The following is a 42,975-nucleotide window of genomic DNA, read 5'->3' as shown; positions in this document are numbered from 1 at the left end:
TTGGGGAGCTCTCGTTTTTTCTTGCTTTTTTTTCCCCTCCCCCCCCCCCTTCCCCCCCCCCCCCCCCCCACTACCGGGAACCGGTCACTGGCATGACCGAAAAAAAAACGCCGGGCAATGCCCGGCGTTCTTCAATGCGTATCGACCAACGGTCGATACCTGCCCTTGCAGGAAATCAACCCAGCAGGTGGGCGACGCCGCTGCGCTCTTCTTCCAGCTCGGCCAGGGTCTTGTCGATGTACTTCTGGCTGAAGTCGTCGACCGGCAGGTCCTTGACCAGGGTGTACTCACCGTTCTCGGTGGTCACCGCGAAGCCGAAGATCACGCCTTCCGGGATGCCGTAGGAGCCGTCGGACGGCACGCCCATCGTCACCCACTTGCCGTTGCTGCCCAGCACCCAGTCGCGCACGTGGTCGATGGCGGCATTGGCGGCCGACGCAGCCGAGGACGAACCACGGGCTTCGATGATCGCCGCGCCGCGCTTGCCCACGGTCGGGATGAAGGTGCCGGCATTCCATTCCTGGTCGTTGATCGCATCGGCGACGGAGGCGCCGTCGGCGGTGGCGAAACGGTAGTCCGGGTACATGGTCGGGCTGTGGTTGCCCCACACGACCAGCTTTTCAATGCCACCGACCGACTTGCCCAGCTTGGACGACAGCTGGCTCAGGGCGCGGTTGTGGTCCAGGCGCAGCATGGCGGTGAAGTTGCGCGGGTTCAGGTCCGGCGCCGACTTCATGGCGATGTAGGCATTGGTGTTGGCCGGGTTGCCGACCACCAGCACCTTCACGTTGCGGCTGGCCACCTTGTTCAGCGCCGCGCCCTGCGCGGTGAAGATCTTGGCGTTTTCCAGCAGCAGGTCCTTGCGCTCCATGCCCGGGCCGCGCGGACGCGCGCCGACCAGCAGGGCGATGTCGGCATCCTTGAAGGCGACTTCGGCGTCATCGGTACCGACCATGCCGGCCAGCAGCGGGAACGCGCAGTCTTCCAGTTCCATCATCACGCCGCGCAGGGCGGCCTGGGCCTTGTCGACCGGCAGCTCGAGCAGCTGCAGGATGACCGGCTGGTCCTTGCCCAGCATTTCGCCGGAGGCGATGCGGAACAGCAGGGCGTAGCCGATCTGGCCGGCGGCGCCGGTCACGGCAACACGAACAGGTGCTTTCATGGGGATTTCCTCTGCTAAGAAGCTGTGTGGGAGTGGCCACCGGGCGGGGAAAGACCTGGCGGGGCGGCCGGAAATGCGAAACGGCCTCCCGTTACAGGAGGCCGCTGGAGGGGATCAGGCGGAGAGGATCTTGTTCCACTCGGCCACCTGGTCGGCCTGGGCGGCCAGCACGGCGTCGGTGTCGCCTTCCAGGGTGATCGAATGGATCACGTCGCCCTGCTTGACCGAATCGACGATCGCCTGGCCTTCCAGGACCTGGCCGAACACGGTGTGCTTGCCGTCCAGCCAGTCGGTCTTGATGTGGGTGATGAAGAACTGGCTGCCGTTGGTGTTCGGGCCGGCATTGGCCATCGACAGCGAGCCGATCTGGTGCTTCACGCCGTTCTTCTCGTCCTCGAACTTGTAGCCCGGGCCGCCGGTGCCACGACCCTGCGGGCAGCCGCCCTGGATCATGAAGTCCGGGATCACACGGTGGAAGATCAGGCCGTCATAGAAGCCCTTCTTGACCAGGTTCACGAAGTTGGCGACGGTCTTGGGTGCCTTGTCGGCGAACAGCTCGACCTTGATCGGGCCCTGGGTGGTGTCGAAAGTGGCGATGAGGGACATGCAAATCCTTGGGGTACGGGGGTTTGTCGTTAGCTCCATAGGATACACCGCGCCCCTTGAACGACGCGCGCCAGTTTCACGAACCCGCCGCCACGCGCCCGGTCCCCAACCGGCACGGGACGCGCCGTTCCTGAACGCCCCGGAGCCACCGAGGGTGGGGGTCAACCTGAATAGGCTGAAGGTTGTTTTCGCGATTGGTCATCTTGGCCGTATAATGTTGGACTTCTTTTTCCAAATCCGGCGCCGACTGGCCCCCTTTCGCATGTCTATCGAAAATCTTCGCAACATCGCCATCGTCGCCCACGTCGACCACGGTAAGACCACTCTCGTCGACCAGCTGCTCAAGCAGTCCGGCACCCTCTCCGAGCGCACCGTGCTCGCCGAGCGCGTGATGGACAGCAATGACCAGGAAAAGGAACGCGGCATCACCATCCTGGCCAAGAACACGGCCATCACCTGGGAAGACAAGAAGACCGGCATCAAGAACCGGATCAACATCGTCGACACCCCGGGACACGCCGACTTCGGCGGCGAAGTGGAGCGCGTGCTGTCGATGGTCGACACCGTGCTGATCCTGGTCGACGCGATGGACGGCCCGATGCCGCAGACCCGCTTCGTCACCCAGAAGGCCTTCGCGATGGGCTTCAAGCCGATCGTCGTGGTCAACAAGGTCGACCGTCCGGGCTCGCGTCCGGATTGGGTGATCGACCAGGTGTTCGACCTGTTCGACAAGCTCGGCGCCACCAATGAGCAGCTCGACTTCCCGATCGTCTACGCCTCGGCCTTGAACGGCTATGCCGGCCTGGAAGACAGCGTGCGCGATGGCGACATGACCCCGCTGTACGAAGCGATCATGCAGCACGCGCCGAAGCCGGAAGTGGACCCGGAAGGTCCGTTCCAGATGCGCATCAGCCAGCTGGACTACAACAACTTCGTGGGCGTGATCGGCATCGGCCGCGTCCAGCGCGGCACCCTGAAGAAGAACATGCAGGTCGCGGTGATCGACCGTGAAGGCAAGAAGCGCAACGGCAAGGTCGCGCAGGTGCTGGGCTTCCTGGGCCTGGAGCGCATCGAGCAGGACACCGCCGAGGCCGGCGACATCGTCGCCATCTCCGGCATCGCCGAGCTGACCATCTCCGACACCCTGTGCCACCCGGACACCCCGGAAGCACTGCCGGCGCTGACCGTCGATGAACCGACGATCTCGATGACCTTCCAGGTCAACAACTCGCCGTTCGCCGGCAACAAGGACCTGTCCGGTGGCAAGTTCCTGACCAGCCGCCAGATCAAGGACCGCCTGGACCGCGAGCAGGTCCACAACGTGGCGCTGAAGGTCGAACAGCTGGAAGACGCCGACAAGTTCCTGGTCTCCGGCCGTGGCGAACTGCACCTGTCGGTGCTGATCGAAAACATGCGTCGTGAAGGCTACGAGCTGGCCGTGTCGCGCCCGGAAGTGATCATCAAGCAGATCGACGGCCAGGCGATGGAGCCGATCGAACAGCTGGTGGTGGACATTGAAGAGCAGCACCAGGGCGGCGTGATGGAAAAGCTGGGCACCCGCAAGGGCCAGCTGAAGAACATGGAGCCGGACGGCAAGGGCCGTGTGCGCCTGGAATACCAGATCCCGGCCCGTGGCCTGATCGGCTTCCAGAACGAGTTCAAGACCCTGACCCAGGGTTCGGGCCTGCTGTTCCACGTGTTCGACCATTACGGCCCGAAGGAACAGGGCGCGATCGCCAAGCGCCAGAACGGCGTGATGATCGCCAATGCCCCGGGCGCAACCCCGGCGTACTCCCTGGGGCCGCTGCAGGAACGCGGCAAGCTGTTCGCTGCTGAAGGCGACAACGTGTATGAAGGCCAGCTGGTCGGCATCCACTCCAAGGACAACGATCTGACCGTCAACGCGATCAAGACCAAGCCGCTGACCAACATGCGCGCGTCGGGCAAGGACGATGCGATCCAGCTGACCCCGGCGATCAAGTACTCGCTGGAACAGGCGCTGGACTTCATCGAAGACGACGAGCTGGTCGAGATCACCCCGAAGGAAATCCGTCTTCGCAAGAAGGGCCTGACCGAAAGCGACCGCAAGAAGGCATCGCGCGGCGGCTGATCGGACCTCTGTCGTGACCGACACGCCCTACAACCCGGATCCGCACAGGCATCCGGGTCTCCATGTGATCGCCTTGCTGGAAGCCAGCAAGGCGGCACTGGCGCTGTTGGCGGCCACCGGACTGGAAATCCTCGGTCCGCAGCCGCTTCGCGATGCGGTCAATGCCCTGATCCGGCGTTTCAGTCTGGACCCGGATCACGGCACCCTGCCCTCGCTGCTCAACATGATCAGCCCCGATGCCGTCCACCTCGCCGCTGCGGCGATGGTCGCCTACGGTGTGCTGCACCTCTTCGAGGCCTGGGGCCTCTGGCGCGCCAAGGCCTGGGCATCCTGGCTCGGCTGCGTCACCGCCGGCATCTACCTGCCGTTCGATATCTACGCCATCATCCGCCACCCTGGCTGGGCCTCGTGGTCGGTGCTGGTGATCAATCTGATCGTGGTCGGCGTGCTCGCCCGCGATATCCGCAAACGGCATGGCGGCCCCCCGGCGCAGGCCTGAGTTGCCAAGCGGTGCGGCGGCTGGTTAGCCTGTCGGCCGGTTTCCGGGACGCACCGATGCGCCTGTCGCTGACACCCCTGCTGATTGCCTGCACCCTGGTGGGTTGCACGCCCGCGCCCCTGCCGGCGCATGCACGCGATGCCGCCACGACCACCGCCCCGGCGGTCCCCTTCCCGTACGCCGAAACCGGCATCGCCGACCTGCAGTCGCGCATGGCCGCCGGCGAGCTGGACAGCGTCACCCTGACCCGCGCCTATCTGGAGCGTATCGCCCGCCTGGATCGGGCCGGCCCGCGCCTGCGCTCGGTGATCGAACTCAACCCCGATGCCCTGAAGGACGCCGCCGAGCTCGATGCCGAACGGCGTGCCGGCCACCTGCGCGGGCCGCTGCACGGCATTCCGATCCTGCTCAAGGACAACATCGGCGCCGCCCCGATGAGCACCACCGCCGGCTCGCTCGCGCTGGAGGGGTTCCGCCCCGGCGATGCGTTCCTGGTGGGGCGCCTGCGCGGTGCCGGCGCCCTGATCCTGGGCAAGACCAACCTCAGCGAGTGGGCCAATTTCCGCTCCACCCGCTCCATCTCCGGCTGGAGCGCGCGCGGCGGCCAGACCCGCAACCCCTACCGCCTCAGCCACAATCCCTGCGGCTCCAGCAGCGGCAGCGCGGTGGCCGTGGCCGCCAACCTCGCCTCGGCGTCGGTCGGCACCGAAACCGACGGCAGCATCGTCTGTCCCGCCGCCATCAACGGCGTCGTCGGGCTGAAGCCCACCGTGGGCCTGGTGAGCCGCGAAGGCATCATCCCGATTTCCTTCAGCCAGGACACCGCCGGCCCGATGACCCGCAGCGTGGCGGATGCAGCCGCACTGCTCACCGCGATGGCCGGGCGCGACGACGCCGACCCGGCGACGGCGACCATGCCCGGCCGCGCGGTCTACGACTACACCTCGCGACTGAACCTGGACGGCCTGCGCGGCGCCCGTATCGGCGTGCTGTACACCGGGCTGGAAAAGCGCCCCGGCATCGGGCCGGCGCTGGAGCACGCCATTGCGATCCTGCGTGAGGCCGGCGCGGTCGTGGTGCCGGCCAGCCTGCCAACCCAGGGCCAGTGGCAGGACGCCGAGCGGACCGTGCTGCTGCATGAGTTCAAGGCCGGCCTGCAGCGCTACTTCACCACCTACCAGGCACCGGTGCGCAGCCTCGACGAGGTCATCGCCTGGAACCGCGAGCACGCCGGCAGGGAAATGAGCCTGTTCGGCCAGGAGATCATGGAACTGGCCAACACCACCGGTGGTCTGGGCACGCCCGAGTACATCCGCGCGCGCAGTGACGCGCGCCGCCTGGCCGGTCCGGAAGGCATCGATGCCGCCTTGCGTGCGCAGCGGCTTGACGCGTTGATCGCCCCCACCACCGGCGTGGCCTGGCCGATCCGCGACGGCCAGGGCGACGACTTCCCGGGCGAGAGCTACAGCGCCGCCGCAGTGGCCGGCTACCCGAGCCTGACCGTGCCGATGGCCCATGTCGACGGCCTGCCGCTGGGCCTGCTGTTCATGGGCACCGCTTGGAGCGAGCCGCGCCTGATCGAGCTGGGCTACGCCTATGAACAGCGCACGCGGGCGCGCCGTCCGCCGCGCTTCAAGACCGACACCCTGCTGCCGCACACCAGCCCACCCTGAGCTGCTGAGCGCGCCGCCTGGCGCCGCACAGGCGGGCTGGCTGCCCCTGCACGCCTGAGCAGCCCGGACAGTGTGTCTCCGTGCGGCTGCCGGCCAGCGGCCGGCACTACGGGCCGTCTTCGGCGCCGGGCGACCGCACCCCGTCCACCGGCTGCACGCGCCCCCGCTGCTGCGGGTCGGGCTGCTGCAACAGTTCGGCGCGGGTGCGCGGCAGCGCCTGCGGATGCTCGCGGGCGATGAAGTCCAGCATCCGCTCACGCACCAGGCAGCGCAGGTCGAACGCATCACCCGAATTGCGCGCGCTGACCAGCAGGCGCACCTGGACGGTGTGCTCGGACGTCTCGGTGACCTGGGTCACGCACACCCGCCCATCCCAGAGCGGCTCGGCATGGCAGATGCGGTCGAGCTCGGCGCGGATGGCGTTGATCGGCGCCCGATAGTCCAGCCACAGGAAGGCCGTCCCCAGCAGGTCCGCGCTGCGCCGGGTCCAGTTCTGGAACGGGTGCTCGATGAACCAGGTCAGCGGCACCACCATGCGCCGCTCATCCCAGATCCGTACCACCACATAGCTGCTGCCGATCTCCTCGACCCGGCCCCATTCGCCCTCCACGATCACCACATCATCCAGCCGGATCGGCTGGGTCAAGGCGATCTGCAGCCCGGCGATGAGGTTGCCGAAGACCGGCTTGGCAGCGATACCGGCGACCAGCCCGATGATGCCCGCCGAGGCCAGCAGCGCCGTGCCGATCTGGCGCACCATCGGGAAGGTCAACAGGATCAGCGATACCCCGACCAGGATGATCGCGCCCATCAGAACGCGGCTGAGCACGCGCGTCTGGGTCTGGATGCGGCGGGCCTCCAGGTTGTCCGCCACTTCCATCGGATGGTCGCGCAGGATCGCCTGCTCGCCGGCCGCCACCGCCCGCACCAGGCACCAGATCACGCAGGCGGTCAGCCCGATGTGCAGCAGCCGCAGTGCCTGGTCGAGCCAGCGCCCCTGCAGGGGCGTGGCTTCCAGCGCAGGAATCAGCAGCAGCAGGGGCAAGGCGAAGGCCAGCGGGCGACTGAACACCCGCGCGATCCGCGCGCGCCGTCGCTCGCTGCCCTTCAGACGCCGCGTCAGCGCCATCAGCAGCCACCACCCCACGATACCGACCGCCAGCGCGATCGCCACCGGCCATAGATACGCCGCTGCCACCTGCCAATCCACTGTCACCGCACGCTCCCGTGATCCCGTCTGGAAGACCACAGGATGCCGGGGCACCGATGACCGCGATGTCGCCCGGATGTAAGCCGGGCGTGGACGCCGCCGATCAGGCGGCGTGGTGCTCCTGCTTGCGCACGATCGCCATCGCGATTTCCAGCGACTGCTCGTAGTTCAGTCGCGGATCCACCGAGGAGCGGTACGCACGCTCCAGATCACGCTCGGTCAGCTCGCGCGCGCCGCCGGTGCATTCGGTCACGTCCTCACCGGTCAGCTCCAGGTGCACGCCGCCCAGGCGCGTGCCGGCCGCGGCGTGCAGGTCGAACGACATCTCCACCTCGCTGCGCACGTTGTCGAAGCGACGCGTCTTGAAGCCATTGCTGGTGCTTTCGGTATTGCCATGCATCGCATCGCAGACCCACAGCACACGCCGCCCGTCGCGCTTGACCGCCTGCAGCAGCGGCGGCAGCTTCTCGGCGATCTGCGCCGCCCCCATCCGGTGGATGAAGCTCAGGCGCCCCGGCTCGTCGTGCGGGTTGAGCACGTCGATCAGGCGCAGCAGCTGGTCCGGCTGCACCGACGGCCCCACCTTGATCGCGATCGGATTGCGCACGCCACGCAGGTACTCCACGTGCGCGCCATCCAGCGCGGCCGTGCGCATGCCGATCCACGGATAGTGCGTGCTCAGGTTCAACCAGCCCTGCTGGCGCGGCACCTGGCGGGTCAGCGCCTGCTCGTAGGGCAGCAGCAACGCCTCGTGCGAGGTGTAGAAATCGATCCGGTTGAGGTTGTGCACCTGCGAACCGGCCAACGTCTCCATGAAGCGCACCGCATCGCCGATCGACGCCACCATCTTCTGGTAGTCACCGGCCAGCGGCGAATGCCGCACCCACTCCAGGTTCCAGTACTCGGGGTGATGCAGGTCGGCGAAGCCACCGTCGATCAGCGCCCGCACGAAGTTCATCGTCATCGCCGAATGCGCGTGCGCCTGCAGCATCCGCCGCGGGTCCGGCAGCCGTGCGGCCTCGGTGAACTCCGGCGCATTGATCACGTCGCCGCGGTAGCTGGGCAAGGTCACCCCATCGCGCGTTTCAGTGTCGGCCGATCGCGGCTTGGCGTACTGACCGGCAAAGCGCCCCACCCGCGTGACCGGCTTGCGCAGCCCGTGCACCAGCACCAGGCTCATCTGCAGCAGCACCTTGAGCCGGTTGGAAATGGTGGTCGACTCGCAGTCGCTGAAGTTCTCCGCGCAGTCACCGCCCTGCAGCAGGAAGCGCTTGCCTTCCTGGGCCTCGGCGAGCTGCTGCTTCAACGCCAGGATTTCCCACGACGTGACCAGCGGCGGCAGGCGCTTGAGCTCATGGAGCGCCGCATCCAGCGCCACCGGATCGGGATAGGTCGGCATCTGCAGCGCCGGCTTGCCGCGCCAGCTCTCCGGCGACCAGTCGGTCGGCAGCATGGCGGGGGCAGTGGCGGGATCGGCAGCGTTCATCGGTATATCCAGTGGGGGATGGAGCAATCAGGGAAATCAGCTACGTCGCGCAGGGCGACGGAACGAGGCGAACAGCGCCCAGGCAGCCAGCAGCACGAACCACACCAGGCTCCACATCGGCATGGTCAGGCCCAGGAACTGCCAATCGATGTTGCCGCAGTCACCGGTACCGGTCAGCACGGTGCGGAACACTTCCAGCGGGCCCATCGTCTCGCTGAGAAACGCCAGCGGCGGGCCGCAGCTCGAGCCCATGTCCTTGGGCAGCAGCTGCACATAGACATGGCGCCCGGCAATGCCGATTCCCACCGCCGCAGCGATGAAGGCCAGTACCCCGTACGTCGCCCGCCCGGCGCGCTCACGCGGACCATGCAAGGCACCGATCAGGAACAGCAGACCAAGCGCGGCAAACGCCAGCCGCTGGAAGATGCACAGCGGGCACGGCTCAAGACCGATCTTGAGCTGCAGGAAAATCGCATAGGCCAGCAGGCCAACGCAGACCAGGAAGCCCAGCAGGAACTGGGCGCGGTAACTCCAACGCAGTGGATTCATTGCCAACACTCGTGAACGTCCAGACGCCAAGATTAACAGGCCCTCACGGCCCTCAGCCGCCGACCATCGGCCCAGCCGACCAGACAGCCTGTTCCGAATTGCAGCGGGACGCCAACACCCGTCGTCGCTGGGCCGCCAGGTAACCATCCAGGCGCCGGCAGGCGTGGGGGCGCGGGACCGTAGAAAACAGGGATGTTTTCTACGAGCCCCCAGGGATGGGTTCACGGCGTGTCCCGCGCCCCCACGCCTGCCGGCGCCCACCGGGAGAACCGAACGTCCAAGCTCTGGCTCCGCTGTCGACCTCGCGGCACCCCATAAACGGAAAAACCCGGCACAAGGCCGGGTTCTTCACCGAATAACGGGTGTTGCGCGTCGATTACTCTTCGACGGCTTCAGCCACGGCCGGACGGTCCACCAGTTCCACGTAGGCCATCGGCGCGTTGTCACCAGCGCGGAAGCCGCACTTCAGCAGACGCAGGTAGCCACCCGGACGGGTCGCGTAGCGCGGGCCCAGGATGGTGAACAGGTTGCCCACGGCTTCGTTGTCGCGCAGACGGGCGAAGGCCAGACGGCGGTTGGCAACGGAGTCGACCTTGGCCAGGGTGATCAGCGGCTCGGCGACGCGGCGCAGTTCCTTGGCCTTCGGCAGGGTGGTCTTGATCAGCTCGTGCTTGAACAGCGACGCGGCCATGTTCTTGAACATTGCTTCGCGGTGGGCGCTGGTACGGTTGAACTTACGACCGGATTTCATATGACGCATGACGGTGATTCCTGAAGTGAATGTTGGATCGGTTGGGTATCGCTGTCGCCTTCCCGGCGTTGCTGCTTGGACTGCGGATGGTCCGGTGCCGGCCCTCCTGGCCGACCGTCACCGCAGGCTATGGGCCTGTCGATGCGAGGTGTTGCGGGTGAAGCCCCCGCACCCGAAGGTGCGGGGTCAAGCATCTTGCGTAGCGCTGGATCAGCCGAGCATGCCGTGCTGGGCGACACCGGCCGGCGGCCAGTTCTCCAGCTTCATGCCGAGCGAAAGACCGCGCTGTGCGAGGACTTCCTTGATCTCGGTCAGCGACTTCTTGCCGAGGTTCGGGGTCTTGAGCAGTTCCACTTCGGTCTTCTGGATCAGATCGCCGATGTAGTAAATGCTCTCTGCCTTCAGGCAGTTGGCCGAACGCACAGTCAGTTCCAGGTCGTCGATCGGGCGCAGCAGCACCGGATCCACGCCGTTGTTGGCCGGCTTGGCCGCACCGCGGTCGCGGTGGGTGAAGTCACCGAACACCGACAGCTGATCGCTGAGGATGTCGGCGGCGGTGCGCACGGCTTCCTCGGCATCGATCGTGCCGTTGGTTTCGATGTCCAGCACCAGCTTGTCCAGGTCGGTACGCTGTTCAACGCGGGCCGCTTCCACCGAATAGGCGACGCGACGGACCGGCGAGAACGAGGCGTCCAGAACCAGACGACCGATGGCACGGGTTTCTTCGTCCGGACGACGACGCGCGGCCGCCGGCTGGTAGCCGAAACCACGCTCGATCTTCAGACGCATATTGACTGCCGTGTCCTTGGTCAGGTGGCAGATGATATGGTCGTTGTTGAGGATCTCGACGTTGTGGTCGACCTTGATATCGGCAGCGGTCACAACACCCGGACCCTGCTTGGACAGCGACAGCGTGGCGCTGTCACCGGTATGCATACGGATGGCCACGTCCTTCAGGTTGAGCAGGACTTCCAGCACGTCCTCCTGCAAGCCTTCGAGCGTGGTGTACTCGTGCAGCACGCCGTCGATCTCGACTTCCGTGATGGCGAAGCCCGGGATGGACGACAGCAGCACGCGACGCAGGGCATTGCCCAGCGTATGCCCGTAACCACGCTCCAAGGGCTCGATAACGACCTTGGCGCGGGTGTCGGTAAGGCGTTCGATCTGCGGACCGCGAGGACGCAGAACCTGGTTGGCGGTAACCGTCATGTTGCGGGTTCTCCTAGTGAATCCCCGGCCGTCGCCGGGGATTCTCCAATGTGAATTACTTCGAATACAACTCGACGATCAGCGCTTCGTTGATATCCGCAGGCAGGTCCGCACGATCCGGCACAGCCTTGAAGATGCCGGCGAACTTGCCGGAATCCACTTCAACCCACGACGGGCGCAGGTCGTGCTGGGCAGCAACGGTCAGGGCTTCCTGAACGCGCAGCTGCTTGGCAGCCTTCTCGGACAGAGCGACGGCGTCGCCAGCCTTGACCTGGTACGAAGCCAGGTTGACCGACTTGCCGTTCACGGTGACGCCGCGGTGCGAAACCAGCTGACGAGCAGCCGGACGGGTCACAGCGAAGCCCATGCGATAGACGACGTTGTCCAGACGGGTTTCCAACAGCTGCAGCAGGTTCTCGCCGGTGTTGCCCTTCTTGGTCGAGGCCTTCTTGTAGTAGTTGCGGAACTGACGCTCCAGCAGGCCGTAGATACGCTTGACCTTCTGCTTTTCACGCAGCTGGGTGGCGTAGTCGGACAGCTTGCCCTTACGGGCGGTCGCGCCGTGCTGGCCGGGCTTCTGCTCCAGCTTGCACTTGGAGTCCAGCGCACGCGCCGGGCTCTTGAGGGAAAGGTCGGCGCCTTCGCGGCGGGCGAGCTTACAGGTAGGACCGATATAACGAGCCATTTCTTATCGCTCCTTTAGACGCGACGCTTCTTCGGCGGACGGCACCCGTTGTGCGGGATAGGCGTCACGTCGATGATGTTGGTGATCTTGTAGCCCACGTTGTTCAGCGAGCGCACGGCCGACTCACGACCCGGACCCGGGCCCTTGATGCGGACTTCCAGGGACTTGACGCCGTAGTCGAGCGCGGCACGGCCGGCCTTCTCGGCAGCCACCTGGGCAGCGAACGGGGTGGACTTGCGCGAACCGCGGAAGCCAGCGCCACCGGAGGTCGCCCACGACAGAGCGTTGCCCTGACGGTCGGTGATGGTCACGATGGTGTTGTTGAAAGAAGCGTGGACGTGGGCGACGCCGTCAGTGACGACGCGCTTGATCTTCTTCTTGGTCTTAGCGACGGGCTTAGCCATTTCTTAGGTCCCTTACTTCCTGATCGCCTTGCGCGGGCCCTTGCGGGTGCGGGCGTTGGTACGGGTGCGCTGGCCACGCAGCGGCAGGCCGCGACGGTGACGCAGACCGCGGTAGCAGCCCAGATCCATCAGGCGCTTGATCGCGATACCGATTTCACGGCGCAGATCGCCTTCCACGATGTACTTGGCCACTTCCGAGCGCAGACGCTCGATTTCCGGCTCCGACAGATCGCGGATCTTGGTGGTCGAGGTAACGCCTGCGGCGTCGCAGACCTTCTTCGAACGGGTACGGCCGATGCCGTAAATGCTTTGCAACCCGACCCAGACGTGCTTCTGGGCTGGCAGGTTGACGCCTGCAATACGCGCCATGACGCGGTTCTCCAGCTGAGTGATGGCCGACAGCGCACCACGGGCGCGCCAATCCGGCAGGATGGATCAAAAAAGTGAACTAGCGATTCTATCAAGGTCTCGGTTTACTTGGAAGTCCGTGAAACCAAACGGTTTCATGAACCCGGCATGGGGAGTGTGCCCATGCTCCGGCGCCGGATGTCGTTGACTGCAGAGGTTGCCCTCGCCGCCGCCCGCGCTACTCCCGCGCGGGACCACCACATCTCACCCCCACCCGAGACCGCTGCGGGGGCCGCCCTTCGATTTGGAAGGCCAGGTCCGGGAACCGGAGGGCCTTCGCAACAAGAAGACTAGTGTAACAGGTGAATCAGCCGCGGGCAAAACCGCCGCGGTTGCCGCCCTTCAGATTCGCCTTCTTCAACAGGCTCTCATACTGGTGCGACATCAGGTGCGCCTGGATCTGGGCAATGAAGTCCATCACCACCACCACCACGATCAGCAGCGAGGTGCCACCGAAGTAGAACGACGCGCCAAGCTGGGTACGCATGATTTCCGGCAGCAGGCAGACGATCACCAGGTACAGCGAACCTGCGGCGGTCAGACGGGTCAGCACGCCATCGATGTAGTCGGCGGTGGCCTTGCCCGGACGGATGCCCGGAATCAGCGCGCCCGACTTCTTCAGGTTGTCGGCGGTTTCCTGCGAGTTGAACACCAGCGCGGTATAGAAGAACGCGAAACCGGTGATCAGCGCGGCGAACACGATCATGTGCAGCGGTTCGCCCGGGCCGAGGGCACTGGCAACCTTCTGCAGCCACGTCGCCGAGCTGGCCTGGCCGGACCACATGGCCAGGGTCGTCGGGAACGCCAGGATGCTGGAGGCGAAGATGGCCGGGATCACGCCCGCCATGTTCAGCTTCAGCGGCAGGAACGAGGTCTGGTTCATGTACGCGTTGCGGCCGCCCTGGCGACGTGCGTAGTTCACCGTGATGCGGCGCTGGCCGCGTTCGACGAACACCACGAAGTAGGTGAAGGCCAGCACCACCAGCACGATCAGCAGCAGGGCGATGAAGCTCATGTTGCCGTCGCGGTAGGCTTCCACGGTGTGGATGACCGCGCCCGGCAGGCCGGCGACGATGCCGGCGAAGATGATCAGCGACACACCGTTGCCGATGCCGCGCTCGGTGACCTGCTCACCGACCCACATCAGGAAGATGGTGCCGGCGGTCAGCGCGACCACGGCGGTGAGCACGAAGCCCATGCCCGGCGCGTAGACCACGGGCGCACCGCCCGGGGACAGCTGGTTCTGCAGCGCCAGCGCGATGCTGCCGCCCTGCACCACCGCCAGGAACACGGCGCCGATGCGGGAATATTGGGTGATCTTGCGACGGCCCGACTCGCCTTCCTTCTGCATTGCCTTCAATGCCGGGAAGATGTGGACCGCCAGCTGCATCACGATCGATGCCGAGATGTACGGCATCACGTTCAGCGCGAAAATGCTGAAACGGTGCAGGGCGCCGCCCGAGAACATGTTGAACATGTCCACGATGCCGCCGCCCTGCGCCTGCATGAGCGCAAGCATGGCATCGGGATTGACGCCCGGCACCGGCACATAACAGCCGATGCGATAGACGATCAAAGCCCCGAGGACGAACAGCAGTCGCTGGCGAAGTTCCGTGAACTTGCCGAGCCCGCCGCCGAGGTTACCAATGCCAGCTTGCGCCATGTCTTACTCCTGTACGCTGCCGCCGGCAGCTTCGATCGCGGCCTTGGCACCGGCCGTTGCAGCGATGCCCTTCAGGGTGAAGGCCTTGGTCAGGCCGCCCTTCATGACGATCTTGGCCTTCTTGGCCGTGCTCGGGACCAGCTTCGCAGCGCGCAGCGCGGCGAAATCGACCTCACCGGCCTCCAGCTTGTCCAAGTGGTACGACAGGACTTCAGCAGTGTCCTTGGCGATCTTGGAACGGAAACCGACCTTCGGCAGACGACGCTGCATGGGGGTCTGGCCGCCTTCGAAGCCTGCCTTGATCTTGCCGCCACCCTTACGGGCGAACGAACCCTTGTGGCCGCGGCCGCAGGTCTTGCCCAGGCCCGAGCCGATACCACGGCCCACGCGGGTGCGCTCTTTGCGCGCGCCCGGTGCCGGGCTCAGTTCATTGAGATGCATGGTCATTGGATTATTCCTCAACCTGGACGAGGTACTGAACCTTGTTGATCAGACCGCGAACCTGCGGGCTGTCCTTCAGTTCACGCACGTCATTGAGCTTGTTCAGGCCCAGCGCACGCACCGACAGGCGGTGACGCGACTGGGTGCCACGCAGGCCACGCACCAGGCGGACCTTGACGGTCTTGGCGGTTTCATTAGCCATGGTTGAGATCCTCCACCTTCTTGCCGCGCTTGGCCGCAATGCGGACCGGCGACTGCATGTCGGTCAGGCCCTTCAGCGTGGCGCGAACCAGGTTGATCGGGTTACGCGAACCGACGGCCTTGGCCAGCACGTTCTTGACGCCAACGGCTTCCAGCACAGCGCGCATGGCGCCGCCGGCGATGACGCCCGTACCTTCCGATGCCGGCATCATGAACACACGGGCTGCGCCGTGGCCGGCCTTGACCGGGTGCCACAGGGTGCCGTTGTTCAGATCGACGGTGGCCAGGTTCTTGCGCGCCTGCTCCATCGACTTCTGGATGGCGACCGGCACTTCGCGTGCCTTGCCGTAACCGAAACCGACCTTGCCTTCGCCATCACCGACCACGGTCAGTGCGGTGAAGGTGAACTGGCGACCGCCCTTGACGGTCTTGCTGACGCGGTTGACCGCGACCAGCTTTTCGATCATGCCGTCGTCGACTTTCTCTTCGCGGTTGCGATCGCGATCGCGACCCCGCGGCTGACGTTCTTCTGCCATGTTGATTCCTTGATTGATTGAGTATGTACGGCTCAGGGCCGCTTATAGCTGTGAGATGGAGCGGTGGATCGAGCGCCCCTGCATAAGAAGGACGTCGCCCGGCGCAACCCGCGCCGGCAGGCAGGCGGAAGCGGGGCAATGCCCCGCTTCCTTATCCCTTAGAACTGCAGGCCGCCTTCGCGGGCTGCATCGGCCAGTGCCTTGATGCGGCCGTGGTAGCGGTAGCCCGAGCGGTCGAAAGCGACCTTCTCGATGCCCGCAGCCTTGGCGCGCTCGGCAACCAGCTTGCCAACCTTGACGGCGGCGTCGCTGTTCTTGCCGTTCTTCAGGCCGTCCTTGACGTCGGCCTGGGTGGTGTTGGCCGCAGCCAGCACCTTGGAGCCGTCGGCGGTGAAGACCTGGGCGTACAGGTGCTGACCGGTGCGCAGCACCGACAGACGCGGCACGCCGAGTTCGCGGATGTGTGCACGGGTCGACTTGGCACGACGCAGGCGAGCGATGTTCTTGTTCATTATCTTTTTCCTTGGAAAGCTGAGGACCTGAATTAGGCCTTCTTGGCTTCCTTACGAATGATGACTTCGCCGGCGTACTTCACACCCTTGCCCTTGTAGGGCTCCGGCGGACGGTAACCACGGATCTTGGCGGCAACTTCACCGACCTGCTGCTTGTCCGTACCCTGGACCACGATTTCGGTCTGGGTCGGGGTCGACAGGGTGATGCCTTCCGGCGCCACGAACACGACCGGGTGCGAGAAACCGAGCGACAGGTTCAGGTCCTTGCCCTGCATGGCGGCACGGTAACCGACGCCGACCAGCTCGAGCTTGCGCTCGAAACCTTCGGTCACGCCGTGGACCATGTTGGCCAGGATCGCGCGCACGGTGCCGGTGAGGGCAGTCAGCGCCGGATCGTTGGCGGCCAGGGTGGCAACGCCGTTTTCAACGGTGATTTCGACGCCAGCGACCTTCGACAGCGACAGGGTGCCCTTCGGGCCCTTCACGCTGACGGAATCGGACTGGATGTTCAGTTCAACGCCCTTGGGCAGGTTGACCGGCTTCTTGGCTACGCGGGACATAGTAGTTTCCTTCTCGCCTTAGGCCACGAAGCACAGGACTTCGCCGCCGACGCCCAGCTGGCGCGCCTGCGCATCAGTCATGATGCCCTTGGAGGTGGAGATGATGGAGATGCCCAGGCCGTTCAGGACCTTCGGCAGCTCAGACTTGCCACGGTACTGGCGCAGACCCGAACGCGAGAAGCGCTTCAGGGTCTCGATGACCGGCTTGCCTTCGAAATACTTCAGGACGATTTCAAGTTCGGCCTTGTTGTTTTCGATCTTGGTCACGCGCAGGTCGGTGATGTAGCCTTCGGCCTTCAACACTTCTGCGATTGCAACCTTGATCTTGGAGGACGGCGCTTTCACCGTCTGCTTGCCAACCGCGGCCGCATTCTTGATGCGTACCAGCAGGTCGGCGATGGGATCAGTCATGCTCATAGTCGATACCTTTGAGTGCACCGATATCCGCTTTCGCGAAAATCTTGCTGTTTGGAATGGGCCTTGCGGCCCGTCGTTCTAGTTCAGCGGAGCCGGTCAACCGACCAACGGTCGGCGCTACCGGTCGCCATTACAGCGCCCCGCCCCACCCATGCTGCCAGTGAGACGCGGGAGTATACGACAAAAAGAGCCCGACCAGGGCCGGACTCTTTAAGTTGGGGTGAGCCTGAACAGGCCCACCCCTTACCACAGGGACGAATCCCTTACCAGCTGGCCTTGCGCAGGCCCGGCACGTCGCCACGCATGGTGGCTTCGCGCAGCTTGTTGCGGCCGAGGCCGAACTTGCTGTAGACGCCACGCGGGCGGCCGGACAGTTCGCAACGGTTGCGGTGGCGGCTCGGCGACGAATCGCGCGGCAGCTTCTGCAACTTGATCACGGCGTCAGCCTTTTCGTCGTACGAAGCGGTCGGGCTGGAGATGATCTTCTTCAGCTCTTCACGCTTACCGGCGTACTTGGCGGCCAGCTTGGCACGCTTCAGATCGCGGTTGACCATGGAGGTCTTTGCCATTTCGGATTCCTCGACGTATCAGTTACGGAACGGGAACTTGAACGCTGCGAGCAGCGCCTTCGCTTCCGCGTCGGTCTTGGCGGTGGTGGTGATGGCGATATCCATGCCGCGGATCGCGTCGACAGCGTCGAAGTCGATTTCCGGGAAGATGATCTGTTCCTTCACACCCATGTTGAAGTTGCCACGACCGTCGAAGGAGCGACCCGAGACACCACGGAAGTCGCGCACGCGCGGCAGCGAGATGTTGATCAGGCGATCCAGGAACTCATACATCTTTTCACGACGCAGCGTGGTCTTGCAGCCGATCGGCCAACCATCGCGGATCTTGAACGAAGCCACCGAGACGCGGGACTTGGTCACGATCGGCTTCTGGCCGGAGACCTTGGCCATGTCGGCGACGGCATTTTCCAGGATCTTCTTGTTCGTGGCTGCTTCGCCGACACCCATGTTCAGGGTGACCTTGACCAGCTTCGGAACCTGCATCGGATTGGTGTAGCCGAACTGCTTCATCAGCGCCGGCACCACTTCTTCCTTGTAGAACTTTTCGAGACGGGTATTCATCAGCGCATCCTCAGGCGTCGAGCGCCTCACCGCTGGAGCGGAACACACGCAGTTTGCGTCCATCCTCCAGCACCTTGAAACCAACGCGTTCGCCCTTGCCCGAAGCCGGGTTGAGCACGTTCACGTTGGAGATATGGATCGACGCTTCACGCTCGACCACGCCGCCGGCAACACCTGCCTGCGGGTTCGGCTTGGTGTGGCGCTTGACGATGTTCACGTTGGCGACGATCACACGATCGCCGTCGACGCGGACGACTTCGCCCTGCTTGCCCTTGTCCTTGCCGGTGTTGACGACGACCTGGTCGCCCTTCTTGATACGGTTAGCCATGATTATCTCCTGTCGCTCACAGCACTTCGGGAGCGAGCGAGACGATCTTCATGAACTTCTCGGTACGAAGTTCACGCGTCACCGGTCCGAAGATGCGGGTGCCGATCGGCTCTTGCTTGTTGTTGAGCAGGACCGCAGCGTTGGCGTCAAAACGGATCAGCGAACCGTCGGCGCGACGCACACCCTTGCGGGTACGCACCACGACGGCGTCGAACACTTCACCCTTCTTGACCTTGCCGCGCGGGATCGCATCCTTCACGGTGACCTTGATGATGTCACCGATGTGGGCGTAGCGACGCTTGGAGCCGCCCAGCACCTTGATGCACATCACTTCCTTGGCACCGGAATTGTCCGCGACCTCGAGGTAGCTCTGCATCTGGATCATGATTCAGATCTCCTTATTCAGCCGCACGCGTGATGACTTCCACCACGCGCCAGTTCTTGGTCTTGGACATCGGAGCAATCTCGGTCACGCGGACGACATCGCCTTCGTTGCAGGCGTTGTCGGCGTCGTGGGCGTGCAGCTTGGTCGAACGCTTGATGTACTTGCCGTACAGGGCGTGCTTGACCAGGCGTTCCACCAACACGGTGACCGTCTTGTCCATCTTGTTGCTGACGACACGGCCTTCGACCGTGCGCAGCGTCTTGTTTTCAGTATTGTCGCTCATCGCGGCCATCCTTACTTGGTGCTGCCGAGCAGGGTCTTGACGCGAGCAATCTCGCGGCGGACCCGGCGGGTTTCGTGAGTCTTCGGCAGCTGGCCGGTAACCTGCTGCATACGGAGCGAGAACTGCTCCTTACGCAGGTCGGTCAGGTGGGCCTTCAGATCGTCAGCCGACTTTTCGCGAAGTTGTTTGATATCCATTACATCACCGTCCGGGTCACGAAGGTGGTGGTCACGGAGAGCTTGGCAGCTGCCAGGCGGAACGCCTCGCGAGCCACGCTTTCATCCACACCTTCAATTTCATAGATCATGCGGCCGGGCTGGATCTGGGCGACCCAGTACTCCACGTTGCCCTTACCAGAACCCATTCGGACTTCGATGGGCTTCTTGGTGATCGGCTTGTCGGGGAACACTCGGATCCACATCTTGCCGCCGCGCTTGACGTAGCGGCTGATCGAGCGGCGAGCCGCTTCGATCTGACGCGCGGTCAGCTGACCATGAGCGGTTGCCTTCAGGCCGTACTCGCCGAAGCTGACAGCGTTGGCGCTCCAGCTCAGGCCATCGTTACGGCCCTTGTGTACCTTGCGGTACTTGGTTCGCTTGGGTTGCAACATTGTCGTTACCTCGCTTCACGGGCCGGGCGCTGACGGTCACCGCGGTCGCCGCGATCGTTACGATCGTTGCGCGGGGAATCGTCCTGCTTTTCCTGGCCAACCTGGGAGAAATCGAAAACCTCGCCCTTGTAGATCCAGACCTTGATGCCGATGATGCCGTAGGTCGTCTTGGCTTCAGCGAAGCCATAGTCGATGTCGGCACGCAGCGTGTGCAGCGGCACGCGGCCTTCGCGGTACCACTCCGAACGGGCGATTTCAGCACCGTTGAGGCGGCCACCGACGTTGACCTTGATGCCCAGGGCACCCAGACGCATCGCGTTGCCGACCGAGCGCTTCATGGCGCGGCGGAACATGATGCGACGCTCCAGCTGCTGCGCGATCGACTCGGCAACCAGCTGTGCGTCCAGCTCGGGCTTGCGCACTTCGGTGACGTTGATGTGCGCCGGGACGCCCATCATTTCGCTCACTTCCTTGCGCAGCTTCTCGATGTCCTCACCGCGCTTGCCGATCACCACGCCCGGACGGGCGGTGTGGATCGTCACGCGAGCGGTCTTGGCCGGACGCTCGATCAGGATCTTGCTGATGCCGGCCTGCGCGAGCTTCTTGCGCAGCATGTCCCGCACCTTCAGGTCGGCCGCCAGGTAACCAGCGAACTCGGCCTTGTTGGCGTACCACTTGGAGTTCCAGTCCTTGGAAATGCCGAGGCGGATACCAATCGGATGAACTTTATGACCCATGGTGTTTTCCTTTCCGCTTACTTGCCGGCGCCCACAACCACAGTGATGTGGCTGGTGCGCTTGAGGATGCGGGTGCCGCGGCCTTTCGCCCGCGCCATGAAACGCTTCAGGGTCGGACCTTCATCTACCATGATGGTCTGAACCTTCAGCTCGTCGACGTCGGCGCCCTGGTTGTTCTCGGCATTGGCAATAGCCGACTCCACCACCTTCTTGATCAGGTGGGCAGCCTTCTTGTCCGAGAACTTCAGCAGGTTGACCGCACGCTCGGCCGGCAGGCCGCGCACCTGGTCAGCGACCAGACGGGCTTTCTGCGCAGAGATGCGCGCGGAGCGCAGGATTGCTTTCGCTTCCATTGTCATCTCTCCTTACTTGCCCGACTTCTTGTCACCACCGTGACCCTTGAAGGTCCGGGTGATGGCAAATTCGCCGAGCTTGTGGCCGACCATGTTCTCGTTGACGAGCACCGGAACGTGGTTCTTACCGTTATGAACGGCGATGGTGATGCCTACCATTTCCGGCAGGATCATCGAACGGCGCGACCAGGTCTTGATCGGCTTCTTGCTACCCGCAGCGGCCTCCACCTTCTTGACGAGGTGGTGATCGACGAACGGGCCCTTCTTGAGTGAACGTGCCATGGTCGATTAGCCCCTACGATCGCGGACGATGAATTGCTGGGTGCGCTTGTTATGGCGCGTCTTGTAGCCCTTGGTCGGGACACCCCACGGGGTGACCGGATGCGGGTTACCCTGGCCGGCCTTCGCCTCACCACCACCGTGCGGGTGGTCAACCGGGTTCATGGCAGCACCACGAACGGTCGGGCGGACACCGCGCCAGCGCTTGGCGCCAGCCTTGCCCAGCTTTTCCAGGTTGTGCTCGTCGTTACCGACTTCACCGATGGTGGCGCGGCACTCGACCGGCACCTTACGCATTTCACCCGAGCGCAGGCGCAGGGTGGCGTAGATACCTTCACGAGCGACGAGCTGCACGGCGGCGCCGGCGGCACGCGCGATCTGAGCACCCTTGCCCGGCTTCAGTTCGATGCCGTGGACAGTGGTACCGACCGGGATGTTGCGCAGCGGCAGGGTGTTGCCGGTCTTGATCGGCGCATCCGAGCCCGCGATCACCTGGTCACCGGCCTTCAGGCCCTTCGGTGCGATGATGTAGCGACGCTCGCCGTCGACGTAGCACAGCAGGGCGATATGGGCGGTGCGGTTCGGATCGTATTCGATGCGTTCCACGCGCGCCGGAATGCCTTCCTTGTTGCGCTTGAAGTCGATGACGCGGTAGTGCTGCTTGTGGCCACCACCAACGTGACGGGTGGTGATACGGCCGTGGTGGTTACGACCACCCGACTTGCTCTGCGGCTCCAGCAACGCTGCGTGCGGTGCGCCCTTGTGCAGATCGGGCGTAACCACGCGCACGGCCGAACGACGGCCGGGGGAAGTGGGCTTGAATTTCATCAATGGCATGGGATGTACCTCAGGCCTTGGCCGTTACATCGATGGACTGGCCATCGGCGAGACGCACGTATGCCTTGCGCCAATCGCCGCGGCGGCCGTTGCGGTTACGGAAGGACTTGTTCTTGCCCTTCACGTTCAGCACGTTGACCGACTCGACCTTGACATCGAACAGCTGCTCAACCGCGGCCTTTACATCGGCCTTGGTCGCTTCGTTCGACACTTCAAAGACATACTGGTTGGAATGTTCCTGCAGGCGCGCGGTCTTTTCGGAGACTCGCGGAGCGCGAAGAACGCTGAAGATTTTCTCGTTGGCGTTCATGCCAGCCACTCCTCGACCTTCTTGACCGCGTCAGCGGTGATGACGACCGTGTCGGCACCCACCAGCGACACCGGGTCCAGACCCTGGACGTCACGAACTTCCACGTAGGGAATGTTGCGTGCCGACAGGTACAGGTGCTCGGAAGCCTCTTCGGTGACGATCAGCGGACGCTTGCCCACTTCCAGGCCGGCCAGCTTGGCGATCAACGACTTGGTGTTGGTCGCTTCGACATCGAAGGACTCCACGATCGTCAGACGGCCCTGGCGGTTCAGCTCGGACAGGATCGCGCACATGGCTGCACGGTACTGCTTACGGTTGACCTTCTGCTCGAAGCTGCGCGGCTTGGCCGCGAAGGTGACACCACCGCCGACGAAGATCGGAGCCGTCAGTGCGCCATGACGCGCGCCGCCGCCCTTCTGCTTCTTCGACTTCTTGGTGGTACCAGCCACTTCAGAGCGAGTCTTCTGTGCCTTGGTGCCGGCGCGACCGGCGTTGCGGTAAGCAACGACGACCTGGTGAACCAGATCTTCGCTGAAATCGCGACCGAACACGGCATCGGAGACCGAGACCTTGTTGTTGCTACCCGTGATAACGAGTTCCATCGTCATCTCTCCTTATGCCTTGCTAGCCGGACGAACGATCACGTCACCACCCGCTGCGCCCGGAACGGCACCACGGATCGCGATCAGACCACGTTCGACATCGACCTTCACCACTTCCAGGTTCTGGGTGCTCTGCTGCACCGAACCCATGTGGCCGGACATCTTCTTACCCGGGAAAACGCGACCCGGGGTCTGGCGCTGGCCCAAGGAACCCGGCGCGCGATGCGACAGCGAGTTACCGTGGGTTGCATCGCCCATACGGAAGTTGTAGCGCTTGATGGTGCCCTGGAAGCCCTTACCCTTGGTGACACCCTGGACGTCGACCTTCTGGCCAACTTCAAAGATGTCCGCCTTGACTTCGCCACCAACGGCGAATTCGCCGAGCTGGGCGTCTTCAACGCGGAATTCCCACAGGCCACGACCGGCTTCGACCTTCGCCTTGGCGAAGTGACCGGCTTCCGGCTTGTTGACCAGGGCAGCGCGACGCGCGCCGACGGTCACCTGCACGGCGCTGTAGCCGTCGGCTTCGACGGTCTTGATCTGCGCGATGCGGTTCGGGGTAGCTTCAATCAGGGTCACCGGGATGGCCTGGCCATCTTCGGTGAACACGCGGCTCATGCCAGCCTTGCGGCCCACGAAGCCCAACGAATATTTCTTCGTCATGGTCGTAGTCCTCAGGTCAGCTTGATCTGAACGTCGACGCCGGCAGCCAGTTCGAGCTTCATGAGCGCGTCCACGGTCTTGTCGTTGGGGTCGACGATGTCGAGCACGCGCTTGTGCGTGCGGGTCTCGTACTGGTCACGCGCGTCCTTGTCGACGTGCGGGGAAACGAGAATGGTGTAACGCTCGATCTTGGTCGGCAGCGGGATCGGGCCACGCACTTGCGCGCCGGTCCGCTTTGCCGTTTCTACGATCTCGCTGGCCGAACGGTCGATCAGACGATGATCGAACGCCTTCAGCCGAATTCGGATCTTTTGGTCCGCCATGACGGTGGGTTCCTTCGTTAAAAGAGCGACGGACAAGGCCTCTGGGTTGCCTTGTCCCATGAATATCCTGAATGCAGACGCCGCACAGTCCTGCGCGGCGACAAGATCTTTCCATAGACCTCAAAAATCGAGGCAGACCGGTCTCCCGATCTGCCCAGACAAAAAGTATAGCGCGCATACAAAGCGCCCGTCAACAGGAGACCTATTGACAAAGCCTGAATGGCGCGACCCTTCCTGGTCTGGGGAACACGAGGAGCGTCCTGCGCCTCTTTTCCCGTTGTTGAACGCCCCGATGCCCTACCCAGGCAACATCGGGGCGCCGATTCTAGCAGATTACGCGATGATCTTGGAGACCACGCCGGCGCCGACGGTACGGCCGCCTTCGCGAATTGCGAAGCGCAGACCTTCGTCCATTGCCACCGGGTTGATCAGGGTGACAACCATCTTCACGTTGTCGCCCGGCATGACCATTTCCACGCCTTCCGGCAGCTCGACCGCACCGGTGATGTCGGTGGTACGGAAGTAGAACTGCGGACGGTAGCCCTTGAAGAACGGGGTGTGGCGGCCGCCTTCGTCCTTGGACAGGACGTAGACTTCGGCGTCGAACTGGGTGTGCGGCTTGATCGAACCCGGCTTGGCCAGGACCTGGCCACGCTCGACGTCGTCACGCTTGGTGCCGCGCAGCAGCAGACCGGCGTTGTCGCCTGCCTGACCCTGGTCGAGCAGCTTGCGGAACATTTCCACGCCGGTGACGGTGGTCTTCTGGACCGGACGGATACCGACGATTTCGATTTCTTCGCCGACCTTGATCACGCCGCGCTCGATACGACCGGTCACCACGGTGCCGCGGCCCGAGATCGAGAACACGTCTTCCACCGGCATCAGGAACGGCTTGTCGATGTCGCGTTCCGGGGTCGGGATCCAGCTGTCGAGAGCTTCGACCAGCTTGATCACGGCCGGCACGCCGATGTCGCTCTGGTCGCCTTCCAGCGCCAGACGGGCCGAACCCGCGATGATCGGGGTGTCGTCGCCCGGGAAGTCGTACTTGCTCAGCAGCTCGCGGACTTCCATTTCGACCAGTTCCAGCAGCTCGGCGTCGTCCACCATGTCGGCCTTGTTCAGGAACACGACGATGTACGGCACGCCGACCTGACGCGACAGCAGGATGTGCTCGCGGGTCTGCGGCATCGGGCCGTCAGCGGCCGAGCACACCAGGATCGCGCCGTCCATCTGGGCAGCACCGGTGATCATGTTCTTGACGTAGTCAGCATGGCCCGGGCAATCCACGTGGGCGTAATGACGCTCGGTGGATTCGTATTCGACGTGTGCGGTCGAGATCGTGATGCCACGTGCCTTTTCTTCCGGCGCGGCGTCGATCGCGGAGTAATCCTTGAACTCGCCACCGAAGCGCTCGGCACCGATCTTGGTCAGTGCGGCGGTCAGCGTGGTCTTGCCGTGATCGACGTGACCGATGGTGCCGACGTTGACGTGCGGCTTGGTGCGCTCGAACTTACCCTTTGCCATTGTTGTATACCTTGGATATCAGAAAAGAGGGAGGTAAAGACCTGAGCTTACGCTCAGGCCTTCTTGACCACGGCTTCGGCGATGTTGTTCGGCGCCGGCTCGTAGTGGTCGAATTCCATCGTGAACGTCGCACGACCCTGGGTCTGCGAACGCAGCGAGGTGGCATAACCGAACATTTCACCCAGCGGGATCATCGCGTTGATGATGCTGGCCGAACCGTCACCGGTGGTGCTGGAACCCTGCAGAACGCCACGACGACGGCTGACGTCGCCCATCACGTCACCCTGGTAATCCTCCGGGGTCACGATCTCGACCTTCATGATCGGCTCCAGCAGAACCGGCTTGGCCTTCGCGAAGCCCTGCTTGAAGGCCATCGAGGACGCCAGCTTGAACGCCATTTCCGAGGAGTCGACGTCGTGGTACGAGCCGAACACCAGCTTGACCTTGACGTCAACGACCGGGAAGCCAGCCAGCGGACCGCTGGTGATGGTTTCGCGCAGGCCCTTTTCGATCGACGGAATGAATTCCTTCGGAATCACGCCACCGGTGATGTCGTTGATGAACAGGAAGTCGTCCTTGATCATCGGCGCGATCTTCGGATCGGCACGGTCTTCAGCGGTGATCGGCGACAGCTCGATCACGACGTGACCGTACTGACCCTTACCACCGGACTGCTTGGCGTGCTTGTAGTCCGACTTGACGTCGGCCATCTGGATCGTTTCGCGGTAGGCCACCTGCGGCTTGCCGACGTTGGCTTCAACGTTGAACTCGCGCTTCATGCGGTCAACGATGATGTCCAGGTGCAGCTCACCCATGCCCGAGATGATGGTCTGGCCGGATTCTTCGTCGGTCTTGACGCGGAACGACGGATCTTCCTGAGCCAGACGGCCCAGCGCCAGACCCATCTTTTCCTGGTCGGACTTGGTCTTCGGTTCGACGGCCATCGAGATGACCGGCTCCGGGAACACCATGCGCTCCAGGATGATCGGGTGGTCCAGCGAGCACAGGGTATCGCCGGTGGTGGTGTCCTTCAGACCCACGGCCGCAGCGATGTCACCGGCCAGCACTTCCTTGATCTCTTCGCGATCGTTGGAGTGCATCTGCAGGATGCGACCGATGCGCTCCTTCTTGCCCTTGACCGAGTTCATCACCTGGTCGCCAGCGTTCAGCGTGCCCGAGTAGACACGGAAGAAGGTCAGCGCGCCCACGAACGGGTCGGTGATGATCTTGAAGGCCAGCGACGAGAACGGAGCCTTGTCGTCGGACTTGCGGCTCATCTCGATGGTTTCGTCGTCGACGTCGGTACCGGTCACGTCCGGCACGTCGATCGGCGACGGCAGCAGCTGCACCACGCCGTCCAGCATGGCCTGCACGCCCTTGTTCTTGAACGCCGAGCCGCAGTACATCGGCACGATGTCGGTCGCCAGGGTGCGCGCGCGCAGAGCGGAGATGATTTCAGCCTCGGTCAGCTCTTCGCCGCCCAGGTACTTTTCCATCAGCTCTTCGTTGGCTTCGGCAGCCGCTTCGATCATGTAGGTGCGGGCTTCTTCAGCCTCGTCCTTCATGTCAGCCGGGATGTCGTGGTATTCGAACTTCATGCCCTGCGAGGCTTCATCCCAATGGATGGCCTTCATCTTGAGCAGGTCGACCACGCCCTTGAAGCCTTCTTCAGCGCCGATCGGCAGCTGCATCGGCACGGCGACGGCACCCAGCTTGGCCTTCAGCTGGCCAACGACCTTGGTGAAGTTGGCACCGGTGCGGTCCATCTTGTTGACGAACGCGATGCGCGGCACCTTGTAACGGTTGGCCTGGCGCCACACGGTTTCCGACTGCGGCTGCACGCCACCGACGGCACACAGCACGAACACCGCACCGTCGAGCACGCGCAGCGAGCGCTCCACTTCGATGGTGAAGTCGACGTGCCCGGGGGTATCGATGATGTTGAAGCGGTGCTCCGGCAGGGACTTGTCCATGCCCTTCCAGAACGCGGTGGTGGCAGCGGACTGGATCGTGATGCCACGCTCCTGCTCCTGCTCCATCCAGTCCATGGTGGCAGCGCCGTCGTGCACTTCACCGATCTTGTGGCTCTTGCCGGTGTAGAACAGGATGCGCTCGGACGTGGTGGTCTTGCCGGCATCGATGTGGGCCATGATGCCGAAGTTACGGTAACGCTCGATGGGAGTGGTGCGGGCCACGGGAGCCTCTCAATTTCTTGGAATTCGGATGGCCGAACGCCGCCTTTCGGCGGCCTTCGGATTGGCGCAGCCCTTCTGGGGCCGCGAGGCAGCACCTCAATGGTGCTGCCGTGCCTGTTTTACAAGGCCGTCAAACTCACCAGCGGTAGTGGGCGAATGCCTTGTTGGCTTCGGCCATGCGGTGGGTTTCTTCGCGCTTCTTGATGGCGCCACCACGATTTTCCGAGGCGTCCAGCAGTTCGGCAGCCAGCTTCTTCGGCATGGTGTTTTCACCACGCTTACGAGCGGAGTCGATCAGCCAACGCATGGCCAGAGCCATCTTGCGCGACGAACGCACTTCGACCGGCACCTGGTAGGTCGCACCGCCGACGCGGCGGGACTTGACTTCGACCGACGGAGCCACGTTGTCCAGAGCCTTCTGCACCAGCTCGACGGAGTTCGGGTTCTTCTCACCGATCACGTCCATGGCGCCATAGACGATCTTTTCAGCGACCGACTTCTTGCCGCTCAGCATCACCATGTTGATGAAGCGCGCGATGGTTTCACTTCCGTGCTTGGGATCCGGCAGGACGGAGCGCTGCGGCGTATTACCTTTACGAGACATGTGTACTTTCCCTTAGCTCTTCGGACGCTTGGCGCCGTACTTGGAACGGCCCTGACGACGCTTGGCAACGCCGGAGGCGTCCAGCGAGCCACGCACGGTGTGGTAACGCACACCCGGCAGATCCTTGACGCGACCGCCGCGGATGAGGACCACGGAGTGCTCCTGCAGGTTGTGGCCTTCGCCACCGATGTAGCTGATGACCTCTTCCTGGTTGGTCAGGCGGACCTTGGCAACCTTGCGGAGCGCCGAGTTCGGCTTCTTCGGGGTAGTGGTGTACACGCGCGTGCAAACGCCACGGCGCTGGGGGCACTTATCAAGTGCCGGCGAGGCACTCTTGTAAGTGGTGGCCTGCCGCGGCTTGCGGACAAGCTGATTGATCGTCGCCATCAGTATGTTCTTCTGAGAGAGGCCAAGGAAAAAACTGGCCATGAATGCGGAAATGTGCGAGCAGGCCGGAAAATCTGGCCTGCTGAGACAGACGATTGTAGCAACCTGGCGAAAACGCAGTCAACCGCGCGCACGCCAAGCCAGCCCTGATCCTGGGCCGTTACAGGGGAGCCTTCTCCTTGCCCCCCGTTCAGGTTGTCAACCGACCCATGCGTGGGCCGGCCGGCATCCTACCCTATCGGTGGCGCGGACGCCACCGGCAGGAAGGTCAGGGAACCACCGGGGTGGTGCCCTGCCCCTTCGAATGTCGTCGGACCAGCGGTCCGCCGCTACGCGAAGGGCTTCGAATGTCGTCGGACCAGCGGTCCGCCGCTACGCGAAGGTGGTCCGGCCTTGCGGCCGGACCGGGTTTTTCATTCTTCGCCCACAGCCGGGTCGGTGTCGGTCGACTCGACCACGGCCACGGCCACCGGAGCGGCCTCGGCCACGACCGGGGTGCCGGCCAGGGTCTGCAGCTCCGAGTCGGTCAGGCCAGAGGCACCGCGACGACGCTGGGAGTGGTACGCCAGGCCGGTACCCGCCGGAATCAGGCGGCCGACGATGACGTTTTCCTTCAGGCCGCGCAGGTTGTCCGAGGTGCCGCGGACGGCAGCTTCGGTCAGCACGCGGGTGGTTTCCTGGAACGACGCGGCCGAGATGAACGACTCGGTGGCCAGCGACGCCTTGGTGATGCCCAGCAGGACCGGGTCGAAACGCGCGATCAGCTCGTTGCGGACGGTCAGGCGTGCATTTTCCTCGATGACGCGCTGGCGCTCGGCCTGCTCACCGTTGAGGAACTTGCTGCTGCCCTGGTCGGTGATTTCGACCTTGCGCAGCATCTGGCGGGTGATCACTTCAATGTGCTTGTCGTTGATCTTCACGCCCTGCAGGCGGTACACGTCCTGGATTTCCTTGACCAGGTAGGCGGCCAGCGGCTCGACGCCCAGCAGACGCAGGATGTCCTGCGGGCTCGGTTCGCCGTCCACGATGGTTTCGCCCTTGGTCACGTGCTCGCCTTCGAACACGATGACCTGACGGTACTTCGGAATCAGCTCTTCGTGTTCCGAACCATCGGTGTCCTTGATGATCAGGCGCTGCTTGCCCTTGGTGTCCTTGCCGAAGCTGATGATGCCCGAACGCTCGGCGAGGATCGCGGGATCCTTCGGCTTGCGTGCTTCGAACAGATCGGCCACGCGCGGCAGACCACCGGTGATGTCGCGGGTCTTGGACGCTTCCTGCGGGATCTTGGCGACCACGTCGCCCACGCCGACGGCGGCGCCGTCCTGCAGGTTGACGATGGAACGCGGCGGCAGCAGGTACTGGGCCGGCAGATCGGTGTTCGGGATGGTCAGGTCATTGCCCTTGCCGTCCACGATACGCACGATCGGACGCAGATCCTTGGCCTGCGAACCACGACGCTTCGGGTCGGTGATTTCGCGCGACGCCAGGCCGGTCAGTTCGTCGGTCTTCTCGATGACGGTGACGCCGTCGATGAAGTCGATGAAGCGGATGAAACCCGCCACTTCGGACACGATCGGGTGGTTATGCGGATCCCAGTTGGCCACGGTCTGGCCAGCCTTCACTGCATCGCCGTCCTTGGACGCGATCATCGAGCCGTACGGGAGCTTGTAACGCTCACGCTCACGGCCGTGCGCATCCAGCACCGAGATTTCGCCCGAGCGCGACACCGCCACCAGCGAACCATTGGCGTGCTCGACGGACTTCAGGTTGTTGAACTTCACCGAACCGGTGGTCTTCACCGTGATGTTGTCCACCGCAGCCGCACGCGATGCCGCACCACCGATGTGGAACGTACGCATGGTCAGCTGGGTACCCGGCTCACCGATCGACTGTGCGGCGATGACGCCCACCGCTTCACCGATGTTGACGATGTGGCCACGGGCCAGATCGCGGCCGTAGCAGCGACCGCAGACGCCGAACGCCGAGGCGCAGGAGATGGTCGAGCGCACCTTGATGCTCTGCACGCCGGCATCTTCCAGCTTGGCCACCCACTGTTCGTCCAGCAGGGTGTTGCGGGTCACGATCGGATCTTCATCGTTGCCCGGCAGGAACACGTCCTCGGCCACGACGCGACCCAGCACGCGCTCCTTCAACGGCTCCACAACGTCGCCGCCTTCCACGATCGGGGTCATGGTCAGGCCTTCGGTGGTACCGCAATCCACCTCGGTGATGACCACGTCCTGCGCCACGTCGACCAGACGACGGGTCAGGTAACCCGAGTTCGCCGTCTTCAGCGCGGTATCGGCCAGACCCTTACGGGCACCGTGGGTGGAGTTGAAGTACTCCTGCACGTTCAGGCCTTCACGGAAGTTCGCCTTGATGGGCGTTTCGATGATCGAGCCATCCGGACGGGCCATCAGGCCGCGCATACCGGCCAGCTGACGGATCTGCGCCTGCGAACCACGGGCACCGGAGTCCGCCATGATGTACAGCGAGTTCATCGACTTCTGGTCGATGGTCTCGCCCTTGGCGTTGACCACCTTCTCGGTACCGATGGTGTCCATCATCGCCTTGGCGATGCGTTCGTTGGTGCGCGACCAGATGTCGACCACCTTGTTGTAGCGCTCGCCGGCGGTGACCAGGCCCGACTGGTACTGCTCCTGGATTTCCAGCACTTCGGCTTCGGCCTCGGTGAGGATGCCGCGCTTCTCGTCCGGGATCAGCATGTCGTCGATACCGATCGACACGCCGGCGCGGGTTGCGTAGGCGAAGCCGGTGTACATCAGCTTGTCGGCGAACACGACCGTGTCCTTCAAGCCCAGCTGACGGTAGCTGGAGTTGATCAGGCGGCTGATGTTCTTCTTGGTCAACTCGACGTTGGCCAGGGCGAACGGCAGGCCTTCCGGCAGGATTTCAGCCAGCAGGGCGCGACCGATCGTGGTGTCCACGATCGAGGTCTTGTTCTGCTTGTCGCCGTTCTCGTCGGTCACCACCTCGGTGATGCGGACCTTGACCTTGGCGTGCAGTTCCACCACGCGGTTGTCATAGGCGCGCTTGACTTCGGCGATGTTGGCGAAGGCCATGCCCTCGCCCTTCTTGTTTTCCAGGGCGCGGGTCATGTAGTACAGACCCAGCACCACGTCCTGCGACGGCACGATGATCGGCTCGCCGTTGGCCGGCGACAGGATGTTGTTGGTCGACATCATCAGCGCACGCGCTTCCAGCTGGGCTTCCAGCGAGAGCGGCACGTGGACGGCCATCTGGTCACCGTCGAAGTCGGCGTTGAACGCGGTGCAGACCAGCGGGTGCAGCTGGATGGCCTTGCCTTCGATCAGCACCGGCTCGAACGCCTGGATGCCCAGACGGTGCAGGGTCGGCGCACGGTTCAGCATCACCGGGTGTTCGCGGATGACCTCTTCCAGGATGTCCCAGACTTCGGCTTCTTCGCGCTCAACCAGCTTCTTGGCGGCCTTGATGGTGGTGGCCAGGCCACGACGCTGCAGCTTGGCGAACACGAACGGCTTGAACAGTTCCAGCGCCATCTTCTTCGGCAGGCCGCACTGGTGCAGGCGCAGGTACGGACCGACCACGATGACCGAACGGCCCGAGTAGTCCACGCGCTTGCCCAGCAGGTTCTGACGGAAGCGACCCTGCTTGCCCTTGATCATGTCGGCCAGCGACTTCAGCGGGCGCTTGTTGGTGCCGGTGATGGCACGGCCGCGACGACCGTTGTCCAGCAGCGCATCGACCGATTCCTGCAGCATGCGCTTTTCATTGCGCACGATGATGTCCGGCGCGTTCAGCTCGAGCAGGCGGCGCAGGCGGTTGTTGCGGTTGATGACGCGGCGGTACAGGTCGTTCAGGTCGGAGGTCGCGAAGCGGCCACCGTCCAGCGGCACCAGCGGACGCAGGTCCGGCGGCAGCACCGGCAGCACGGTCATGACCATCCACTCCGGACGGTTGCCCGACTCGAGGAAGGCCTCGACCAGCTTGATGCGCTTGGTCAGTCGCTTCAGCTTGGTTTCCGAACCGGTGCTGGCGATTTCTTCGCGCAGGCGGGTCATTTCCGACTGCAGGTCGATGGTGCGCAGCAGCTCGTACACGGCCTCGGCGCCCATAGCGGCGTCGAAGTCGTCGCCGTGCTCCTGGCGCGCCTGCAGGTACTGTTCTTCGGTCAGCAGCTGGCGGCGCTCCAGGGCGGTCAGGCCCGGCTCGGTCACCACGTACGCTTCGAAGTACAGCACGCGCTCGATGTCACGCAGGGTCATGTCCAGCATCAGGCCGATGCGCGACGGCAGCGACTTGAGGAACCAGATGTGCGCGACCGGCGATGCCAGGTCGATGTGGCCCATGCGCTCGCGGCGCACCTTGGCCAGGGTGACTTCGGTGCCGCACTTTTCGCAGACGACGCCGCGGTGCTTCATGCGCTTGTACTTGCCGCACAGGCACTCGTAGTCCTTGACCGGCCCGAAGATGGCGGCGCAGAACAGGCCGTCACGCTCCGGCTTGAAGGTACGGTAGTTGATGGTTTCCGGCTTCTTCACTTCGCCGAAGGACCACGAACGGATCAGGTCCGGCGAGGCCAGCGCGATCTTGATCGCGTCGAAGTCCAGCGTCTGGCGCTGCTGGTTGAAGAGGTTCAGCAAGTCTTTCATGGTGTTTCTCCGAAAGGAGGAAATCTCGTGTCGATGGGGCTGTCAGGTCACATCCGGCGGCGCGGCTGCCGGGGCAGCCGCGCCTGCACGATCAGTTGCCGTCCAGTTCCATGTTGATGGCCAGCGAGCGGATTTCCTTCACGAGCACGTTGAAGGATTCCGGCATGCCCGCGACCATCTCGTGCTCACCGTCGACGATGTTCTTGTACATCTGGTTACGACCCTGCACGTCATCGGACTTCACCGTCAGCATTTCCTGCAGGGTGTAGGCCGCGCCGTAGGCTTCCAGCGCCCAGACTTCCATTTCACCGAAGCGCTGGCCGCCGAACTGCGCCTTGCCGCCCAGCGGCTGCTGGGTAACGAGCGAGTACGGACCGGTCGAACGGGCGTGCATCTTGTCGTCGACCAGGTGGTTCAGCTTCAGGTAGTGCATGTAGCCGACGGTGGTGTGGCGATCGAACGCCTCACCGGTGCGGCCGTCATACAGCTGGGTCTGGCCGCTCAGCGGCAGGTCGGCGAGTTCGAGCATGCGCTTGATCTCGGCCTCGGTCGCACCGTCGAACACCGGGGTGGCCATCGGCACGCCGTCGGTCAGGTTGTTGGCCAGACGCAGCAGTTCTTCATCGCTGAACTGCGACAGATCCACGTGGTTGGCGTGCTGGGTCTTGTCGTGGTTGTAGATGTCGTCCAGGAAGCTGCGCAGCTGGGTGATCGCGGCCTGCGCCTCGAGCATGCCCTGGATCTTGCGGCCCAGGCCCTTGGCGGCCCAACCCAGATGCACTTCCAGGATCTGCCCGATGTTCATACGCGAGGGCACGCCCAGCGGGTTCAGCACGATGTCCACGGTTTCGCCCGAGGCCATGTACGGCATGTCCTCGACCGGCACCACGTTGGAGACCACACCCTTGTTGCCGTGGCGGCCTGCCATCTTGTCGCCCGGCTGGATGCGGCGCTTCACGGCCAGGAACACCTTGACCATCTTCAGCACGCCCGGGGCAAGGTCGTCGCCCGCGGTGATCTTGCCGCGCTTGTCGGCGAAGCGACGCTCGAATTCCTTCTCGTGCGCCTGGATCTGCTTCTGTGCGCGTTCGATGGCTTCCGATGCGTCCTCGTCCTTCATGCGCAGCGCGAACCAGTCAGCCTTCTTCAGGCCGTCCAGGTAGGCGTCGGTGACGCTGTCGCCCTTCTTCAGGCCGGCGCCGCCGTTGACCACCTTGCCCACGATCTGCGAACGCAGACGGGCGTAGATGGCGCCTTCCAGGATGCGGAACTGGTCGTCGAAGTCCTTCTTGACGCGCTTGATCTCGCTTTCCTCGATCTGGCGCGCACGCTTGTCCTTCTCGATCCCGTCGCGGGTGAAGACCTGCACGTCGATGACGGTGCCGTCCATGCCCGGCGGCACGCGCAGCGAGCTGTCCTTAACGTCGGACGCCTTCTCGCCGAAGATCGCACGCAGCAGCTTCTCTTCCGGGGTCAGCTGGCTTTCGCCCTTCGGCGTGACCTTGCCGACCATGATGTCGCCGGCGCGCACTTCGGCACCGATGTACACCACGCCGGATTCGTCCAGGCGGTTCAGCGCCTGCTCGGACACGTTCGGGATGTCGGCGGAGATTTCCTCCGGCCCCAGCTTGGTGTCACGCGCAACGCAGGTCAGCTCTTCGATGTGGATCGTGGTGTAACGATCTTCTTCCACCACGCGCTCGGAGAGCAGGATGGAGTCTTCGAAGTTGTAGCCGTTCCACGGCATGAACGCGATCAGCATGTTCTGGCCCAGGGCCAGTTCGCCGATGTCGGTGGACGGACCGTCAGCCAGCACGTCGCCACGCGCCACCACGTTGCCCACTTCGACCAGCGGACGCTGGTTGATGCAGGTGTTCTGGTTGGAGCGGGTGTACTTGATCAGGTTGTAGATGTCCACGCCGGCGTCGGTCGCGTCGGTGATCTCCGACTCGTTGACCTTGACCACGATGCGGCCGGCGTCGATCTGCACGATCTCGCCGCCACGACGGGCGTTCACGGTCACACCCGAGTCGCGGGCCACGGCGCGTTCGATACCGGTACCCACCAGCGGCTTCTGCGCACGCAGGGTCGGCACGGCCTGGCGCTGCATGTTGGCGCCCATCAGTGCACGGTTGGCGTCATCGTGTTCCAGGAACGGAACCAGCGCGGCTGCGATCGACACGGTCTGCATCGGCGAGACGTCCATGAAGTGGACTTCCGCCGGCGGCTTCAGCAGCGACTCACCCTGGTAACGGCACGGCACGAACTGCTCGGTGAGCATGCTCTTGGCGTCGGTCAGGGCGTTGGCCTGTGCGATGACGTACTCGTTCTCTTCGATCGCCGACAGGAACTCGATCTCGTCGGAGACCTTGCCGTCGGACACCTTGCGGTACGGGGTTTCAAGGAAGCCGTACTGGTTGGTGCGGGCGTACACGGCCAGCGAGTTGATCAGGCCGATGTTCGGGCCTTCCGGCGTTTCGATGGTGCAGACGCGGCCGTAGTGGGTCGGGTGAACGTCGCGCACTTCGAAGCCGGCGCGTTCGCGGGTCAGACCGCCCGGGCCCAGTGCGGAGACGCGACGCTTGTGCGTCACTTCCGACAGCGGGTTGTTCTGATCCATGAACTGCGACAGCTGCGAGGAGCCGAAGAACTCCTTGATGGCAGCGGCGACCGGCTTGGCGTTGATCAGCTCCTGCGGGGTCAGGCCTTCGGACTCGGCCATCGACAGGCGCTCCTTGACCGCGCGCTCGACGCGGACCAGGCCCACGCGGAACACGTTCTCGGCCATTTCGCCGACCGAACGCACGCGACGGTTGCCCAGGTGATCGATGTCATCGACCACGCCGCGACCGTTGCGGATCTCGGTCAGAACCTTGATCACGTCCAGGATGTCGGAGCTGTCGCCGTGCTCGGCGACCAGGCGCTTGGACTCTTCGTCGTTGCGCTCGCCGAAGTACTTGCGGTCGTACAGCACGGCTTCGCCGGTGACTTCCTTGCGGCCGACACGGCGGTTGAACTTCATGCGGCCGACCGTGGACAGGTCGTAGCGCTCGAAGGTGAAGAACAGGTTGTGGAACAGGTTCTGCGCGGCATCCTTGGTCGGCGGCTCGCCCGGACGCATCATGCGGTAGATTTCGACCAGCGCTTCCAGCTGCGTCTTGGTCGGATCGATGCGCAGGGTGTTGGACAGGTACGGACCACGATCGAGATCGTTCACCCACAGGGTGCCCACGGCATCCACGCCAGCCTTGCGGAAGGCCTGCAGCTGCTCGTCGGTGATTTCGTCGTTGGCCTGGGCCAGCAGCTCACCGGTGTTGGCGTCGACGACGTCGTGCGACAGGATGCGGCCGACGATGTAGTCGTCCGGCACGGCCAGGGCGGCAATGCCCGAGGCTTCCAGCTGCTTGACGTGGCGCGCGGTGATGCGCTTGCCGGCTTCGACGATGACCTTGTCGCCGTCGGCCAGGTCGAAGTTCAGGGTTTCGCCGCGCAGACGCTCGGCGACCAGTTCGAGCTGCACGCCTTCATCGGGATTGATGTGGAACGTGTTGATCTCGAAGAACTCGGCCAGCATTTCTTCGTTGCTGTAGCCCAGCGCACGCAGCAGGATCGACACCGGCAGCTTGCGGCGACGGTCGATACGGGTGAACAGCGCGTCCTTCGGGTCGAACTCGAAGTCCAGCCAGGAGCCGCGGTAGGGGATGATGCGGGCGCTGTACAGCAGCTTGCCCGAGCTGTGGGTCTTGCCACGGTCGTGGTCGAAGAACACGCCCGGCGAACGGTGCAGCTGCGACACGATGACGCGCTCGGTACCGTTGACGATGAAGGTGCCGTTCTCGGTCATCAGCGGAATCTCGCCGAGATAGACCTCCTGCTCCTTCACGTACTTGATGGCCTTGGTGGACGACTCACGGTCGTAGATCACCAGGCGCACGGTCACGCGCAGCGGCGCGCCGTAGCTCATGCCACGCTGGCGGCACTCGCGCTCGTCGAACACGGGATCGCCGAGCTTGTAGCCGACGTACTCCAGGGCAGCGTTGCCGCTGTAGCTGGAAATCGGGAACACCGACTTCAGGGCCGCGTGCAGGCCGTGGTCCGTGCGCTTGGCCGGATCGACGTTTTCCTGCAGGAATTCACGGTAGGAATCCACCTGGATGGCGAGCAGGAACGGCACTTCGAGGATCGAGCGCTGCTTGCCGAAATCCTTGCGGATACGCTTCTTTTCGGTGAACGAATAAGACGTCATGAGGTATCACCTTGGCTGTGCGGATCGTGCGTCCACGACCCGAAGGGAAACTGAAATTGTCAGTTGGAAGTCGCTGGTATTGCCGGCACCAGCACGCCTTCTCCCGCTACTTCCAACTGCCAACTCGTCTGCATCCACTACCCTGCCCGCGCGCCTGGGCGCTGCTGTGGCGGGGCATGACCGCAGCCCGTGTTGGGCTAGTTACATCCGGTATTGCGTGAAACGACCAAAGGCCGGGGGCTTACGCCCCCAGCCTTGGCTGCATCGCCGTGATTCGATGGCGAGGCAAGGAACTGCTTACTTGACTTCGACAGTCGCGCCAGCAGCTTCCAGGTCCTTCTTGAACTTGGCAGCGTCGTCCTTCGAAGCGGCTTCCTTGATCATGCCGCCGGCTTCAGCCAGGTCCTTCGCTTCCTTCAGGCCCAGGCCGGTGATGGCGCGGACAGCCTTAATGACTTCGACCTTCTTGTCGCCGGCCGACTTCAGGATGACGTCGAACTCGGTCTGCTCTTCGACGGCAGCAGCCGGGCCAGCGGCAGCAGCCACGGCGACCGGAGCAGCGGCGGAGACGCCGAACTTCTCTTCGATGGCCTTGACCAGCTCCATCACTTCCATCAGGGACTTCTCGGCGATGGCGTCGACGATCTGTTCGTTGGTAAGGGACATTTTGATTACCTTTGGATAATTTTCTGGGTTGAGGTTCCGTTCGGAACCACGGAAACGTCGACTCAGGCGGTCTCGGCGACCGGTTCAGCAGCGTCAGCGGTTTCACCGCCATTCTGCTTGTCACCGATGGCCTTGATGGCGCGGGCGAACATCGTGACCGGCTCGGTCAGGACGCGGGCCAGCATGGCCAGGGCCTGATCGCGGGTCGGCAGCGATGCCAGCACGTCAACGTGGCTAGCCGGGAACACTTCACCACCAATCGAAACGACCTTAGCCTTGAGCTTGTCGTTGGTCTTGGCGGCTTCCTTGATCAGGCGACCGGCAGCGCCGGGCTCCTCGAGCGAGAACGCATACAGCAGCGGACCAACCAGCTTGTCCTGTGCCACTGCGAACTCGGTGCCTTCAACGGCACGCGAAGCCAGGGTGTTCTTGACAACTTTCAAGAAAACGCCGGTTTCGCGAGCCTGCTTGCGCATCGCGGTCATCTGAGCGACCGTGGTGCCAGCGTATTCGGCTGCGATCAAGGAGTGGGCCTTGGCGGCGACGTCTGCCAGCTCGGCGACTACTTCTTGCTTCTGGGACAGATTGAGAGCCATTGCACTCCTCCAATTGAACTCCGCTTACGGCTCCTGCCGTGTGCGGTCCTGGGCGGCATCCCTCCTGGACGCCGGGAACATCGGGACGATGTTCCAAGGGTGGGCCGTTCTAGACCTGGATGGCCAACCTGGGAGAACCCAGACGTGCGTAAACCAGAAAAACTCCAGAAGGGCACCATCTACGCAGGGTGATTCCCGGGGGAATCGATTAAGCGATCGGTACTGCGCCGGCGGCGACTCCCTGCCAATGCGAGCATCCCTGCCCGTCGCCGGTGTGCAACGACCGCGCCTGCGGTCTTTGACGGCTATCGTCGCGGGCGTGCCCGCTCGGATTGCCTTCAAATGTCACGGGTACGCGACCGGAGCCGCGTACCCGCTTGAAACGATTACTTCAGGGTCAGCGACGACTGGTCGACGGTGACGCCCGGGCCCATCGTCGAGCTGACCGAAACCTTCTGCAGGTAGGTGCCCTTCGAGGTAGCCGGCTTGGCCTTGATCAGGTCCATCAGCAGCGCCTGCAGGTTCGACTTCAGCGCGTCTTCGGCGAAGTCGGCCTTGCCGATGGTGCAGTGGATGATGCCGGCCTTGTCGGTGCGGTAACGCACCTGACCCGACTTGGCATTCTTGACGGCTTCGCCCGGGTTGGCCGACACGGTGCCGACCTTCGGGTTCGGCATCAGGCCGCGCGGGCCGAGCACGGTGCCCAGCTTACCCACGACGCGCATGGCGTCCGGGGTCGCGATCACGACGTCGTAGTTCAGATCGCCGGCCTGCATCTTCTCGGCCAGGTCGTCCATACCGACGGCTTCGGCGCCAGCGGCCAGGGCTTCGTCAGCCTTGGCACCGGCCGGGGCGAAGACGGCAACGCGCACGCTCTTGCCGGTACCGGCCGGCAGCACGGTGGAACCGCGCACCTGCTGGTCGGACTTCTTGGCGTCCACGCCCAGGCGCACAGCAACGTCGAAGGACTCGACGAACTTGGCCTTGGTAGCGGTCTTCAGGATCTTGATCGCGTCCTCGAAGGCATATGCCTTACCCGGGACGACGGCGGCCTTGATGGCCTTCTCACGCTTGGTCTGTGCCATCTTCTTAACCCTCCACCACGAGGCCCATGGAACGGGCAGAACCGGCAATCGTGCGCACCGCGGCGTCCAGGTCGGCGGCCGTCAGGTCGGCTTCCTTGGTCTTGGCGATTTCTTCCAGCTGCTTACGGGTCACCTTGCCCACCTTGTCGGTGTTCGGGCGCTTGGAGCCCGAGGAGATGCCAGCAGCCTTCTTGAGCAGCACGGCAGCCGGGGTGCTCTTGGTGATGAAGGTGAAGGTACGGTCCGAATAGGCCGTGATGATCACCGGGACCGGCAGACCCGGCTCCAGCTTCTGCGTGGCGGCATTGAAGGCCTTGCAGAATTCCATGATGTTCAGGCCGCGCTGACCCAGCGCAGGACCGACCGGCGGCGAGGGGTTGGCCTGACCGGCCTTCACCTGCAGCTTGATATAACCGACAACTTTCTTTGCCATGTGAGTACTCTCCGGGTGCTAGCGCCTTGCGACAACAGGCTCCCCATCGGACCGGGAATCACGCGTCCCGGCATCGCGTTTTGAATTCACGCAGAAGGCCACCTTGCGGCGGCCCTTGCTTTTGCCAGCTTCCTGGCAGGAAGCCGCGCACTATATCAGGTTTTCGAACGGGTGTCTGAATGCGGCCGGGCAAAGGCCGGCCCTGCGTGGCAGTGCAGCCGGGCAGCGCCCGGCTCTACGGCTGCGGGATCCGGGGACCCCGCCATTCAGTCCGGGGGTCAGACGGCCTTTTCGACCTGGCCGAACTCGAGCTCGACCGGCGTGGCGCGACCGAAGATCAGCACCGAGACGCGCAGACGGCTCTTCTCGTAGTTGACCTCTTCGACAACGCCATTGAAGTCGTTGAACGGACCCTCGGTGACGCGGACCATCTGGCCCGGCTCGAACAGCACCTTCGGACGGGGCTTTTCCACACCTTCCTGAACGCGGTCCAGGATGGCGGCAGCCTCTTCATCACGGATCGGCAGCGGACGATCGGCGGTGCCGCCGATGAAGCCCATCACCTTGGAGGTGTCCTTCACCAGATGCCAACTTTCGTTGTCGATGCGCGGGATACCGTTTTCTTCGTGGGTCTCGATCTGGACCAGCACGTAACCCGGGAAGAACTTGCGCTCGGAACGGCGCTTCTGGCCGGAGCGCATTTCGACCACTTCCTCGGTCGGGACCAGGACGTCACCGAAGCGCTCCTGCATCTCGTCACGCACGATGCGATCGCGCAGAGCCTGCGCCACCGACTTTTCGAAGCCCGAATAGGCGTGAACGACGTACCAACGCTTCACTGGTTTCTCCTTATCGACCCAGGAACCACTGGGTCGCTTTCTGAATCAGGAAATCAAATCCGCCCAGCAGCAGGCTGAGGATGATCACGACAACGACCACCACCCAGGTCATGCGAATGGCTTCCTGGCGCGTCGGCCAGACCACCTTGCGCAGTTCGAAACGCGATTCGGAAAGGAATTCACGCGTGTCGCGACCCTTGCCGGTCAGCAGGAACACGCCAAGGCCGGCCACCAGGCCAACCACAACGGCCAGACCGCGAAGCGGACCGGCCCATGCACTCTGGGAAGCATGCTCGGGAGCACCGAACCAGAACCAAGCAAAAAGACCCGCGACAACCAGGATGGCTGCAACGGCGTACTTGACGATATCACCCCCGGTGGAGGCGGTGTCTTTGGAATGCTCGATCTTGCTGTTCATCCGGCTCTGGCTACAGTGGCGGCATGGCCGCTGGAAGGGAGAAGTGGCACGCCAGGAGGGACTCGAACCCCCAACCTGCGGTTTTGGAGACCGCTGCTCTGCCAATTGAGCTACTGGCGTACTGAAAAACTGCCTTCCCTTAGACGGCGAAGGCGGACCGAGGTTCCCGGCCCGCCATTCGCGAGACCGGCGGAGCTATGCAACCGCCGGTATTACGAAATTACGCGATGATCTTGGAGACCACGCCGGCGCCGACGGTACGGCCGCCTTCGCGAATTGCGAAGCGCAGACCTTCGTCCATTGCCACCGGGTTGATCAGGGTGACAACCATCTTCACGTTGTCGCCCGGCATGACCATTTCCACGCCTTCCGGCAGCTCGACCGCACCGGTGATGTCGGTGGTACGGAAGTAGAACTGCGGACGGTAGCCCTTGAAGAACGGGGTGTGGCGGCCGCCTTCGTCCTTGGACAGGACGTAGACTTCGGCGTCGAACTGGGTGTGCGGCTTGATCGAACCCGGCTTGGCCAGGACCTGGCCACGCTCGACGTCGTCACGCTTGGTGCCGCGCAGCAGCAGACCGGCGTTGTCGCCTGCCTGACCCTGGTCGAGCAGCTTGCGGAACATTTCCACGCCGGTGACGGTGGTCTTCTGGACCGGACGGATACCGACGATTTCGATTTCTTCGCCGACCTTGATCACGCCGCGCTCGATACGACCGGTCACCACGGTGCCGCGGCCCGAGATCGAGAACACGTCTTCCACCGGCATCAGGAACGGCTTGTCGATGTCGCGTTCCGGGGTCGGGATCCAGCTGTCGAGAGCTTCGACCAGCTTGATCACGGCCGGCACGCCGATGTCGCTCTGGTCGCCTTCCAGCGCCAGACGGGCCGAACCCGCGATGATCGGGGTGTCGTCGCCCGGGAAGTCGTACTTGCTCAGCAGCTCGCGGACTTCCATTTCGACCAGTTCCAGCAGCTCGGCGTCGTCCACCATGTCGGCCTTGTTCAGGAACACGACGATGTACGGCACGCCGACCTGACGCGACAGCAGGATGTGCTCGCGGGTCTGCGGCATCGGGCCGTCAGCGGCCGAGCACACCAGGATCGCGCCGTCCATCTGGGCAGCACCGGTGATCATGTTCTTGACGTAGTCAGCATGGCCCGGGCAATCCACGTGGGCGTAATGACGCTCGGTGGATTCGTATTCGACGTGTGCGGTCGAGATCGTGATGCCACGTGCCTTTTCTTCCGGCGCGGCGTCGATCGCGGAGTAATCCTTGAACTCGCCACCGAAGCGCTCGGCACCGATCTTGGTCAGTGCGGCGGTCAGCGTGGTCTTGCCGTGATCGACGTGACCGATGGTGCCGACGTTGACGTGCGGCTTGGTGCGCTCGAACTTACCCTT

At 63.7% G+C, this 42,975-nt stretch carries 48 protein-coding genes and 1 tRNA gene; 3 read left to right on the top strand and 46 right to left on the bottom strand.

Features of this window, described 5'->3' with window-relative positions; genetic code table 11:
- Positions 1-175: 175 nt before the first annotated feature.
- Both ACO6VK_RS18370 and ACO6VK_RS18365 read right to left on the bottom strand, forming a co-directional pair.
- Positions 176-1,162, bottom strand: coding sequence for a malate dehydrogenase (locus ACO6VK_RS18370; RefSeq protein ID WP_038690241.1), 987 nt, complete (start codon positions 1,160-1,162; stop codon positions 176-178).
- A 114-nt stretch (positions 1,163-1,276) separates the two neighbouring features.
- The gene (locus ACO6VK_RS18365; RefSeq protein WP_017355437.1) at positions 1,277-1,768 is read right to left on the bottom strand and encodes a peptidylprolyl isomerase; all 492 of its coding nucleotides are present in this window, start codon (positions 1,766-1,768) and stop codon (positions 1,277-1,279) included.
- A gap of 262 nt (positions 1,769-2,030) precedes the next feature.
- Between ACO6VK_RS18365 and typA the strand changes: the two genes are divergently transcribed.
- From typA to ACO6VK_RS18350, 3 genes are read left to right on the top strand one after another with little or no spacing between them, the layout of a single operon-like run.
- Complete coding sequence (typA, locus tag ACO6VK_RS18360; RefSeq protein ID WP_422509634.1) at positions 2,031-3,878, top strand: translational GTPase TypA; 1,848 nt, start codon at positions 2,031-2,033, stop codon at positions 3,876-3,878.
- Positions 3,879-3,891: 13 nt separating this feature from the next.
- The gene (locus ACO6VK_RS18355; protein WP_422509632.1) at positions 3,892-4,377 is read left to right on the top strand and encodes a DUF2127 domain-containing protein; all 486 of its coding nucleotides are present in this window, start codon (positions 3,892-3,894) and stop codon (positions 4,375-4,377) included.
- Between the two features lie 56 nt (positions 4,378-4,433).
- The gene (locus tag ACO6VK_RS18350) at positions 4,434-6,050 is read left to right on the top strand and encodes an amidase (RefSeq protein WP_422509630.1); all 1,617 of its coding nucleotides are present in this window, start codon (positions 4,434-4,436) and stop codon (positions 6,048-6,050) included.
- A gap of 106 nt (positions 6,051-6,156) precedes the next feature.
- Here the strand turns inward: ACO6VK_RS18350 and ACO6VK_RS18345 are convergent, their stop codons facing one another.
- The 44 genes from ACO6VK_RS18345 to tuf (ACO6VK_RS18130) form a co-directional block, all read right to left on the bottom strand.
- Positions 6,157-7,260, bottom strand: coding sequence for a mechanosensitive ion channel family protein (locus tag ACO6VK_RS18345; RefSeq protein ID WP_422509636.1), 1,104 nt, complete (start codon positions 7,258-7,260; stop codon positions 6,157-6,159).
- A gap of 103 nt (positions 7,261-7,363) precedes the next feature.
- Positions 7,364-8,746 (bottom strand): class II 3-deoxy-7-phosphoheptulonate synthase, encoded by a 1,383-nt coding sequence (locus tag ACO6VK_RS18340; protein ID WP_422509628.1) that lies wholly within the window; start codon positions 8,744-8,746, stop codon positions 7,364-7,366.
- Positions 8,747-8,782: 36 nt separating this feature from the next.
- Positions 8,783-9,295 (bottom strand): disulfide bond formation protein B, encoded by a 513-nt coding sequence (locus tag ACO6VK_RS18335; protein ID WP_017355431.1) that lies wholly within the window; start codon positions 9,293-9,295, stop codon positions 8,783-8,785.
- A gap of 376 nt (positions 9,296-9,671) precedes the next feature.
- Entirely contained in the window at positions 9,672-10,055 is a 384-nt protein-coding gene (gene rplQ / locus ACO6VK_RS18330; protein ID WP_313161055.1) for a 50S ribosomal protein L17, read from the bottom strand.
- 201 nt (positions 10,056-10,256) lie between these two features.
- Positions 10,257-11,255: a DNA-directed RNA polymerase subunit alpha gene (locus tag ACO6VK_RS18325; RefSeq protein WP_411850019.1), complete on the bottom strand. Its 999-nt coding sequence runs from the start codon at positions 11,253-11,255 to the stop codon at positions 10,257-10,259.
- A gap of 55 nt (positions 11,256-11,310) precedes the next feature.
- Positions 11,311-11,940: a 30S ribosomal protein S4 gene (rpsD, locus tag ACO6VK_RS18320; RefSeq protein ID WP_017355428.1), complete on the bottom strand. Its 630-nt coding sequence runs from the start codon at positions 11,938-11,940 to the stop codon at positions 11,311-11,313.
- A gap of 14 nt (positions 11,941-11,954) precedes the next feature.
- Positions 11,955-12,344: a 30S ribosomal protein S11 gene (rpsK, locus tag ACO6VK_RS18315; protein ID WP_017355427.1), complete on the bottom strand. Its 390-nt coding sequence runs from the start codon at positions 12,342-12,344 to the stop codon at positions 11,955-11,957.
- Between the two features lie 12 nt (positions 12,345-12,356).
- Complete coding sequence (gene rpsM / locus ACO6VK_RS18310; protein ID WP_017355426.1) at positions 12,357-12,713, bottom strand: 30S ribosomal protein S13; 357 nt, start codon at positions 12,711-12,713, stop codon at positions 12,357-12,359.
- A 346-nt stretch (positions 12,714-13,059) separates the two neighbouring features.
- Positions 13,060-14,415 carry a preprotein translocase subunit SecY gene (gene secY, locus ACO6VK_RS18305; RefSeq protein ID WP_422509624.1) on the bottom strand — a complete coding sequence of 452 codons (1,356 nt, stop codon included), beginning with the start codon at positions 14,413-14,415 and terminating at the stop codon, positions 13,060-13,062.
- 3 nt (positions 14,416-14,418) lie between these two features.
- Positions 14,419-14,862, bottom strand: a complete 444-nt coding sequence (gene rplO, locus ACO6VK_RS18300; RefSeq protein ID WP_017355424.1) for a 50S ribosomal protein L15 — start codon at positions 14,860-14,862, stop codon at positions 14,419-14,421.
- A 4-nt stretch (positions 14,863-14,866) separates the two neighbouring features.
- Positions 14,867-15,058: a 50S ribosomal protein L30 gene (rpmD, locus tag ACO6VK_RS18295; RefSeq protein WP_017355423.1), complete on the bottom strand. Its 192-nt coding sequence runs from the start codon at positions 15,056-15,058 to the stop codon at positions 14,867-14,869.
- Positions 15,051-15,593, bottom strand: coding sequence for a 30S ribosomal protein S5 (gene rpsE / locus ACO6VK_RS18290; RefSeq protein ID WP_017355422.1), 543 nt, complete (start codon positions 15,591-15,593; stop codon positions 15,051-15,053). Before rpsE ends, rpmD begins: the two co-directional genes overlap by 8 nt.
- A 158-nt stretch (positions 15,594-15,751) precedes the next feature.
- Positions 15,752-16,105 carry a 50S ribosomal protein L18 gene (rplR, locus tag ACO6VK_RS18285; protein ID WP_422509621.1) on the bottom strand — a complete coding sequence of 118 codons (354 nt, stop codon included), beginning with the start codon at positions 16,103-16,105 and terminating at the stop codon, positions 15,752-15,754.
- 32 nt (positions 16,106-16,137) lie between these two features.
- Entirely contained in the window at positions 16,138-16,665 is a 528-nt protein-coding gene (rplF, locus tag ACO6VK_RS18280; RefSeq protein WP_422509619.1) for a 50S ribosomal protein L6, read from the bottom strand.
- Between the two features lie 18 nt (positions 16,666-16,683).
- Positions 16,684-17,082 carry a 30S ribosomal protein S8 gene (gene rpsH, locus ACO6VK_RS18275; RefSeq protein WP_019186156.1) on the bottom strand — a complete coding sequence of 133 codons (399 nt, stop codon included), beginning with the start codon at positions 17,080-17,082 and terminating at the stop codon, positions 16,684-16,686.
- A gap of 263 nt (positions 17,083-17,345) precedes the next feature.
- Positions 17,346-17,651: a 30S ribosomal protein S14 gene (gene rpsN / locus ACO6VK_RS18270; RefSeq protein ID WP_411850015.1), complete on the bottom strand. Its 306-nt coding sequence runs from the start codon at positions 17,649-17,651 to the stop codon at positions 17,346-17,348.
- A gap of 18 nt (positions 17,652-17,669) precedes the next feature.
- The gene (gene rplE / locus ACO6VK_RS18265; RefSeq protein ID WP_038690283.1) at positions 17,670-18,212 is read right to left on the bottom strand and encodes a 50S ribosomal protein L5; all 543 of its coding nucleotides are present in this window, start codon (positions 18,210-18,212) and stop codon (positions 17,670-17,672) included.
- Between the two features lie 10 nt (positions 18,213-18,222).
- Positions 18,223-18,540 carry a 50S ribosomal protein L24 gene (gene rplX / locus ACO6VK_RS18260; protein ID WP_017355416.1) on the bottom strand — a complete coding sequence of 106 codons (318 nt, stop codon included), beginning with the start codon at positions 18,538-18,540 and terminating at the stop codon, positions 18,223-18,225.
- Positions 18,541-18,556: 16 nt separating this feature from the next.
- Positions 18,557-18,925 carry a 50S ribosomal protein L14 gene (rplN, locus tag ACO6VK_RS18255; protein ID WP_038690286.1) on the bottom strand — a complete coding sequence of 123 codons (369 nt, stop codon included), beginning with the start codon at positions 18,923-18,925 and terminating at the stop codon, positions 18,557-18,559.
- A gap of 13 nt (positions 18,926-18,938) precedes the next feature.
- Complete coding sequence (gene rpsQ / locus ACO6VK_RS18250) at positions 18,939-19,208, bottom strand: 30S ribosomal protein S17 (RefSeq protein ID WP_017355414.1); 270 nt, start codon at positions 19,206-19,208, stop codon at positions 18,939-18,941.
- Positions 19,209-19,219: 11 nt separating this feature from the next.
- Positions 19,220-19,405 carry a 50S ribosomal protein L29 gene (gene rpmC / locus ACO6VK_RS18245; protein WP_017355413.1) on the bottom strand — a complete coding sequence of 62 codons (186 nt, stop codon included), beginning with the start codon at positions 19,403-19,405 and terminating at the stop codon, positions 19,220-19,222.
- A complete protein-coding gene (gene rplP / locus ACO6VK_RS18240; RefSeq protein ID WP_017355412.1) occupies positions 19,405-19,818 on the bottom strand; it encodes a 50S ribosomal protein L16 in 414 nt (137 codons plus the stop codon). The genes rpmC and rplP overlap by 1 nt, the downstream gene beginning before the upstream one ends.
- Positions 19,819-19,823: 5 nt before the next feature.
- Positions 19,824-20,555: a 30S ribosomal protein S3 gene (rpsC, locus tag ACO6VK_RS18235; RefSeq protein WP_017355411.1), complete on the bottom strand. Its 732-nt coding sequence runs from the start codon at positions 20,553-20,555 to the stop codon at positions 19,824-19,826.
- Between the two features lie 17 nt (positions 20,556-20,572).
- Positions 20,573-20,908: a 50S ribosomal protein L22 gene (gene rplV, locus ACO6VK_RS18230; RefSeq protein ID WP_017355410.1), complete on the bottom strand. Its 336-nt coding sequence runs from the start codon at positions 20,906-20,908 to the stop codon at positions 20,573-20,575.
- A 12-nt stretch (positions 20,909-20,920) separates the two neighbouring features.
- Complete coding sequence (gene rpsS, locus ACO6VK_RS18225) at positions 20,921-21,190, bottom strand: 30S ribosomal protein S19 (protein ID WP_017355409.1); 270 nt, start codon at positions 21,188-21,190, stop codon at positions 20,921-20,923.
- A gap of 6 nt (positions 21,191-21,196) precedes the next feature.
- Positions 21,197-22,024, bottom strand: coding sequence for a 50S ribosomal protein L2 (gene rplB, locus ACO6VK_RS18220; protein WP_017355408.1), 828 nt, complete (start codon positions 22,022-22,024; stop codon positions 21,197-21,199).
- Between the two features lie 10 nt (positions 22,025-22,034).
- Positions 22,035-22,334, bottom strand: a complete 300-nt coding sequence (rplW, locus tag ACO6VK_RS18215; RefSeq protein WP_017355407.1) for a 50S ribosomal protein L23 — start codon at positions 22,332-22,334, stop codon at positions 22,035-22,037.
- The gene (rplD, locus tag ACO6VK_RS18210; protein ID WP_017355406.1) at positions 22,331-22,936 is read right to left on the bottom strand and encodes a 50S ribosomal protein L4; all 606 of its coding nucleotides are present in this window, start codon (positions 22,934-22,936) and stop codon (positions 22,331-22,333) included. The genes rplW and rplD overlap by 4 nt, the downstream gene beginning before the upstream one ends.
- Before the next feature lie 12 nt (positions 22,937-22,948).
- The gene (gene rplC, locus ACO6VK_RS18205; RefSeq protein WP_411850013.1) at positions 22,949-23,599 is read right to left on the bottom strand and encodes a 50S ribosomal protein L3; all 651 of its coding nucleotides are present in this window, start codon (positions 23,597-23,599) and stop codon (positions 22,949-22,951) included.
- A gap of 11 nt (positions 23,600-23,610) precedes the next feature.
- The gene (rpsJ, locus tag ACO6VK_RS18200) at positions 23,611-23,922 is read right to left on the bottom strand and encodes a 30S ribosomal protein S10 (protein ID WP_010341589.1); all 312 of its coding nucleotides are present in this window, start codon (positions 23,920-23,922) and stop codon (positions 23,611-23,613) included.
- Positions 23,923-24,255: 333 nt separating this feature from the next.
- Positions 24,256-25,446, bottom strand: coding sequence for an elongation factor Tu (tuf, locus tag ACO6VK_RS18195; RefSeq protein WP_411850006.1), 1,191 nt, complete (start codon positions 25,444-25,446; stop codon positions 24,256-24,258).
- Between the two features lie 53 nt (positions 25,447-25,499).
- Positions 25,500-27,641 carry an elongation factor G gene (gene fusA, locus ACO6VK_RS18190; RefSeq protein ID WP_422509609.1) on the bottom strand — a complete coding sequence of 714 codons (2,142 nt, stop codon included), beginning with the start codon at positions 27,639-27,641 and terminating at the stop codon, positions 25,500-25,502.
- A gap of 136 nt (positions 27,642-27,777) precedes the next feature.
- Positions 27,778-28,245, bottom strand: coding sequence for a 30S ribosomal protein S7 (gene rpsG / locus ACO6VK_RS18185; RefSeq protein ID WP_017356009.1), 468 nt, complete (start codon positions 28,243-28,245; stop codon positions 27,778-27,780).
- A 12-nt stretch (positions 28,246-28,257) separates the two neighbouring features.
- Entirely contained in the window at positions 28,258-28,632 is a 375-nt protein-coding gene (rpsL, locus tag ACO6VK_RS18180) for a 30S ribosomal protein S12 (RefSeq protein ID WP_017356008.1), read from the bottom strand.
- Between the two features lie 413 nt (positions 28,633-29,045).
- Positions 29,046-33,287 (bottom strand): DNA-directed RNA polymerase subunit beta', encoded by a 4,242-nt coding sequence (gene rpoC, locus ACO6VK_RS18175; protein ID WP_422509606.1) that lies wholly within the window; start codon positions 33,285-33,287, stop codon positions 29,046-29,048.
- 91 nt (positions 33,288-33,378) lie between these two features.
- Positions 33,379-37,533 (bottom strand): DNA-directed RNA polymerase subunit beta, encoded by a 4,155-nt coding sequence (gene rpoB / locus ACO6VK_RS18170; RefSeq protein WP_422509604.1) that lies wholly within the window; start codon positions 37,531-37,533, stop codon positions 33,379-33,381.
- 297 nt (positions 37,534-37,830) lie between these two features.
- Positions 37,831-38,199 carry a 50S ribosomal protein L7/L12 gene (gene rplL / locus ACO6VK_RS18165; protein WP_411850009.1) on the bottom strand — a complete coding sequence of 123 codons (369 nt, stop codon included), beginning with the start codon at positions 38,197-38,199 and terminating at the stop codon, positions 37,831-37,833.
- A gap of 62 nt (positions 38,200-38,261) precedes the next feature.
- Complete coding sequence (gene rplJ, locus ACO6VK_RS18160; protein ID WP_017356004.1) at positions 38,262-38,795, bottom strand: 50S ribosomal protein L10; 534 nt, start codon at positions 38,793-38,795, stop codon at positions 38,262-38,264.
- A 386-nt stretch (positions 38,796-39,181) separates the two neighbouring features.
- Positions 39,182-39,880, bottom strand: a complete 699-nt coding sequence (rplA, locus tag ACO6VK_RS18155; RefSeq protein WP_017356003.1) for a 50S ribosomal protein L1 — start codon at positions 39,878-39,880, stop codon at positions 39,182-39,184.
- Between the two features lie 4 nt (positions 39,881-39,884).
- On the bottom strand, positions 39,885-40,313 hold the full coding sequence (gene rplK, locus ACO6VK_RS18150; protein ID WP_017356002.1) for a 50S ribosomal protein L11: 429 nt from the start codon (positions 40,311-40,313) through the stop codon (positions 39,885-39,887).
- A gap of 278 nt (positions 40,314-40,591) precedes the next feature.
- Positions 40,592-41,152 (bottom strand): transcription termination/antitermination protein NusG, encoded by a 561-nt coding sequence (gene nusG, locus ACO6VK_RS18145; RefSeq protein ID WP_017356001.1) that lies wholly within the window; start codon positions 41,150-41,152, stop codon positions 40,592-40,594.
- 10 nt (positions 41,153-41,162) lie between these two features.
- Positions 41,163-41,570 carry a preprotein translocase subunit SecE gene (gene secE, locus ACO6VK_RS18140; RefSeq protein ID WP_422509600.1) on the bottom strand — a complete coding sequence of 136 codons (408 nt, stop codon included), beginning with the start codon at positions 41,568-41,570 and terminating at the stop codon, positions 41,163-41,165.
- Between the two features lie 44 nt (positions 41,571-41,614).
- A tRNA-Trp gene (locus ACO6VK_RS18135) sits at positions 41,615-41,690 on the bottom strand.
- 100 nt (positions 41,691-41,790) lie between these two features.
- Positions 41,791-42,975 (bottom strand): elongation factor Tu (tuf, locus tag ACO6VK_RS18130; RefSeq protein ID WP_422509598.1); only part of this gene is annotated, 1,185 nt, incomplete at its 5' end.

Source organism: Stenotrophomonas sp. GZD-301, assembly GCF_049310345.1.
GTDB lineage: Bacteria > Pseudomonadota > Gammaproteobacteria > Xanthomonadales > Xanthomonadaceae > Stenotrophomonas.
The sequence above is the reverse complement of the archived record's forward strand: the minus strand, read 5'-3'. Positions and strand labels throughout refer to the sequence as shown.

Bases quoted from the DNA above. Each gene is read 5' to 3' on its own strand.
- rplJ (WP_017356004.1), bottom strand. From the start codon at position 38,795: ATGGCTCTCAATCTGTCCCAGAAGCAAGAAGTAGTCGCCGAGCTGGCA.
- rpsQ (WP_017355414.1), bottom strand. From the start codon at position 19,208: ATGAGCGACAATACTGAAAACAAGACGCTGCGCACGGTCGAAGGCCGT.
- rpsN (WP_411850015.1), bottom strand. From the start codon at position 17,651: ATGGCAAAGACCTCCATGGTCAACCGCGATCTGAAGCGTGCCAAGCTG.
- secE (WP_422509600.1), bottom strand. From the start codon at position 41,570: ATGAACAGCAAGATCGAGCATTCCAAAGACACCGCCTCCACCGGGGGT.
- ACO6VK_RS18325 (WP_411850019.1), bottom strand. From the start codon at position 11,255: ATGACGGTTACCGCCAACCAGGTTCTGCGTCCTCGCGGTCCGCAGATC.
- rpsK (WP_017355427.1), bottom strand. From the start codon at position 12,344: ATGGCTAAGCCCGTCGCTAAGACCAAGAAGAAGATCAAGCGCGTCGTC.
- ACO6VK_RS18350 (WP_422509630.1), top strand. From the start codon at position 4,434: ATGCGCCTGTCGCTGACACCCCTGCTGATTGCCTGCACCCTGGTGGGT.
- rpsL (WP_017356008.1), bottom strand. From the start codon at position 28,632: ATGGCGACGATCAATCAGCTTGTCCGCAAGCCGCGGCAGGCCACCACT.
- rplN (WP_038690286.1), bottom strand. From the start codon at position 18,925: ATGATCCAGATGCAGAGCTACCTCGAGGTCGCGGACAATTCCGGTGCC.
- rpsG (WP_017356009.1), bottom strand. From the start codon at position 28,245: ATGTCTCGTAAAGGTAATACGCCGCAGCGCTCCGTCCTGCCGGATCCC.
- rpsM (WP_017355426.1), bottom strand. From the start codon at position 12,713: ATGGCGCGTATTGCAGGCGTCAACCTGCCAGCCCAGAAGCACGTCTGG.
- rplB (WP_017355408.1), bottom strand. From the start codon at position 22,024: ATGCCATTGATGAAATTCAAGCCCACTTCCCCCGGCCGTCGTTCGGCC.
- rpsC (WP_017355411.1), bottom strand. From the start codon at position 20,555: ATGGGTCATAAAGTTCATCCGATTGGTATCCGCCTCGGCATTTCCAAG.
- rpsJ (WP_010341589.1), bottom strand. From the start codon at position 23,922: ATGGCGGACCAAAAGATCCGAATTCGGCTGAAGGCGTTCGATCATCGT.
- rplW (WP_017355407.1), bottom strand. From the start codon at position 22,334: ATGAACGCCAACGAGAAAATCTTCAGCGTTCTTCGCGCTCCGCGAGTC.
- tuf (WP_411850006.1), bottom strand. From the start codon at position 25,446: ATGGCAAAGGGTAAGTTCGAGCGCACCAAGCCGCACGTCAACGTCGGC.
- rplX (WP_017355416.1), bottom strand. From the start codon at position 18,540: ATGGCTAACCGTATCAAGAAGGGCGACCAGGTCGTCGTCAACACCGGC.
- rplA (WP_017356003.1), bottom strand. From the start codon at position 39,880: ATGGCACAGACCAAGCGTGAGAAGGCCATCAAGGCCGCCGTCGTCCCG.
- ACO6VK_RS18335 (WP_017355431.1), bottom strand. From the start codon at position 9,295: ATGAATCCACTGCGTTGGAGTTACCGCGCCCAGTTCCTGCTGGGCTTC.
- secY (WP_422509624.1), bottom strand. From the start codon at position 14,415: ATGGCGCAAGCTGGCATTGGTAACCTCGGCGGCGGGCTCGGCAAGTTC.
- rplO (WP_017355424.1), bottom strand. From the start codon at position 14,862: ATGACCATGCATCTCAATGAACTGAGCCCGGCACCGGGCGCGCGCAAA.
- rplL (WP_411850009.1), bottom strand. From the start codon at position 38,199: ATGTCCCTTACCAACGAACAGATCGTCGACGCCATCGCCGAGAAGTCC.
- rplD (WP_017355406.1), bottom strand. From the start codon at position 22,936: ATGGAACTCGTTATCACGGGTAGCAACAACAAGGTCTCGGTCTCCGAT.
- rpsD (WP_017355428.1), bottom strand. From the start codon at position 11,940: ATGGCTCGTTATATCGGTCCTACCTGTAAGCTCGCCCGCCGCGAAGGC.
- rplV (WP_017355410.1), bottom strand. From the start codon at position 20,908: ATGGAAGCGAAAGCAATCCTGCGCTCCGCGCGCATCTCTGCGCAGAAA.
- rplF (WP_422509619.1), bottom strand. From the start codon at position 16,665: ATGTCCCGCGTAGCCAAGAAGCCGGTCAACCTGCCCAAGGGCGTTGAA.
- rpoB (WP_422509604.1), bottom strand. From the start codon at position 37,533: ATGACGTCTTATTCGTTCACCGAAAAGAAGCGTATCCGCAAGGATTTC.
- rpmD (WP_017355423.1), bottom strand. From the start codon at position 15,058: ATGGCTAATGAAACCGCCAAGACCGTCAAGGTCCGCCTGGTGCGTGGC.
- rpsS (WP_017355409.1), bottom strand. From the start codon at position 21,190: ATGGCACGTTCACTCAAGAAGGGCCCGTTCGTCGATCACCACCTCGTC.
- rplC (WP_411850013.1), bottom strand. From the start codon at position 23,599: ATGACGAAGAAATATTCGTTGGGCTTCGTGGGCCGCAAGGCTGGCATG.
- rplK (WP_017356002.1), bottom strand. From the start codon at position 40,313: ATGGCAAAGAAAGTTGTCGGTTATATCAAGCTGCAGGTGAAGGCCGGT.
- ACO6VK_RS18370 (WP_038690241.1), bottom strand. From the start codon at position 1,162: ATGAAAGCACCTGTTCGTGTTGCCGTGACCGGCGCCGCCGGCCAGATC.
- rpmC (WP_017355413.1), bottom strand. From the start codon at position 19,405: ATGGATATCAAACAACTTCGCGAAAAGTCGGCTGACGATCTGAAGGCC.
- rpsH (WP_019186156.1), bottom strand. From the start codon at position 17,082: ATGAGCATGACTGATCCCATCGCCGACCTGCTGGTACGCATCAAGAAT.
- rpoC (WP_422509606.1), bottom strand. From the start codon at position 33,287: ATGAAAGACTTGCTGAACCTCTTCAACCAGCAGCGCCAGACGCTGGAC.
- rplR (WP_422509621.1), bottom strand. From the start codon at position 16,105: ATGAACAAGAACATCGCTCGCCTGCGTCGTGCCAAGTCGACCCGTGCA.
- rpsE (WP_017355422.1), bottom strand. From the start codon at position 15,593: ATGGCAGAAGAACGTCAGCCGCGGGGTCGCGATCGCGATCGCAACCGC.
- rplQ (WP_313161055.1), bottom strand. From the start codon at position 10,055: ATGCGTCATATGAAATCCGGTCGTAAGTTCAACCGTACCAGCGCCCAC.
- ACO6VK_RS18340 (WP_422509628.1), bottom strand. From the start codon at position 8,746: ATGAACGCTGCCGATCCCGCCACTGCCCCCGCCATGCTGCCGACCGAC.
- ACO6VK_RS18365 (WP_017355437.1), bottom strand. From the start codon at position 1,768: ATGTCCCTCATCGCCACTTTCGACACCACCCAGGGCCCGATCAAGGTC.
- rplP (WP_017355412.1), bottom strand. From the start codon at position 19,818: ATGTTGCAACCCAAGCGAACCAAGTACCGCAAGGTACACAAGGGCCGT.
- typA (WP_422509634.1), top strand. From the start codon at position 2,031: ATGTCTATCGAAAATCTTCGCAACATCGCCATCGTCGCCCACGTCGAC.
- rplE (WP_038690283.1), bottom strand. From the start codon at position 18,212: ATGAATACCCGTCTCGAAAAGTTCTACAAGGAAGAAGTGGTGCCGGCG.